Source organism: Rhodococcus sp. 24CO, from assembly GCF_050586165.1.
In the GTDB taxonomy this organism is placed as follows: domain Bacteria; phylum Actinomycetota; class Actinomycetes; order Mycobacteriales; family Mycobacteriaceae; genus Rhodococcus_F.
Window position 1 is genome coordinate 57672 of sequence record NZ_JAZFNF010000007.1, and the last position, 57671, is coordinate 115342.

General features: G+C 63.1%; 53 protein-coding genes and 1 riboswitch (2 of these 54 cut by a window edge). Of the genes, 12 read left to right on the plus strand and 41 right to left on the minus strand.

Translation table 11 applies throughout. The features are described 5' to 3' along the window. The 25 genes from V2B23_RS18015 to V2B23_RS18135 form a co-directional block, all read right to left on the minus strand. Window positions 1-327, minus strand: partial view of a hypothetical protein gene (locus V2B23_RS18015; protein WP_239654799.1) — the 5' portion only. Its footprint begins 156 nt before the window's first position; 327 of the gene's 483 nt are visible here — the first part of the coding sequence; its start codon is at window positions 325-327; its stop codon lies beyond the left edge, outside the window. 132 nt (window positions 328-459) lie between these two features. Next, the gene (locus tag V2B23_RS18020) at window positions 460-1812 is read right to left on the minus strand and encodes a DNA polymerase IV (protein WP_430951618.1); all 1353 of its coding nucleotides are present in this window, start codon (window positions 1810-1812) and stop codon (window positions 460-462) included. Between the two features lie 54 nt (window positions 1813-1866). Next, complete coding sequence (locus tag V2B23_RS18025) at window positions 1867-2214, minus strand: TfoX/Sxy family protein (RefSeq protein WP_430951619.1); 348 nt, start codon at window positions 2212-2214, stop codon at window positions 1867-1869. 59 nt (window positions 2215-2273) lie between these two features. Beyond that, window positions 2274-5438, minus strand: a complete 3165-nt coding sequence (gene ileS, locus V2B23_RS18030) for an isoleucine--tRNA ligase (RefSeq protein ID WP_430951948.1) — start codon at window positions 5436-5438, stop codon at window positions 2274-2276. A gap of 228 nt (window positions 5439-5666) precedes the next feature. Further along, complete coding sequence (locus tag V2B23_RS18035; RefSeq protein WP_430951620.1) at window positions 5667-5930, minus strand: hypothetical protein; 264 nt, start codon at window positions 5928-5930, stop codon at window positions 5667-5669. Between the two features lie 49 nt (window positions 5931-5979). Next, complete coding sequence (gene wag31, locus V2B23_RS18040) at window positions 5980-6810, minus strand: DivIVA-like cell division protein Wag31 (RefSeq protein ID WP_033230995.1); 831 nt, start codon at window positions 6808-6810, stop codon at window positions 5980-5982. 117 nt (window positions 6811-6927) lie between these two features. Further along, window positions 6928-7215: a YggT family protein gene (locus V2B23_RS18045; protein WP_033231443.1), complete on the minus strand. Its 288-nt coding sequence runs from the start codon at window positions 7213-7215 to the stop codon at window positions 6928-6930. Window positions 7216-7404: 189 nt separating this feature from the next. Continuing rightward, window positions 7405-8055, minus strand: coding sequence for a cell division protein SepF (locus V2B23_RS18050; RefSeq protein WP_045070302.1), 651 nt, complete (start codon window positions 8053-8055; stop codon window positions 7405-7407). A gap of 82 nt (window positions 8056-8137) precedes the next feature. Beyond that, complete coding sequence (locus V2B23_RS18055) at window positions 8138-8896, minus strand: YggS family pyridoxal phosphate-dependent enzyme (RefSeq protein WP_430951621.1); 759 nt, start codon at window positions 8894-8896, stop codon at window positions 8138-8140. 9 nt (window positions 8897-8905) lie between these two features. Continuing rightward, window positions 8906-9661, minus strand: coding sequence for a peptidoglycan editing factor PgeF (gene pgeF, locus V2B23_RS18060; RefSeq protein ID WP_430951949.1), 756 nt, complete (start codon window positions 9659-9661; stop codon window positions 8906-8908). Between the two features lie 144 nt (window positions 9662-9805). After that, entirely contained in the window at window positions 9806-10993 is a 1188-nt protein-coding gene (gene ftsZ, locus V2B23_RS18065; protein WP_430951622.1) for a cell division protein FtsZ, read from the minus strand. 226 nt (window positions 10994-11219) lie between these two features. Then, window positions 11220-12026, minus strand: coding sequence for a cell division protein FtsQ/DivIB (locus V2B23_RS18070; protein ID WP_430951623.1), 807 nt, complete (start codon window positions 12024-12026; stop codon window positions 11220-11222). Continuing rightward, window positions 12023-13531, minus strand: coding sequence for a UDP-N-acetylmuramate--L-alanine ligase (gene murC / locus V2B23_RS18075; protein WP_430951624.1), 1509 nt, complete (start codon window positions 13529-13531; stop codon window positions 12023-12025). The genes V2B23_RS18070 and murC overlap by 4 nt, the downstream gene beginning before the upstream one ends. Beyond that, window positions 13528-14718 carry an undecaprenyldiphospho-muramoylpentapeptide beta-N-acetylglucosaminyltransferase gene (gene murG, locus V2B23_RS18080; protein WP_430951625.1) on the minus strand — a complete coding sequence of 397 codons (1191 nt, stop codon included), beginning with the start codon at window positions 14716-14718 and terminating at the stop codon, window positions 13528-13530. The genes murC and murG overlap by 4 nt, the downstream gene beginning before the upstream one ends. Continuing rightward, on the minus strand, window positions 14715-16118 hold the full coding sequence (gene ftsW, locus V2B23_RS18085; protein ID WP_430951626.1) for a putative lipid II flippase FtsW: 1404 nt from the start codon (window positions 16116-16118) through the stop codon (window positions 14715-14717). The genes murG and ftsW overlap by 4 nt, the downstream gene beginning before the upstream one ends. Continuing rightward, the gene (gene murD / locus V2B23_RS18090; protein ID WP_430951950.1) at window positions 16115-17638 is read right to left on the minus strand and encodes a UDP-N-acetylmuramoyl-L-alanine--D-glutamate ligase; all 1524 of its coding nucleotides are present in this window, start codon (window positions 17636-17638) and stop codon (window positions 16115-16117) included. Before murD ends, ftsW begins: the two co-directional genes overlap by 4 nt. After that, window positions 17635-18717, minus strand: coding sequence for a phospho-N-acetylmuramoyl-pentapeptide-transferase (gene mraY / locus V2B23_RS18095; RefSeq protein WP_430951627.1), 1083 nt, complete (start codon window positions 18715-18717; stop codon window positions 17635-17637). Before mraY ends, murD begins: the two co-directional genes overlap by 4 nt. Further along, window positions 18714-20213, minus strand: coding sequence for a UDP-N-acetylmuramoyl-tripeptide--D-alanyl-D-alanine ligase (locus tag V2B23_RS18100; protein WP_430951628.1), 1500 nt, complete (start codon window positions 20211-20213; stop codon window positions 18714-18716). Before V2B23_RS18100 ends, mraY begins: the two co-directional genes overlap by 4 nt. Next, complete coding sequence (locus V2B23_RS18105; RefSeq protein WP_430951951.1) at window positions 20210-21841, minus strand: UDP-N-acetylmuramoyl-L-alanyl-D-glutamate--2,6-diaminopimelate ligase; 1632 nt, start codon at window positions 21839-21841, stop codon at window positions 20210-20212. Before V2B23_RS18105 ends, V2B23_RS18100 begins: the two co-directional genes overlap by 4 nt. A 129-nt stretch (window positions 21842-21970) precedes the next feature. Then, window positions 21971-23905 (minus strand): peptidoglycan D,D-transpeptidase FtsI family protein, encoded by a 1935-nt coding sequence (locus V2B23_RS18110; protein ID WP_430951629.1) that lies wholly within the window; start codon window positions 23903-23905, stop codon window positions 21971-21973. Next, a complete protein-coding gene (locus V2B23_RS18115; RefSeq protein ID WP_430951630.1) occupies window positions 23902-24570 on the minus strand; it encodes a hypothetical protein in 669 nt (222 codons plus the stop codon). The genes V2B23_RS18110 and V2B23_RS18115 overlap by 4 nt, the downstream gene beginning before the upstream one ends. After that, window positions 24567-25580 carry a 16S rRNA (cytosine(1402)-N(4))-methyltransferase RsmH gene (gene rsmH, locus V2B23_RS18120; RefSeq protein ID WP_045071103.1) on the minus strand — a complete coding sequence of 338 codons (1014 nt, stop codon included), beginning with the start codon at window positions 25578-25580 and terminating at the stop codon, window positions 24567-24569. The genes V2B23_RS18115 and rsmH overlap by 4 nt, the downstream gene beginning before the upstream one ends. Window positions 25581-25738: 158 nt before the next feature. Continuing rightward, complete coding sequence (gene mraZ, locus V2B23_RS18125) at window positions 25739-26170, minus strand: division/cell wall cluster transcriptional repressor MraZ (protein ID WP_430951631.1); 432 nt, start codon at window positions 26168-26170, stop codon at window positions 25739-25741. A 532-nt stretch (window positions 26171-26702) separates the two neighbouring features. Beyond that, on the minus strand, window positions 26703-27149 hold the full coding sequence (locus tag V2B23_RS18130) for a DUF3040 domain-containing protein (protein WP_430951632.1): 447 nt from the start codon (window positions 27147-27149) through the stop codon (window positions 26703-26705). Between the two features lie 238 nt (window positions 27150-27387). Next, window positions 27388-27945, minus strand: a complete 558-nt coding sequence (locus tag V2B23_RS18135; protein ID WP_430951633.1) for an SAV_6107 family HEPN domain-containing protein — start codon at window positions 27943-27945, stop codon at window positions 27388-27390. A 181-nt stretch (window positions 27946-28126) separates the two neighbouring features. On the opposite strand from V2B23_RS18135, the gene V2B23_RS18140 reads away from it, so the two are divergent. The 4 genes from V2B23_RS18140 to V2B23_RS18155 are packed head-to-tail and all read left to right on the plus strand — an operon-like array spanning window position 28127 to window position 31933. Further along, window positions 28127-28765 carry a GNAT family N-acetyltransferase gene (locus tag V2B23_RS18140; protein ID WP_430951634.1) on the plus strand — a complete coding sequence of 213 codons (639 nt, stop codon included), beginning with the start codon at window positions 28127-28129 and terminating at the stop codon, window positions 28763-28765. A 5-nt stretch (window positions 28766-28770) separates the two neighbouring features. Further along, window positions 28771-30351, plus strand: a complete 1581-nt coding sequence (locus V2B23_RS18145; protein ID WP_430951952.1) for a phytoene desaturase family protein — start codon at window positions 28771-28773, stop codon at window positions 30349-30351. Continuing rightward, on the plus strand, window positions 30348-31172 hold the full coding sequence (locus V2B23_RS18150) for a carotenoid biosynthesis protein (RefSeq protein WP_430951635.1): 825 nt from the start codon (window positions 30348-30350) through the stop codon (window positions 31170-31172). The genes V2B23_RS18145 and V2B23_RS18150 overlap by 4 nt, the downstream gene beginning before the upstream one ends. Window positions 31173-31195: 23 nt before the next feature. Beyond that, complete coding sequence (locus V2B23_RS18155) at window positions 31196-31933, plus strand: LppM family (lipo)protein (RefSeq protein WP_430951636.1); 738 nt, start codon at window positions 31196-31198, stop codon at window positions 31931-31933. A gap of 9 nt (window positions 31934-31942) precedes the next feature. Here V2B23_RS18155 and V2B23_RS18160 read toward each other — a convergent pair whose 3' ends face one another. Next, a complete protein-coding gene (locus tag V2B23_RS18160; protein WP_033231012.1) occupies window positions 31943-32932 on the minus strand; it encodes a methylenetetrahydrofolate reductase in 990 nt (329 codons plus the stop codon). Window positions 32933-33104: 172 nt separating this feature from the next. On the opposite strand from V2B23_RS18160, the gene V2B23_RS18165 reads away from it, so the two are divergent. Further along, on the plus strand, window positions 33105-34217 hold the full coding sequence (locus V2B23_RS18165; RefSeq protein WP_430951637.1) for a polyprenyl synthetase family protein: 1113 nt from the start codon (window positions 33105-33107) through the stop codon (window positions 34215-34217). A gap of 257 nt (window positions 34218-34474) precedes the next feature. Next, the gene (locus V2B23_RS18170) at window positions 34475-36031 is read left to right on the plus strand and encodes an alpha-(1->6)-mannopyranosyltransferase A (protein WP_430951638.1); all 1557 of its coding nucleotides are present in this window, start codon (window positions 34475-34477) and stop codon (window positions 36029-36031) included. A 142-nt stretch (window positions 36032-36173) separates the two neighbouring features. Here V2B23_RS18170 and V2B23_RS18175 read toward each other — a convergent pair whose 3' ends face one another. Next, window positions 36174-36542 carry an Rv2175c family DNA-binding protein gene (locus tag V2B23_RS18175; protein ID WP_430951639.1) on the minus strand — a complete coding sequence of 123 codons (369 nt, stop codon included), beginning with the start codon at window positions 36540-36542 and terminating at the stop codon, window positions 36174-36176. Window positions 36543-36679: 137 nt separating this feature from the next. Between V2B23_RS18175 and pknB the strand changes: the two genes are divergently transcribed. After that, window positions 36680-38752, plus strand: a complete 2073-nt coding sequence (pknB, locus tag V2B23_RS18180; RefSeq protein WP_430951953.1) for a Stk1 family PASTA domain-containing Ser/Thr kinase — start codon at window positions 36680-36682, stop codon at window positions 38750-38752. 94 nt (window positions 38753-38846) lie between these two features. On the opposite strand, the gene V2B23_RS18185 is transcribed toward pknB, so the two are convergent. The 8 genes from V2B23_RS18185 to V2B23_RS18220 all read right to left on the minus strand — a co-directional run bounded on the left by V2B23_RS18185 (window position 38847) and on the right by V2B23_RS18220 (window position 45399). Beyond that, window positions 38847-40232 carry a class II 3-deoxy-7-phosphoheptulonate synthase gene (locus V2B23_RS18185; RefSeq protein ID WP_033231014.1) on the minus strand — a complete coding sequence of 462 codons (1386 nt, stop codon included), beginning with the start codon at window positions 40230-40232 and terminating at the stop codon, window positions 38847-38849. A gap of 90 nt (window positions 40233-40322) precedes the next feature. Then, on the minus strand, window positions 40323-40814 hold the full coding sequence (locus tag V2B23_RS18190; protein WP_430951640.1) for a polyadenylate-specific 3'-exoribonuclease AS: 492 nt from the start codon (window positions 40812-40814) through the stop codon (window positions 40323-40325). Between the two features lie 66 nt (window positions 40815-40880). Then, entirely contained in the window at window positions 40881-41687 is an 807-nt protein-coding gene (locus V2B23_RS18195) for a lysophospholipid acyltransferase family protein (protein ID WP_430951954.1), read from the minus strand. Window positions 41688-41795: 108 nt separating this feature from the next. Further along, window positions 41796-42794, minus strand: a complete 999-nt coding sequence (locus V2B23_RS18200; RefSeq protein WP_430951641.1) for an ROK family protein — start codon at window positions 42792-42794, stop codon at window positions 41796-41798. A 66-nt stretch (window positions 42795-42860) separates the two neighbouring features. After that, window positions 42861-43280, minus strand: coding sequence for a hypothetical protein (locus V2B23_RS18205; protein ID WP_430951642.1), 420 nt, complete (start codon window positions 43278-43280; stop codon window positions 42861-42863). Continuing rightward, window positions 43277-44494 carry an ArsA family ATPase gene (locus V2B23_RS18210; protein ID WP_430951955.1) on the minus strand — a complete coding sequence of 406 codons (1218 nt, stop codon included), beginning with the start codon at window positions 44492-44494 and terminating at the stop codon, window positions 43277-43279. Before V2B23_RS18210 ends, V2B23_RS18205 begins: the two co-directional genes overlap by 4 nt. Then, on the minus strand, window positions 44491-44928 hold the full coding sequence (locus V2B23_RS18215) for an SRPBCC family protein (RefSeq protein ID WP_430951643.1): 438 nt from the start codon (window positions 44926-44928) through the stop codon (window positions 44491-44493). Before V2B23_RS18215 ends, V2B23_RS18210 begins: the two co-directional genes overlap by 4 nt. A gap of 78 nt (window positions 44929-45006) precedes the next feature. After that, the gene (locus V2B23_RS18220) at window positions 45007-45399 is read right to left on the minus strand and encodes a polyketide cyclase / dehydrase and lipid transport (RefSeq protein WP_033231019.1); all 393 of its coding nucleotides are present in this window, start codon (window positions 45397-45399) and stop codon (window positions 45007-45009) included. Window positions 45400-45560: 161 nt separating this feature from the next. Here V2B23_RS18220 and V2B23_RS18225 point away from each other — a divergent pair, with 161 nt between their 5' ends. Further along, window positions 45561-47372: an AMP-dependent synthetase/ligase gene (locus V2B23_RS18225; protein ID WP_430951644.1), complete on the plus strand. Its 1812-nt coding sequence runs from the start codon at window positions 45561-45563 to the stop codon at window positions 47370-47372. 70 nt (window positions 47373-47442) lie between these two features. Here V2B23_RS18225 and V2B23_RS18230 read toward each other — a convergent pair whose 3' ends face one another. The 4 genes from V2B23_RS18230 to V2B23_RS18245 all read right to left on the minus strand — a co-directional run bounded on the left by V2B23_RS18230 (window position 47443) and on the right by V2B23_RS18245 (window position 52055). Continuing rightward, on the minus strand, window positions 47443-48570 hold the full coding sequence (locus V2B23_RS18230) for a glycosyltransferase family 4 protein (protein ID WP_430951645.1): 1128 nt from the start codon (window positions 48568-48570) through the stop codon (window positions 47443-47445). Between the two features lie 75 nt (window positions 48571-48645). Next, window positions 48646-50016 carry a peptidase MA family metallohydrolase gene (locus tag V2B23_RS18235; protein ID WP_430951646.1) on the minus strand — a complete coding sequence of 457 codons (1371 nt, stop codon included), beginning with the start codon at window positions 50014-50016 and terminating at the stop codon, window positions 48646-48648. Window positions 50017-50085: 69 nt separating this feature from the next. Continuing rightward, window positions 50086-51054 carry a C40 family peptidase gene (locus V2B23_RS18240; RefSeq protein WP_430951647.1) on the minus strand — a complete coding sequence of 323 codons (969 nt, stop codon included), beginning with the start codon at window positions 51052-51054 and terminating at the stop codon, window positions 50086-50088. Between the two features lie 425 nt (window positions 51055-51479). Continuing rightward, on the minus strand, window positions 51480-52055 hold the full coding sequence (locus V2B23_RS18245; protein ID WP_430951648.1) for a C40 family peptidase: 576 nt from the start codon (window positions 52053-52055) through the stop codon (window positions 51480-51482). 14 nt (window positions 52056-52069) lie between these two features. Beyond that, window positions 52070-52247, minus strand: a riboswitch (cyclic di-AMP (ydaO/yuaA leader). A gap of 540 nt (window positions 52248-52787) precedes the next feature. Here V2B23_RS18245 and V2B23_RS18250 point away from each other — a divergent pair. Then, window positions 52788-54569 (plus strand): DEDD exonuclease domain-containing protein, encoded by a 1782-nt coding sequence (locus V2B23_RS18250; RefSeq protein ID WP_430951649.1) that lies wholly within the window; start codon window positions 52788-52790, stop codon window positions 54567-54569. 40 nt (window positions 54570-54609) lie between these two features. After that, window positions 54610-54885, plus strand: a complete 276-nt coding sequence (locus tag V2B23_RS18255; RefSeq protein ID WP_033231456.1) for an Lrp/AsnC family transcriptional regulator — start codon at window positions 54610-54612, stop codon at window positions 54883-54885. A gap of 31 nt (window positions 54886-54916) precedes the next feature. Here V2B23_RS18255 and trpD read toward each other — a convergent pair whose 3' ends face one another. Together trpD and V2B23_RS18265 are read right to left on the minus strand one after the other, a co-directional pair. Further along, the gene (gene trpD, locus V2B23_RS18260) at window positions 54917-56008 is read right to left on the minus strand and encodes an anthranilate phosphoribosyltransferase (RefSeq protein WP_430951650.1); all 1092 of its coding nucleotides are present in this window, start codon (window positions 56006-56008) and stop codon (window positions 54917-54919) included. Window positions 56009-56117: 109 nt separating this feature from the next. Then, on the minus strand, window positions 56118-56606 hold the full coding sequence (locus V2B23_RS18265) for a hypothetical protein (RefSeq protein WP_430951651.1): 489 nt from the start codon (window positions 56604-56606) through the stop codon (window positions 56118-56120). Between the two features lie 128 nt (window positions 56607-56734). Here V2B23_RS18265 and ctaE point away from each other — a divergent pair, with 128 nt between their 5' ends. Both ctaE and qcrC read left to right on the plus strand, forming a co-directional pair. Next, a complete protein-coding gene (gene ctaE, locus V2B23_RS18270) occupies window positions 56735-57349 on the plus strand; it encodes an aa3-type cytochrome oxidase subunit III (protein ID WP_430951652.1) in 615 nt (204 codons plus the stop codon). Window positions 57350-57412: 63 nt separating this feature from the next. After that, window positions 57413-57671, plus strand: the beginning of a protein-coding gene (qcrC, locus tag V2B23_RS18275; protein WP_080711563.1) for a cytochrome bc1 complex diheme cytochrome c subunit. The gene runs 593 nt beyond the window's last position; only the first 259 of its 852 coding nucleotides appear in the window; it begins with the start codon at window positions 57413-57415; its stop codon lies beyond the right edge, outside the window.

Here is a 57671-nt window from a genome sequence, read left to right on the forward strand (position 1 = left end):
AGCCGTGTCGCTGCCCGAATCGGTGACGGGGTCGACAACCTCGACCTGCGCGCCGGCCGCCTTGGCAGCCGCGGCGACCTGGTTGATCAGCTCGGGATCGGCGTCTGCACCCTCGACGAACTTGACCTTCTCCGAGGACGGAACGCTCTCGTCGAGTGCCGTCGCGATCTTGGCATTGAGCTCAGCAGCAGTCGGGAGCGCAACCTCAACCTCGACCGTGGTGGTCGTAGCCTTCGCGGAGGTGGTGGTCTTGGTGGGCTCGGCCTCTTCGGAACTGCAGGCAGTCATCGTCAGGGCCGCTGCAATCGCGACGGCTGCGACGGTCATGTTACGAAGCTTCAACTTCTCAGTCCTATCCATTCCGGTTTTCACATACGAACGTTGTCAGCACTGACGTGCATCGCTCGCGGTCCGCCACAACATTACCCAACGGTAAGCCGAAAAAGTCTAAGGGTGTCCTTAGAGAAGGCTGTCGAGTGCATCTGCCACTTGAAGCAACACGTCGTCCTCAGCGAATGTTTTGGCGATTCCTGTTCCCGTGGAACGGGTTTCGAAGCGAACCGTCACTACCCCGTGACCGGCGCCCTGCACCCAACCATGTCCGTATTCGGGATGACTCACGTCCAGTCCGGGGTGCCAGTACATTTCGGGAACTCGCGCGGCAACAGGGCTCTCGTCAAGATCTTCGGCAAGAGTGTCGATCGGATACCCGGGAACATCCTGATCCAACTCCGGGAACAGCGACCCCTGACGCACCGTGGAGAGCCCGGCAAATCCCACCCCCACCAACCGGATCGGCCCCAATTCCACCGGATCGATCACTTGCTTCTGCGCGGTGGCAATCAGAATCGCCCGGTCGAGGGTGGCGTAAGGCAACGTCACCGACCTGGTCAGCACACTCATGTCGGATTTCTTCAGCTTGAGCACGACGGTCCGCGCTGCCCGGCCGTCCTTCTCCAACCGTGAGAACGCCGCCCCGCCGCTGTTCTCCACCGCCACCCGCAACTGCCCCAACGTCACGATGTCGCTCGCGAACGTCGATTCCGCACTGATCTGCTTGGAGTCCGCGCGCTCGGCCACCGGGCGATCGTCGATACCCTGCGCCAGACGATGCAAGCCAGGGCCCACCGTCGTACCCAAGATCGACGCCACCTCCGATATCGGAGTGCGCGCAAACCCGCCGATAGTCACGATCCCCAACCGTTTGAGCTTCTCCTCAGCCACCGGACCGATTCCCCACAGCTTGCGAACCGGAAGGGAATCAAGGAGTTCGTGTTGCTGACCCGGCGGCACCACGGCCACACCGTTCGGCTTCGCCAGCCCCGAGGCAATCTTGGCGACCTGTTTGCCCGCACCCGCGCCGATTGACGCAACCATTCCGGTCTCCGCCAGTACCAAAGACCGCAGTTCCTCACAGAACGCCCGCACCTCGTCCGCGCCGGCACCCGCCAACTCGGCCGGTTCGCCGAACGCTTCGTCTACCGACAACTGTTCGAGCACCGGCATGCGCAGACGCAACGCCTCGAACGCCCCCTTGCTCAGCACCGAATACAACGACATGCGCGGCGGCAGGACCACAGCACCACCGCCCACCAAGCGCCGCGCCTGATGCATCGGCATGGCGGACCGAGCGCCGAAGGCACGAGCCTCGTAACTGGCGCCCGCAACCACGCCCCTGCCACCGAGACCGCCCACCATGACGGGACGTCCGCGCAATGTCGGACGGGTCAATTGCTCAGCGGAAGCAAAAAACGCATCCATATCGAGATGAAGCACCCACCGGCGGCTTCGTGTGGGATCACCCTGGTTCATCGGCGGTAACAGTTCTCGATCTCGGCGGGCGGTGGATTACAGGCGGGCAATGGATTACTTCTGGACCTTCGGCTTGACCTTCTTGGGAGCCTTCTTCTTGGGCAGTGGTAGCGCGTCGGCGGTTCGCTGAATGAATGCGTGCAGCCGATCCACATCGTGAAACCGCTCCTCCGGGACCCGGAAATACTCTTTTGCACCCGGATACGGCGGCGCAAGGTCGGCGTCCGATCCGAACTCCGCACTGATGTCGGTTGGCTTGACGAACAGCACATCACCGCAGATCAAGCCTACGACCTTCTCGTCGCAGTACAGGCCGTACTCACCGAACATAGCCCGCGCACGGACATCGAGCGGCTCCAACTGCTCGAGAATGCGTGCCACGGTGTCCTTGCTCGTGCTCATGAAAGCAAACTACTCCGGTGCTCCGACATGTTTCGGGGCACCGGAGTAGTCGTACGCTGCTAGACCTTCGTGATCGCGGCGCGGATACCGTCACCGAGATCGACGGCACCGTCGCCGGCCTCGCCGATCGTGAACGACGTGGCCAGAACCTCACCGGCGATCAAGTCGCGGTGGCGATCGGCCCAGTCCTTACGATCCTCGGGCACCTCGAGCACAACGTTGATGCGATCCGAGACATCGAGTCCCGCGGCGCGGCGCGCATCCTGCAATTGGCGAATCCGATCCTTGGCCCAACCCTCGGCCTCGAGCTCTTCCGTCACGACGGAATCGAGCACGACAAGACCTGCGCCATTGGGAAGCGCTGCCGTCGAATCAGGCTCGGCTGCAACCAGTTTCTGCGTGTATTCCTCGGGCAGAAGCTCGATGCCGGCTGCAACCACCACACCGTCTGCGTTTTCGGTCCAGTCGCCGGCCTTGACGGCCTTGATGACGGTCTGAACAGACTTGCCCAGGCGCGGACCCGCAGCACGCGCGTTGACCGCAATCTCGAACCGACCGTGAACGTCGACGTCCTCGGTCAGGTCGACCTTCTTGACATTGACCTCGTCGGCGATCAGGCCGAGGAACGGACGCAGCCGCTCGGCGTCCGGCGCCGCGACCGTAACCTCGGGCAGCGGCAGACGGACACGCAGGTTCTGCGCCTTACGCAGGCTCAACACTGTCGAGCACACCGTGCGCACGTCGTCCATGGCGGCAACGAGTTCGGGATCGCCAGGCAACTCCGACTCGCTCGGCCAATCGGCCAGGTGTACCGAGCGTTCCCCCGTCAATCCACGCCAGATCACTTCGGACACCAACGGCAGCAGGGGCGCAGCCAGACGCGTCACCACCTCGAGCACAGTGTGGAGCGTGTCGATGGCATCACGATCTTCGTCCCAGAAACGTGAACGCGACCGTCGCACATACCAATTGGTGAGCGCATCACAGAACAACCGAAGCTCGTCGCAGGCTCCCGCGATGTCGTTTGCCTCGAGAGCATCGGTGATGACGTCCCTCGTGCCCGCGAGCTTCGCGAGGATGTACTTGTCGAGGATGTTCTCCGAATCCGTGCGCCACACACCACATTCCGGCGCGTACAGCTGCAGGAAGCTCCAGGCATTCCACAACGGAAGCAAAGCCTGACGCACACCTTCGCGGATACCCTGCTCCGTCACGACCAGGTTGCCACCACGCAGGATGGGCGAGGACATGAGGAACCAGCGCATGGCGTCACTGCCGTCGCGGTCGAACACCTCCTTGACATCCGGGTAGTTACCCTTGGACTTGCTCATCTTCAGCCCGTCGTCGCCGAGGACGATGCCGTGGGCTGCAACGGTTTTGAAAGCGGGACGATCGAACAGAGCTGTCGCGAGAACATGCAGGGTGTAGAACCAGCCACGCGTCTGACCGTTGTACTCGACAATGAAGTCACCCGGGTAATGGCTCTCGAACCAGTCGCGGTTCTCGAAGGGGTAGTGCACCTGGGCGTACGGCATCGAACCCGACTCGAACCAGCAGTCCAGAACCTCGGGAACCCGACGCATCATCGACTTGCCGGTCGGGTCGTCCGGGTTCGGACGCACCAGATCGTCGATCATCGGACGGTGCAGGTCGGTCGGGCGCACACCGAAGTCTGCCTCCAACTGATCCAAGGAACCGTAGACATCGGTACGTGGGTACTGCGGATCATCGGAGACCCACACCGGAATGGGGCTGCCCCAGTAGCGGTTTCGGCTGATATTCCAGTCGCGGGCGCCTTCGAGCCACTTACCGAACTGACCGTCGCGGATGTGCTCGGGAACCCAGGTGATGTCCTGGTTGAGTTCGACCATACGGTCACGGAACTTGGTGACGGCAACGAACCACGACGGAACCGCCATGTAGATGAGCGGCTGACCACTACGCCAGCTGTGCGGGTACGAGTGCTCGATCGTCTCATGCCGCAACAGGTTTCCGGCAGCCTTGAGATCCTTGATGATGACGGGGTTGGCATCGAACACCATCAGACCCTCGTACGGCGGCACCATCGACGTGAACTTTCCACCGGGGTCGAGGGGCTGGACGACCTCGATGCCGTTGGCGGTCGCGACATCCATATCCTCTTCACCGAAAGCCGGTGCGAGGTGGACGATTCCGGTACCCGAATCGGTGGTGACGTAATCGGCCGACAGCACAACATGGGCGTTCGGGTGCCCGACGAAGAAGTCGAACGGCGGTGTGTACGACAGGCCGACCAGTTCGCTGCCCTTGTGCCGGGAAACGACCTCGGGCTCGTCCCCCAGCTCGCGGGCGTAGTGAGCAACCCGAGCTTCGGCGAGCACGTAGCGCTTGCCGTCCTGACCGAGAACCTGGACGTAGTCGACTTCGGGATGAACAGCCAAAGCGAGGTTGGACGGCAGCGTCCACGGCGTAGTGGTCCAGATGATGGCGTTGGCACCGTCGAGCGGTGAGCCGGGAGCCACCAGCGGCATCTCGACGGTGACCGCCGGGTCCTGACGCATCTTGTACGCGTCGTCGAGACGGGTTTCCTGGTTGGACAGCGGTGTCTGCTCGTACCAGCTGTACGGGAGAACGCGGAAGCCCTGGTAGATCAGGCCCTTCTCGTGCAGCTCCTTGAATGCCCACATGACCGACTCCATGAAGTCGAGGTCCAGGGTCTTGTAGTCGTTGTCGAAGTCGACCCAACGAGCCTGCCGGGTGACGTACTCGCGCCACTCGTCGGTGTACTTGAGCACCGACGCCTTGCAGTACTCGTTGAACTTGGCAAGGCCCATGACATCGATCTCGGACTTGTCCTTGATACCGAGTTGCTTCTCGGCCTCGAGCTCTGCGGGCAGACCGTGGCAATCCCAGCCGAATCGGCGCTCCACCTTGCGTCCGCGCATCGTCTGGAAGCGGGGCACCAAGTCCTTGACGTACCCCGTCAACAGGTGCCCGTAGTGTGGCAAGCCGTTGGCAAACGGAGGGCCGTCGTAGAAGACGAACTCCTCGTTGCCGTCACGATTGTCGACCGATGCCCGGAACGTGTCGTCGTCGGCCCACTCTTTCAGGACCTTCTGTTCCAGGGCCGGAAATTTGACTCCGGTGTCGGCGGGGACGCCGTAATCGACTTTGGGATACCCGTTATTCGCCACTGCGATCTCCTCGTGCCTGTACGACTCGGCACGGGGACGATATGTGCGCATCTGCGTACGTACCGCGGTACCACCCCGCTTGCAACACGTGAATCCGGCAAGAAATTTTGCCGGGCCTTCCGTATTGCCACTCTTCGCGAGCTGTGACGGGCTCACCCGTTCGGTTCTACTGAGTGCCTGACAGGGTCGAGCCTGTCTGAACACCGTTCTTCCGAAGGCTCCCCGGTGATTGCCGGTTCATCGCCTGTTGTTCATCAATAGCTGTTCGTGACGAACAGTCTAATGCTCGCCGTTTTCGTTTGCCGACCCGCCGTGGTTTCCCGAAAAATCGGTGTTGTCCGGTGTGTCGGCGCCGGCGGCCGTATCTTGCTCGTCCAACGGCAGAACCGCCCTCTTACCAGTCAGCGCACTGACCAGCAGGAGGACGGCACCCGCCAAACAAATTGCAATACACGCCCACGCCCAGATAATCGACCCCGTGGTCAGTGCGATGATCAGGAAGGCAAACCCTGCCGCCGCGAGTCCAATCGTCACGACCAGCACGTGTCAACCTCTACCCGATGTCGGTGCTGACTTGTCGAGGATCCCTCGGTCAGCTGTTTCCCTTTGCGAACGACGGACTGCTGAACGACTCCTGGCCACCATCGACCGGAACCGCAGAACCACGCTGTTCGAGCTCTTCGAGCTGCGATTCCAGGTAGGACTTGAGGCGCACCCGGTACTCGCGTTCGAACGTCTTGAGCTGCTCGATGCGGCCCTCGAGGACAGATCGCTGCTGGTTGATGGTCGCCATGATCTCGGTGTGCTTCTTCTCGGCGTCCGCCTTGAGAGCATCGGCCTTCTCCTGAGCCTGGCGAAGCTGGGTCTCCGAGCGAGTCTGCGCATCGGTGAGCATTGCTTCCGACTTGTTGCGAGCATCCGCGATCATGCCGTCGGCCTTGCTGCGAGCCTCGCTCATCAGCTGCTCGGAGTTGGTGCGGGCACTTCCGAGCAGCTGCTCGGACTCTGCCTTGGCATCGCCGGTGAGGCGATCTGCCATCTCCTGAGCCAGGCCGAGAACCTTGGCTGCCTGCATGTGGGTGTCGCCGCTCTGCGGAGCCTGTGCGGCAGCGGCCACGGGAACCGGCGCCACGACGGGAGCGGGCTTGGGAGCCTCGACCACGCGCGCCGGTTCGGGCTTGGGCTGAGCTACCGGGGCACCTGCATTGGCAGCCGGTGCCGGCGCCTTCTTTGCAGCAGCAAGTTCCTGATCCAGCTCGCTTACTCGCTGTTGCAGATCTGCATTTTCCTCGATGAGCTGCGAGAGCGCCTGCTCGACGAGGTCAAGAAATGCGTCGACCTCGTCTTCGTTGTAGCCACGCTTGCCGATAGGCGGCTTGCTGAACGCAACGTTGTGCACGTCAGCTGGAGTCAGTTGCGGCATGGAAGGATCCCTTCACGCGTCATTTGGCGGTCAAGCAAGCATTCAGTTACAGCACGGTGTGCGTAGCAGCTAACCACTACGCGAGTTATGGGTTCCATTCTGGCACACCCCACTCAATTACCGGGCCGAGCCGACAACCGACATCAGGATGATGACGATGAAAAGCAAGACCATGATGGATAGATCCAAGCGAACCCCACCCAGGTTGATCGGGGGGATCAACCTACGGAGAAGCTTCACCGGCGGATCGGTGATCGTAAAAACGGTTTCGAGAATGATGGCGACCACTCCCGACGGACGCCAGTCTCTGGCGAACGAACGAACGAACTCGACAATCACTCTGCCGATCAGCAAAAGCCAAAACACAACCAGCACGAGGTAGATCACATCGAAAAGCGCGTTCACACCCTCACTCTGCCTGACTTCTGCGTCGCGTCCAAAACAGACACTCGCCATCCGAGGCCGGATTACGAGGCTGTGAACTCACCAAGCCGCGACCGTGAACACCGCTCGCATGCGACCCCTGCACAGGCCGCAGCGCAACAGAATGTCCAGCATTTCGGCTGTTCAACGAGCTATCTACGATCGAGAGCATCATTTCTGACTGTAGAAGCCCGTCTCCGCGATACGACGACGCTCCTCGGCGGAAACATCGATGTCGGCCGGTGAGAGAAGAAACACTTTGGTGGCGACCTTGTCGAACGAGCCGCGCAGAGCAAACGCGAGACCGGCGGCGAAGTCGACCAGTCGCTTCGCGTCGGCGTTGCTCATGTCGACCAAATCCATGATGACCGGCGTGCCGTCGCGGAAGCGCTCGCCGATCGTGCGGGCCTCGGCGTAGCTCTGCGGACGCAAAGTCGTGATCTTGGCCAGCGGGCCGCCGTCGTCGACTGCGGGCGCGCGGCGAACCTCTGGGCGCTCTGCACGGGCGTCAACTGCAAGATTGCCCCGGCTGGTGGGACGAGGCGCCATCGACGGACGGGGTGCACGCGAGGCGACCGTGTCCATTCTCGGACGTGATTCGTAGCGATCGAACTCGGCTTCTTCCTCATCCCGACGGCTGGGCGCATAGCCCGCCTTCGAGAAAGCCGGCTCGGCAAACTCGCGGTCATCGCGTTCGGCATAGCCGTCGTGGCTACGACGAGGTGCGCGACGAGCCTGATCGGGTTCTTCTACGTACTCGTCCTCGTAGTCGTCGAGGGGAACCATGCCGAAATATGCCTTGAACTTGTGCAGGTTGCTCATTGATCGACCTTCCTTGGCGCGGCGGATTGTCTCCGACTGCGACCGGTCGCGGTGTGGACGGGTTGGGCGATCACCAGAGCGATCATTTCGAGATTACTGGTCGTGAGCCGAGCAGTGCGGTTCCGACACGCACGCAAGTCGATCCGTGGCGAACCGCAGCCTCGAGATCTCCGGTCATTCCAGCCGACAACTCGACCGCCTGCGGATGCGATTCGAGGACGGTGCGATGGACCTCGTGCAGGCGAGCGAACTGCTCGTCGGCGTCCGACCCCAGCGGCGGAACGGCCATCAGTCCGGCCAGTTCCAGACCGTCGGCCGTCTCGATCCGCGAGGCGAGGGCCGGCAACTCGTCGAGTGCGATGCCGCCACGCGTCGGATCGGCGTCGAGGCTCACCTGAATGAGAACTCGCAACGGTGCAGCGCGATCACCAGCGGAGAGGGCGTCGAGCGCGGCACGATCGAGAGCGTCAGCGAGCCGCGCACTGTCGACCGAGTGAATGGCGTATGCCCACTTCGCGACCGAACGTGCCTTGTTTCGCTGCAACTGGCCGATCATGTGCCACCGAACAGGATCAGCCCCGTCCATTGAACCGCCGGCGACCGCGGCCGCGAATTCCGCAACCTTGGCTATCGCTTCCTGCTCGCGCGACTCACCGAACTCGCGGCAACCCAATTCATACAGAATTCGCGCATCCGACGCGGGGAAAAATTTGGTAACCGGGAGAAGTGTCACAGCAGAAGCCGGACGCCCTGCCGCGGCGCACGCCGCAGTGAGGCGGGACCGCACCGAATCGAGTGCCGCCGAGATCTCGGCCACGCGTCCAGAATTGTCGGCGTTCATGCAATCGGCCTAGTTGTCTTCCGCAGCGACGATCGGATCCATCCAGATCACCGCAGCCTGACGCCCGGTGAGGGAATCGCGGCGGTGACTGAACAGCGCGCGGTCCTCAATCGTGCAACGAGGATCCTCGGCGACACCCGTAACACCGGCATCAAGAAGTTGTTTGCGGATTCCGGCCCGCAGATCCAGACCGGGAGTGCCCTTCGCGGTACGAGTTGCACTGCCTGGCAGATGCTTCTCGACGTCGGCGCGCATCTCCGCGGGAACCTCGTACTGCCGGCCACTGGCTGCCGGGCCGAGGAAGGCACCGATCCGAGAGACGTCAGCACCCTGGCGAACCATCTCGGCCAGAACCCGCGTCACGATTCCGAGGCGCGCACCGATCCGGCCGGCGTGCACGGCGGCGATGACGCCGGCCTGCTCGTCGGACAACAGCACCGGAACGCAGTCGGCACTGAGCGTGGCCAGTGCCAGCCCGGGGACGGTAGTGACCAAGGCGTCGGTCACCTCGATAACCTCGTCGGTCGGCTCGGTAACGACGGTGACGTTGCGCGAGTGGATTTGTTCCATCCAGACAAGGTGATTCGGCTCGACACCGATTTCGCGGGCGAGGCGCCGACGGTTTGCGTCGACGGCTTCGGCGTTGTCGCCGACGTGATCACCGAGATTGAACGAGTCGTACGGCGCTTCCGAAACACCGCCCGCGCGACTGGTCACGACACGGCGGACTCGGAAATTGGCGGTCGCGTTCTCGGTACTCAAAATTTTGTGCTCACAAACGTCGAATGTTCACTGCTGCACGGGACATGATCCCGAGGCAGCTTCCGGACAGAGATAAAGGGACAATCAAGAACAGGGTACCCAGAAAATCTGGATACCCTGCTCTCGAAAGCCTGCGCGACGCTCTACTCAGCGACGCATGAAGACGGGAACGTCGACATCGTCATCGCCGTCGTCCTCCTGTGGCGCAACATGACGCGGCGGAGCAATCGGCGGCAGCGACCCCGAACCGATCGGTTCGCGCGCAACCGGAACCTGCTGCTCCGCAGGCGGTTCCGCAGCTACCGGTGACCGTCCGACCTCGCCGGCGCGCCCTGCTCCGATAGCTCCTCGGCCGGGTGCCGCGGACTCGACGGGGCGACGCGCAGGCGCTCCCCCGTCGAAACCGGCAGCGATGACCGTCACACGAACTTCGTCTCCGAGTGAATCGTCGATCACCGTTCCGAAGATGATGTTGGCATCGATGTGCGCGGCTTCCTGCACGAGGGATGCCGCTTCGTTGATCTCGAACAGACCAAGATCGCTGCCACCGGCGATCGACAGCAGAACGCCGCGGGCGCCTTCCATCGACGCTTCGAGAAGCGGTGAGTTGATAGCGGACTCAGCAGCTTTGATCGCACGACCTTCGCCTCGCGAGGAGCCGATGCCCATGAGTGCGCTACCGGCACCGGACATGACACCCTTCACGTCCGCGAAGTCGACGTTGATCAGTCCGGGAGTGGTGATCAGGTCGGTGATGCCCTGAACGCCGTTGAGCAGAACCTCGTCAGCGCTGCGGAATGCGTCCATCAAACTGACAGCCGCATCCCCGAGCTGAAGGAGCCGATCATTGGGGATGACGATGAGCGTGTCACACGACTCACGCAACGCCTGGATGCCCGTGTCGGCCTGGCCGCCACGACGCTTGCCTTCGAAGGAGAACGGCCGGGTCACGACACCAACGGTGAGTGCGCCCAACTTCCGGGCGATGCTGGCGACGACGGGGGCGCCACCGGTTCCGGTGCCACCACCCTCGCCTGCGGTCACGAACACCATGTCGGCGCCCTTGATGACCTCTTCGATTTCGTCCTTGTGATCCTCGGCGGCCTTGCGGCCGACCTCGGGATCTGCACCGGCGCCGAGGCCTCGGGTCAGTTCACGACCGACGTCGAGCTTGACGTCGGCGTCGCTCATCAGGAGGGCTTGCGCGTCCGTGTTGACCGCGATGAACTCGACTCCCTTGAGTCCCTGTTCGATCATGCGGTTGACTGCGTTCACGCCGCCGCCGCCGATGCCGACGACCTTGATTACGGCGAGGTAGTTGTGCGGGGGCGTCATCGGCTCTCGCCTTCCGTGTCGTGTTACGCGCTGTTGTCTATTGCTGGGTGAAGCGGGTACTGGGTGAAGCGGGTGAATCTCAACTCTCAACCTCAACCACAGGGTTAGAGTTATGTCAAGTATTCGATCTGAAACCAAACGCTATGCATCGACGTCACGATCCGCCATTAGGCGCGCCGAAACTTCGGGAAGTATTTGACGTGAGTTCGCACATTCCGCGCCTGAACTAACGCACCGTCGGAAGATCGGGACTCGACACGTCGTACGTCTGGCCCGGCTGCGTCAACAACGGCAGCGTGACTGCAGCCTTTCGATCCGACTTCTCGACGCCACCCCAGTTGACGACACGTCCATCGACCAACGTCATCGAGACGTCCGAAATGGACCGGGCAGCAACCTCTCCCACCTGCATCCGCAACTCCGGTGGCAATGCCGCAAGCACCTCGAGTGCAGCCAAGGTCGGCGGATCGTTCCATCCGGGTGTCGCCGTCACCAGTCGAGGCACGCCGGGCGGCGGAACGCCGATCTCGAAGTCGACGCCCTTCTCGTCCAGCAGATGGGTGCCTTCCGGCGAATCCACGAACACCAAGGGGACGCGCTCGGTAATCGTCACCCGAATGGTCGACGGATACATCCGCTGCACCCGCGCGGATGCGACCTTCGGAATAGCCGCGACTCGTGCCGCCGCCGATCCTGCATCGACACGCATCAACGGCGTGCCGGCAGGGATCGCCAGCAATTCCAGGATCTGCTCCTCGGAGACCGTCGTCGCTCCCCTGACTTCGGTACCGCGAACGGAGAGAACAGGTGACAACCACGCTGTCAGAACGAGTCCGACAACAACAACGGCCGCCAGCGGCACCATCACTACCGGCCGCTTGTACCAGGGCGATTTTGGTGTCGGCGGCGGCTTCGGCGCAGTGGCGCGGGTCGAGTAGCGCGATTCTGTGCGGGTACTTCGCGCTCTGGTGTTGGCGGTACGCCGGGCCGCCGGAGCACGACGACCGCGGCGGCTACGTGCGTCCGAACTCATCGCGTCTGCGTGCGCGAAGCCTGATGAGGAACTGCGCGCAGCGCGTCGAGGATTTGTTTGCCCAACATGGTCACGTCGCCGGCGCCCATCGTGATGACGATGTCACCGGGACCTGCCAGACCGGCTACCTGACGCGGCGCGAGCGACAGATCAGGCTGGTAGTGAACGGGTTTCGTGACAGCCTGCGCAACCAATGCCCCACTGACACCGGGCAACGGTTCTTCGCGCGCACCGTAGACGTCGAGAACGACTACCTCGTCTGCAAGGTCCAACGCTGCCGCGAACTCGTCGGCAAACGTCGCCGTGCGCGAGTACAGGTGCGGCTGGAAAACCACGATCACGCGACCGGCAGCGGAGTTCGCCACCGATGAATCATCTTGCGGTCGAACAAGATCCGCGGCTGCGCCGAGAACCGCTCGCACCTCGGTGGGATGGTGGGCGTAATCGTCGAACACACGCACACCACGCTCGCGACCGGTGAACTGGAACCGCCGGTGCACTCCCCCGAATCCGGCGAGTCCTTCGACGATCTCGTCGATCTCCGCACCGGCATCACGCGCCGCCAACAGGGCTGCCAGAGCGTTCAACGCCATGTGACGGCCGGGAACAGCCATCCGAACCGTCCGTGCGGCCTTTTCACCGGCCAGTTGGAACTGCAGGACTCCGCCTACGTCGTGTGCCCGGAAATCGAGCAGTCGCACACCCACCTCTACACCGTCAACCGGCTCGAAGGCCGCGTCGCCAGCATCGGCACTGCCGTAGCCGATAACTCGAATATCGCCCCGACCGGACGCAACGATCCGCTTGGCCAGATCCGCTGAACCCGCGTCGTCGAGGCACGCGATCAGCAGACCACCGGGAGCCAGTTTGCCCACAAAATCGTCGAAGACCTGCACGTACTTCTCGACGCTTCCGAAGTAGTCCAGGTGATCGGCTTCGATGTTGGTCACGACGATGACGTCGGGGTCGTACTGCAGAAGCGAGCCGTCACTCTCGTCCGCCTCCGCCACGAAGACGTCGCCGCTGCCGTGATGCGCATTGGTTCCGGCCTCGTTGAGTTCGCCTCCCACCGCAAACGACGGATCGAATCCACAATGCTGCAGGGCGACAACCAACATCGACGTGGTCGACGTCTTACCGTGAGTTCCCGACACGAGGAACGTGCGGTTTCCCTCCATCAACGACGCGAGAACTGCCGGCCGGAGAATCACCGGAATGCCACGACGCTCTGCTTCGACCAGTTCCGGATTGTCCTTGGGGATGGCCGCGTGCGTGGTGACGACAACCGTGGGGCCGCCGGGAAGAAGATCCAGCGCGTCGGCGTCATGGCCGATCCGGACCTGCGCTCCGCGCGCCCGCAAAGCCAAGACGCCGCGACTTTCCTTGGCATCGGATCCTGATACAAGTCCGCCGCGGGACAACAGAATTCGTGCGATGCCGGACATGCCGGCACCACCTATACCCACCATGTGTACTCGCTCGAGGTGGGCGGGCAGCGCGGTCATCGGTTTCCCCTATTTGTGTTGCGTACTGCGGTGTTGTCACGTGCTTCTGTGTTGCTGATCCGGGCAGTGTCCAGAACGATCCGCGCGATCTCGGTCGCCGCGGTCCGGTGTCCGACACCGGCAGCGGCCGCGCTCATCGCCTGCAGCCGCGGCGAATCGGTGAGCAGCGGCACCACGGTGTCGGCGATAAATGTCGGAGTCAGGTCGGCGTCGCTGACGATCACCGCACCACCTGCTGCGACAACGGGCTTTGCGTTCAACTCCTGCTCACCGTTTCCATGTGGCAACGGAACGTACACGGCCGGCAGTCCGACCGAAGACACCTCCGCGACAGTCATCGCGCCGGAGCGGCAGATCGCGGCGTCGGCCGCGGCGTACGCAAGATCCATGCGCGAGAGATACGGCACGGCAACGTACGGCGCAGCCTCCGAGAACTGCGGGGCGTCGAGCGTGTTCTTGGGCCCGTGCGCGTGCAGCACCGAGATTCCCGCGTCTGCCAATTCCCGGGCAGCGCCGGACACCGCGTCGTTGAGCGACTTCGCCCCCTGCGAACCGCCGAATACGAGCAGAACCGGACCATCGAGCGGAAGGCCGAAATACTCACGGGCCTGTGCCCGCAAACCGGCCCGGTCGAAGTTCGCGATAGACGCCCGCACCGGGATACCCACGATGTCGGCATCGCTCGCGCCGCGATTCTTCACCCCGGACCCGGGGACTGCAGCCAGGACGCGCGTTGCCAGGCGCGCACCGATCTTGTTCGCGATGCCGGCACTGGCGTTGGCCTCGTGGATGACGATGGGAATGGTGCGACGGCGGCGCAACACTCCACCGCGAGCGGCAAGATATGCGGGCAGCGCCACATAGCCACCAAAACCCACGATGACGTCGGCGTCGACCGCGTCGAGCACCTCACGTGTCTTACGCACCGACGCTCGAATGCGAAACGGGAGTTTCACCAGGTCCATCGTCGGCTTACGCGGCAACGGGACCGGCGGAATCAGTTCGAGTGTGTACCCCCTGGCGGGAACAAGTGTCGTCTCGAGCCCGCGGGCGGTTCCCAACGCGGTGACGGTGGTGTCGGGTGCCAGCGCCTTCACGGCGTCCGCAACTGCCAGAGCAGGCTCGATATGACCAGCGGTTCCTCCACCTGCCACCACTACCGACAGAGCTGAATTATTGCCGCTCACCTACGAATTCCTCGCTCTCGAACTTCATGTGCATTGTGTGTCTTGCGCGTCGGTGCCTGCCGACGTCGTCCATTCTGCCCTGCTGGGGCCCTGCGGCTCGATTCCGCACTGCCGCGAGAGCGGTTCGTTTCCGCACTGCCGCGAGAGCGGTTCGATTCCGCACTGCCGCGGGGACGGCTCGGCCTGGTCGACTGAAACGGCACCGGCATCGGTAGCCGCAGCAGCTTGGAAATCCTACCGTCCTGACCGGAGTGCAGGGCGGCGATCGCTTCCGGCTCGTGACGTGCGGCATTGGCGACGACACCGAACATGAACAGCGTGGTCGCCGTCGACGTTCCACCTGCCGACACCAGCGGCAGCTGCAGTCCGGTGACGGGCAGTAGCCCCACGACGTATCCGATGTTGATGAACGCCTGCCCGGTGATCCAGGTCGTCACCGTCGCGGTCAGGATTCGCAGGAACGGATCCGAGGACCGCGCCGCAATCCGCAGGCCGGTGTAGACGAACAGAGCAAACAGACCGATGACGGCAGCGCCGCCGACAAATCCGAGTTCCTCACCGATGATCGCGAAGATGAAATCGTTGTGCGAGTTAGGCAGGTAACTCCACTTGGCCACGCTCTGGCCGAGTCCACGTCCGAATATTCCACCGTCGGCCAACGAGTACATAGCCTGACGCGCTTGGTATCCGGTGCCCTGTGGATCTGCATCCGAATCGAAGAACGCGCGTACACGGTCGGAACGGTAACCCGCCGTCAACGCAAGAATCGCCACCGACACCACACCGGTTCCGAGAATTGCGAGGAACAGTTTGACGGGCAATCCGCCGTACCAGAGAAGCGCAAAGAGAATGATGATGAGTGACACGGTGGTGCCGAGGTCGGGTTGCAGGATGATCAAGACGAAGACCACCAGTGCAGCCGGAACCAACGGCACGAGGAGTTCCTTGATCGTGGTGATCTCGCCGCGACGCGACGCCAACACGTGCGCTCCCCAGATCGCAAACGCGATCTTGGCCAACTCGGACGGCTGCACCGACAGCGGCCCGACGACAAACCACCCGCGGGTGCCCTGCGCCTCGGTCCCGATACCCGGAATGAGAACAAGGACAAGCAGCACAACAGTGGTGACGAACACCGGGAACGACATCACGCGCATCGAACGAATCGGCAACCGCAACGCGACGTAGAACAACACGAAACCCACAGCGGCGAACATCGCCTGCTTCAGGAACATCGAGTACGCCGACTTGTTTTCGGCATAAGCCTCGACGCTCGACGCCGAGAGAACCATCACAAGTCCCAAGACCGTCAACATCACTGCGACGGTTACTACCAGATGAAATGACGCCAACGGCCGCGCAAGCCAGGCACCGATTCGGGTCTTGGGACCCTTGGTCATTCCGCGATCCCAGCCTTGTTCGCGTTTTCCGGAGGATCCGACAGTGCACCGACCGCCGCGGCAAAACTGTCGCCGCGGTGGCCGTAACTGTCGAACATGTCCAACGACGCCGCGGCGGGAGCTAGAACCACCGCGCTACCCGGCGACGCCAGCGCAGCGGCTTGATTCACCACCGTCGCCATCACCGCATCCGCGTCGGATCCCGACGGCAGCCGAATCACCTGCGTCGAAGTGCTGTGATTTTCACTCACGTGTGCATCGTCCCCCGTCATCACGCGGACTACGGGGACCTCAGGCGCGTGTCGCGTCAATGCCTGCTCGATGTCGCCTGCGTCGCGTCCGAGTAACACCGCACCGGCAAGTCGGCTGCGGACCTCGGTCACCAACTCGTCGACACTGGCCCCTTTGAGCAGACCACCGGCGACCCACACGACTCGATCGTGAGCCAGGATCGACGGACGGGCAGCATGCGGATTGGTTGCCTTGGAATCGTCGACGTACAGAACAGAGCCGACATCACCGACAACTGTGCCGCGGTGTGGTCCGACCTTGTGCGCCGTCAATCCGGCCCGCACAGCGTCGGCGTCGATTCCGACAGCGCGCGCGAGGGCCGCTGCGGCAAGCGCATCCATGACGCCGGCGGGGCCGGGCGGATCGATGTCCACAGCCTCGGCCAACTGCAGGCCGTCGCCGAATGCGTTGTCGACCAGATGGCCGTCCGACACACCCAACTCACCGTGGGCCGGAGCGCCCAACCGGAATCCCACCACGATGTCGGCCTCGGCGGCCCCGCCGAGTTCTGCGGCAATCGCGTCGTCGAGTCCGACTACGGCGACCTTGCCACTGAGAGCACGGGCCTTGGCCTCCGCGTACGCGGCCATCCCGCCGTGCCAATCGAGATGATCCTCGGCCACGTTGAGGACAACACCGGCGTCCGGGCGCACCGACGGCGCCCAGTGCAACTGGAACGACGACAGTTCGACGGCCAGGTAATCGACTCGCGGCGACGTGTCCGACAGCGCCGCCAACACCGGAAGTCCGATGTTGCCGCACGCCCGCCCTTCGAGACCCGCAGCATCGAGGATGGACGCGAGCATCGACGTAGTGGTTGTCTTGCCGTTGGTACCCGTGACCACCAGCCACTTTCGCGGTGGACCGTACAGACCGCAGTGGTCGATACGCCAGGACAGTTCGACATCGCCCCAGATAGGGATCCCGTGTCCGGCGGCGGCCGCCAGAATCGGGGCGTCCGGCCGGAACCCGGGACTCGTGACGACCAGTGCGAACCGTGTGATCACACCACGATCTTCCTCGATCGAACTGGTGGTGACGGTGGTGTCCGCACCGAGTTCGGCGCACCGATCGGCAAAATCCAGGGTGGAATCGGCGACCGTCACCGAAGCACCCAGTGCGACCAGAGGTTCGATGGTGGCCTGGCCGGATACCCGGCCGCCGGCCACCAGAACACGCTGTCCGCGCAGCCAGCTCAGGTCGTTCGCTCCAGCTTCGCTCACGGTCAGCCTCCGATAGCTGCGAGGAATTCGCTGTAGAAGAGTGCAAGCCCGATCGCCGACGCAATCGCGGCGAGCAGCCAGAATCTGATGATGACCGTGGTTTCCGCCCACCCGGCAAGTTCGAAGTGATGGTGGAACGGTGCCATCCGGAATACCCGTCGACGGCTGGACTTGAACACTGCTACCTGGATCACCACCGACGCAGCCTCAGCGACGAACAGTGCGCCGATGACAACCATCAAGAGTTCGGTGTTGGTGGTGATCGAGAGTCCGGCAAGCATGCCGCCGAGGGCCAACGAACCGGTATCACCCATGAATATCTTTGCGGGAGCGGCGTTCCACCACAGGAATCCGATACACGCACCGGCGCCGGCCGCGCAGATCAAGGCCAGATCGAGCGGGTCACGAACGTCGTAGCAACCCTTGACCGGGCTGGTTTCGCACGAGTTGCGGAACTGCCAAAACGTGATGATGACGTAGGCGCCGAGAACGAAACTCATTGCGCCCGCGGCAAGTCCGTCGAGGCCGTCGGTGAGGTTGACGGCGTTCGACCACGCACTGACCAGCAAGTAGCAGAACGCGATGAAGACGACCGAACCGAGCGACACCGTGGCGATGTCACGCACGTAGGACAGGTGGACGCTACCCGGGGTGAGACCGTCGGCGCCGCGGAACTGCAACGCGAGGATTCCGAAGGCCACTGCTGCGACAAACTGTCCGACCAGCTTTGCCGTCTTGTTCAGACCGAGGTTGCGCTGCTTTCGGATTTTGATGAAGTCGTCGAGGAAGCCGACGCCGCCGAGCGCCGTTGTCAGACCGAGAACCAGCAAACCGGACGCGGTCGGACCCTCCGCCCCGTCGATGCCCATTCCGATGAGGTGCGTTCCGAAGTACGCCGCCCAGATTCCGGCAAGGATAGCGACGCCGCCCATCGTGGGTGTGCCGCGCTTCGCCTGGTGACTGGCCGGGCCTTCGGTGCGGATCTCCTGGCCGAATCCCTGTTTTGCGAACGCCTTGATCAGAATCGGCGTGAGCATGATCGAGACCGCGAGCGCGATGCCCGCGGCCAACAGAATCTGGATCACTCCGACACCTGCTTCTGCGCCAGGACCGCCTCGGCGACCGTCCAGAGACCGATCGACTGTGAAGCCTTGACCAGCACCAGATCACCTGGCTCGAGTTCCGCTTCGAGAACCTTCAGAGCCGCGGCGGCATCGGGGACAACCATCGACTCGTCTCCCCATGAGCCCTCCATCACCGCGCCCTGGTGCATCGCGCGGGCCGGGCGACCGGTGCCGACAACAATGAGCTTCGTGACGTCGAGTCGCACGGCCAGTCGGCCGATCGCATCGTGCTCGACTACCGACTCGGGGCCGAGTTCCGCCATCTCACCGAGCACAGCCCAACTGCGGCGGCCGAAATGACGGTCAGATCTGGCCATCGACACCAACGCCTTGAGCGCTGCGCGCATCGAGTCCGGGTTGGCGTTGTAACTGTCGTTGATCACGGTGATGCCGTCACTGCGGTCGCTGACGTCCATGCGCCGGGCCGACGCCGCCTTGGTGTCTTCGAGGATGCGGGCGATCTCGGCGACCGGCACGCCGTTCTCGAGCGCAACTGCGGCGGCGGCCAGCGCGTTCCCGACCTGATGTTCACCGTGAACCGCGAGACGGATTCGCGCAGAACCCTTCTCCGAGTTCAGGGTGAAACTCGCACGAGCCTGATCGTCGACAGTCACATCCGTGGCACGCACGTGTGCACCTTCGGACTGTCCGACCATCACCACCCGCGCTGTGGTCCGCGACGCCATGGCCGCAACCATGCGATCATCTGCGTTGAGGATGGCGACGCCGCCATCTGCTGCCGACGGAAGTGCCTCGACCAGTTCACCTTTGGTGGCTGCGATCGCCTCACGGGAACCGAACTCACCGAGGTGCGCCGTACCTACGTTCAGGACGACGCCGATCTTGGGCGGAGCGATCCGTGCCAACTCCGCGATGTGCCCGAGGCCGCGGGCCGACATTTCCAATACCAGGAATTTGGTCTGCTCGTCGGCGCGAAGCGCTGTCCAGGGGTGACCGAGTTCGTTGTTGAAAGAACCGGGCGGAGCAACAACCTCGCCGGAACCACGCAGCACTGCGGCAACAAGATCCTTGGTGGACGTCTTGCCTGCCGATCCGGTGATCCCGACAACAGTGAGACCGCTCTGCTCCGACAACGTATCGACCACCGCGCGGGCCAACAACCCCAACGCGTTCAGTACTGCCGCGCCGGAACCGTCGGCGTCGTGCTCGAGTGCCATCACCGAACTCGGACCGGACGTCTGCGCAGGCGACACCACAATGGCGGGTACTCCGACGGGCCGTGCGGCGAGCACAGCCACCGCACCGGCGGCAACCGCTGCTTCGGCGTGCTCGTGACCGTCGACGCGGGCGCCTGGCAGTGCCAGGAACAGTCCACCCGGACCTATTCTGCGAGAATCGAATTCGACGGTCCCTGTCACTGTTGCCGACGGATCGTCGACGTCGTGCAGAGTTCCTCCGACGATCTCGGCAATCCGAGAGAGCGTCATCGGGATCATTTCGTGCCTCCATGCGCTGTGTCGATCGCGATCCGGTCGATCGCGTCTCCCAGCACCTCGCGGTCGTCGAACGGGTGCTTGACCCCGTCGATTTCCTGACCTGTTTCGTGGCCCTTGCCGGCCACCAGTACTACGTCGCCGGGCTGCGCCCAACGAACGGCTTGTTCGATAGCTTCCGCGCGGTCCCCGACCTCGAGCACAACCCCACGCTCGGATTCCGGAACCGCGAGAGCGCCGGCCATCACTGCTGCGCGAATCGTGGCAGGCACTTCTGTCCGGGGGTTGTCGTCGGTGACGATCAGCAGATCGCTGCCCCTCGCGCCGGCCTCACCCATCAGAGCGCGTTTGCCCGCATCGCGATCACCGCCGGCACCGACAACAACCCCGACACGTCCGGAAACCTGATTACGCAGCGTCGCGATGACAGCCTCGAGCGCTGCGGGCTTGTGCGCGTAGTCGACCACTGCGAGAAATCCTTGACCACGGTCGATACGCTGCACACGACCAGGAACATCTACCGTTCCCACTGCCGTCACCGCCGACGCCACATCGATACCGGCCTTCGCGCTCACCGTCAGGGCGAGCGCGGCGTTTGCCACGTTGTATCGACCCGGCAGTCTCAAGGACACCGGCCAGGACCGCTCATTCGGTCCGGAAAGGTCGAACAATTGGGAACCGTCGGCCGCGACCTCGACCGAACCGACCTTCCAGTCGGACTCGGCTTCCGTGGTCGCCACCGTTGTCACGTCGCCGGCGGACGCCACTTCTGCCATCCGACGCCCCCACTCGTCGTCGACGCAGACAACGGAGCTTTCTGCGTGAACTGTGGACGCCGGATCGAACAGACGGGCCTTCGCCGCGAAGTACTCTTCGAAATCTCGGTGAAAGTCCAGGTGATCCTGCGAAAGATTGGTGAACGCTCCGATGTCGAATCGGATGCCGTCGACGCGGCCGAGGGAGAGTGCGTGGCTCGACACTTCCATCACGACGGTATCGGTACCCTGCTCTGCCATCACGGCAAACAGAGCATGGAGGTGTGGAGCCTCCGGCGTGGTGAGAGCGCTCGGAACCCGCCGTCCATGGATTCTGGTCTCGATAGTGCCGACAAGACCAGGGTTTCGTCCCGCACCGACCAGCGCCGCTTCCAGCAGATACGACGTGGTGGTCTTACCTGACGTACCCGTGATGCCGATGACCTGCATCTTCTCCGAGGGTCGGCCGTAAATCTCAGCCGAGATCTCACCGAGGACATCCCGAGGCTTCGGGTGCACGAGAACCATGACCGGGCGGTCGACGCTCGGGTTCGACGAACGTATCAACGCCAATCCGTCGTCGTCGGTCAAAATCGCGGCTGCTCCACTGGCCAATGCGTCACCGGCGAACTGCGCGCCGTGCGCACGGGCACCGGGCAGTGCGGCGAACAAATCGCCGGAGACGATGTCCTGCGCACGCAGGTCCACACCGGATACGACGGTGGCGGCCTTCTCTGTACCCGACCATTCGACGTGCAGCCAGTCGAGTCGTGCTCCGGACAACTCCGCCAAGGCAGTGATCGCCGTCTCAATCGGATTCGCCGGTCGTGCGTTGACCGCTACACCCGGCTCTGACGATTGCGAACGATTCGGCACTGTCACTCGACTCCTGGCGATTGTCGTTGGTCATGGCACTCACAGATTCGAAACAACCGAAAACTGCGACGTATGAGATTACCGCGTGCAGGAACACGCCGAAGACCGCGTGGATCGTGATCCGCTCGATCAGTCCGCCTGCAGCACCAACTTACGACCCGGATCCGGGGACATCGGCACGCTGTCACGCTGCAGCATCCACGACGCGATGTTGTGGAACAACGGAGCGGCCGATTGTCCGCCGCCGCCGTCGACACCGCGAACCGGAGCATCCAGCATGATTCCGATCACGAACCGAGGATTGTCTGCCGGTGCGATGCCCGCAAACGTGATCCAGTAATTGGAGTTGGAATAGCATTTGCACGCCGGATCTATCTGCTGCGCGGTGCCGGTCTTACCGCTGACCTGATAGCCCTCTACGCCCGCAGCCACCCCCGTGCCGCGCTGATTTCCGGTGTCGTCCTGCGTGACCGAGCGGAACATGTCCCGAACTGTCGCCGCTGTTTCCGGCCTCACCACCTCGATACCGTCGGGCTGCGGCGCTTCGGTTCGCTCCCCCGACGAGTTCTCGGTGGACTTGACGATGCGCGGCGGAATACGAACGCCGTCGTTCGCAATCGCCTGGTACATCCCCGTCATCTGCAGCAATGTCATGGACAGACCCTGGCCGATCGGCAAGTTGGCAAACGTGCCACCGGACCACTGGTCGCGGCTGGGCACGATGCCTGCACTCTCGTCGGGAAGCCCGACCTCGGTGCGCTGGCCCAAACCGAACTTGTCGAGCATCTCCGCAAAGCGATCCTCGCCGACCCGCTCCGCGAGCATGAGCGTTCCGACATTGGACGACTTACCGAAGACACCGGTAGAGGTGTACGGAACCACGCCGTGGTCCCACGCGTCCTTGACCGTCGCCCCCGACATCGTGATGCTTCCCGGAACCTGCAGAACCTCGTCCGGTGTGGTCAATCCGTCCTCGACGGCCGCCGCCGCAGCGACGATTTTGTTCACGGAACCGGGCTCGAACGGGCTCGTCACCGAAAGATTGCCGGTCTCGACCGACCGCAGATTGTTTTCCAGACCGATCCCGGGGTTGAACGTGTTGTCGTTGGCCATCGCCAGAATCTGACCGGTCGCAACGTCCTGGACCACAACCGACGCGTTCTTCGCGCCCGACTTGTCATTGGCGATCTGCACCTGCTGCTGCACGAAGAACTGGAGATCGGAATCGATGGTGAGCTGAACTCCCGAGCCGTTGACTGCAGGCTGCTTGTCGCGCCAACTGCCCGGAATCACAGCGCCGTCGCTACCGCGGTCGTAGGTCTGGGAACCGTCTATACCAGCAAGGGTCGAGTCCATCGAATCCTCGAGGCCCAGGAGGCCGTGCCCGTCCCACCCGGTTGCACCGACCATATTTGCCGCGAGGGACCCACCCGGATACTCGCGAATATCCTGGCGCTCGAGGCCGACCTCACGAAAGCTGTCCGAAATCTCTGCTGCTACAGCCGGATCGACGCTTCGCGCCAGATAGACAAACGTCTCCTCGCTGTTCAACTTCGCAAGAACGTCCTTTTCCGGAGCTGCATCACCCAGCTTGGCGTGGACCCCGGCCGCGATCTCGGCCAGCCGTGTCGACACTTCGGGTGCCTGCTGATCTGGTTCCACACCCGCTTCGATGCTCTTGGCCCGGGCTTCTTCCAGTTCTTTGCGAACGACTTTCGGCTGGAACGTCAGCGCCTTGGCTTCCATCGTGAAGGCGAGCGTCGTGCCGTTTCGATCCGTGATCGATCCTCGAACCGCCGGATCGATCTGAGTGGTCGTGCGCTGATTAGCCGACTCCGCGGCGAGGCTCGGAGCGTCGACGCCTTGAATCCACAACAGCTGCAGCGCTGCAACAGCAAGCGCCCCACACATCGTCCACCGGCCTACACGCTGGCGAAACGGGAAGCTCGCAGACTTCGATCCGCGAGGACTGCGCTGCCCCGCAGGTCTACGACGTGGATCTCGCCGAGGCGCGTCGTACTGGGGATCTCGTCGGCGCGCGTCGTAGTGTGGGTCGCGATTCACCGACGGTCCTCGGTCGGAGACGGCACCACCGTCGTGGTCGGGGACGGCGGAGTGGACGTGACGGGAATCAATTGCTCACTTTGAGCCAGGTTTTGCGGGTTGAGTGGAGCCGGCGCAGTAGTCCTGACGGCTGGGGGCACTGAAGGTGTGGTGGTTGCCACCCTGGGCGGCGACGCCACGACAGGTGCGTCGAGCGGCGGCAACGGTTCGGCAGTGGCCGGCGCGGGTGTACCGACCACCTCGACGCGACCGTCCGGGTGGACAACAAGGCGGGCCGGATCCTTGGCCGGAACCATGCCGAGCGCGCTCGCCTGATTTGCAAGCTCCGGTGCGGAGTTACGCGACTGGAAATCGCGTTCGAGGGCAGCCTTCTGCTCCACCAAGGACTGATTGAACGCACGGGCATCGCTGAGTTGATACGAGTCCTCAGCGGACCGGGTCGTCAGGAGCAACGTCACGGCAAGACCGATCGAGAACAGTCCGATGATGGAGACTACAAACGGAATTCGTGCCTTGAACTCGCCGCCTCGAGAGATAGCGGTGCCGCTGGCACCGACCCCGCCGTGCCCGAGGGCCCGAGCCGTTCGCTTTTCGTAGGCACGCTGCGCCGCACCCGAACGGCGCTTACGTGCAGATTCTTCCCCGGTGGTGCTCTGCTTCGTCATGCCCGCCTCCTGGCAATGCGTTCAGCGGCACGCAAGCGCACCGGAGCTGCTCGTGGGTTCTCCTCGATTTCCTGCTCCGAAGCTCGCTCTGCGCCCCGGGTGAGGATCTTGAACTCCGGCCCCATGCCGGGTAGCTCGACCGGTAGCCCCTCGGGGCTGGTCGACTTGGAGCGAGGGACCAACTCTGCCTTGACAACTCGATCCTCGAGCGACTGGTACGACATGAAGACAACTCGGCCACCAACTGCGAGGGCATCCAGGCCTGCCGGTACTGCGGCACGCAAGGAATCCAATTCGGCGTTGACCTCGATCCGCAGAGCTTGGAACGTGCGCTTGGCCGGATGCCCGCCGGTGCGACGAGTGGCCGCGGGAATGGTCCGATACAACAACTCGACCAGAGCGGCGCTGGTGGTGAACGGCTCCTTCTCGCGCTGCCGAAGTATCTCGGACGCAATCTTTCCCGCAAATCGCTCTTCGCCGTACGTACTCAGAATTCGGGCGAGATCGCCGTGGCTGTAAGTATTGAGAACCTCGGCGGCGGTGAGGCCGACGGTCTGGTCCATCCGCATGTCCAATGGCGCATCGATCGAATACGCAAAACCACGATCGGCTTCATCCAACTGCATCGAGGAAACACCGAGGTCGAAGAGAATCGCATGAACCGACTCCGTCGTCGGCAGGCCCGCCTGTTCGAGCGCATCTTCGATGCCGTCATAGGTGGTGTGCACGAACGTCGTTCGATCGGCGAACGGAGCAAGACGCTCCGACGCGATAGCCAGCGCATTGGTGTCGCGATCGAGACCGATGAGGTGCAGTCCCGGATACTTTCCGAGGAAGAACTCGGAATGCCCACCCAGGCCGAGTGTCGCGTCGATCATGACAGCGCCGGCGCCGCCGTCACCGACCGCAGTGATAGCGGGACCGAGGAGATCATCTGCGCGGTGCAGAAGAACAGGAACGTGCGCGAAGCCGTCGGTGTCCGAGGGTTCGTTCACCTCGCGATCAACCATGTGTGCTCCGGCTCCTACTTTCATGATTCCGATGAAGAATGACTGCTCGAACGGGCGAATGCTCCGAGGTCCCTGCCCGAAGGAGAACCTGGCGCTGGGGAAGTGCGTCAGGGTCTTTCCGGGCAGAGGCCTCGTGGCATTCGCCACAAACTATCCGCCTAGACGATCTCGCTGAGAGATTCGCCAATTGCTTGGGAATAGTCCTCTTCGTTGTCTCCGAGATACCTCTCCCAGGCTTCGAGAGCCCAGATTTCGAGGTAGTCGACAGACCCGGTCACTACGCATTCCTTGGAAAGGTTTGCGTAACGCCGATGATCAGCCGAGAGGGTGATTCGCCCCTGGGCATCGGCGTGCTGTTCATCCGTGCCGGCTGCCAGAGCGCGAACATACGCTCGTGCGGCCGGATCATTACGTGGAGCTGCCGCTGCTTTACGAGCCAGCTTGACGAACTCGTCCCGGGGATAGACAGCAAGGCTGTGATCCTGACTCTTGGTGATCATCAACCCTCCTGACAACTCTTCTCGGAACTTGGCCGGCAAGGTGAGCCGGCCTTTGTCGTCGAGCTTCGGCGTGAAGGTTCCGAGAAACACTCGACACCTCCTGCGAGCTTCGCCGAAACCCTCCCGTTTGGGCGAAATACGGCTTCAAGCTCTCCGCCCGCACCCACAGTACCCCACTTTCCCCCACACACAAGGAGCTACCGGGCACTAACCGGGCTGATTTGCTGAGTATTAGCAGCTCAAAGCGGGTGGGGAAAGTTGGGGAATTTCCGTCAGCGGTGTCCCCACGCACATCACCGATCGTTGCCGTCCTACGTCACACAACCCCATATTCGACCTATAAGTCCAGCTCAACAGATGTGGTCGACTGTCTAAGCCCTACACGCCCATCGCGATGCCAGAAACTACCCATAGCAGGGGAGGAAAGTGGAGGGGACCATGGTCCCCCGGTAACGCGACAGACGGCCGGCAACCAGTGGTTGCCGACCGTCATGTTTTGTTATGGGTTATGTCGCTTGCGAGGGCGCACGCGCTACCCGCGTAGGTGGAACAATTCAGGTGAAATCGACCACCGTGAATCTCCCGCCGGACTGGCCGACGGGGTCATCGACTTGCGTCAGAGCTAGTCCTGCTCGAACCGGCGACGGAATCGATCTTCCATGCGGGAAGAGAATCCCCCACCTGATCGTCGACCGCGTGAATGCCCTCGGCCGCCGCTCGACCCACCCGCGCCCGGAGGCCCGGACTGGTGTTCACCGGTCTGGGCGCCGTCCGCAGCTGGTGTCCCCGCCCGTCGGCCGCCGCCCCACAAGAGCATGACGCCGGCGCCGAACATACACAGGAACCCGACCAAGCTGAGAATCGGAAACGAGCCCAGTTTGAGGACTTGAAGGCCTGCAATCAACAGGATCAAGCCCACAACAAAGAGCGCCGCAGCTTGAAAACGCCGTCTACTCGACGGCGCCCTCATACGGCCGCCCCTCACATTGGAGGCGAACTTGGGGTCTTCGGCATAGAGAGCGCTCTCGATCTGATCGAGCATGCGCTGCTCGTGCTCGGAGAGTGGCACGGTACCTCCCCCGGCACTGGAAGTTAGGCAACCACCCCACGGTGTGAGGTGGCGGGTAGTCAACGTGAACGACTACCTGCTTTTTATACTACGAGCAGTTTAGGTCGCGGACCACCAACTCTGGGTACGAGTTATGCCACAAGCGTACGTATTTGCCCGGCCGAACCGTAAATCAGCCCCCATCAGGCCACAGAACCTGCATTTTCTGTGAATTCGGCCATCTCAGACATCAAAAAATTCAGGATGCTCTCAGGCCGATTCGATGAGCCTGGCCGACAAAATCCTCGACCGCAGTCAGAAATCGGGCTACTTCGACAGAAAATCCATCGGCATCAGCGTCGCTGAGATCCACCTGCATGCCTGTTTCGACCGCCGCGCGGGTGTTCGACCAGCCGGCAAAGTAACTCGACCACGCACCGAAAGTGGGTGCGTCCGCGTCCAACCGGGTCCACGCGTTCCCACTCTTCTTACGCCGTCCACTTCCCGTCGCACCCACAGCCAGAACTGCTCCAGCGCCCCGCAACGCTGCCAGATAGGCGCATCGAAAGCGTTCTGACGCATCTCCTGCTCCGACGGACTCCGCCAACAAGGAATCGGCCTTCCCCAACAGATTCCACGCGAGCCCGCCCGCGGAACCATTCCCGGAAAACGCGGTGGCGGACGATCGCGCCACTCGCCCCGGCATTTTCGCTGATTCCGGGAGTCTCGACAGTGCCGACCGCGAGGGGCACGCCAGTTCCGCCGGCAGCACCCTGTCGGACTTCGGTGTTCTTTCGGACTTCACTCGATCGGACATCCGGGGCACCTCCCGCGCCAAAGGGGATTGCATTCACAAGGATCGAAATGTGGTGCGGTGGGGATGCCCGCTTCCCTTCGGGCATCTCCACCTCGGGTGTCATTTCCAGATCACCCTTATCGAACATTCGTTCGACCTATTCAATATAACTGCACCCACCGACAAGTAGTCAAGAGAAGAGGTGAGACCAGTCGACCCGCAGATCGCCTGGACTCCGTACACGGTCGACCTCGACCGCGAGGAATTCGCGAAGCGACTACACGAGGCGCTGTCCGTGTACGTCACCGCGATGGACTATCCACGTGGCACCGAGTTCCATCGCGCGCCGATGTGGACGGAGCACTCGACCAGACCGGGATGGAAAGCCGTCGGCGCGTGCGCCGGACAAGAGCCAACTGCGGACACCGTTGCACCTGACACTGCTGCTCCCGAAAACACTGTTGCTCCCCTCATCGGAATCGCCTACGGCTATCGCGGAAGTTCGGACCAGTGGTGGCACCAACAGGTGTTGCACGGACTGCGTCGCAACGGTCGGCCACAGTCCGAGATCTCGGCCATTCTCGACGATTACTTCGAGCTCACCGAGCTCCACGTTCATCCGAGTGGCCAGGGGCACCGTTTGGGTGAATCCCTGCTTCGGCACCTCTTGCGCGATCGGACGGAGCGCTCCGTTCTCCTGTCCACTCCCGAGGTGTACGACGAGGACAACCGCGCGTGGCGGTTGTATCGGCGACTGGGATTTCAGGACGTGCTCAGGCGATTCCGCTTTGCCGGAGACAGTCGACCGTTTGCCGTACTCGGACGAGGATTGCCACTGTGACAGCGATTCTCGACGCAGTAGTTGTCGGCGCCGGGCACAACGCGTTGGTCTCTGCCGCCTATCTCGCACGCGAAGGCTGGTCGGTCCAGGTGCTCGAGAAGGACACGGTCCCCGGCGGCGCCGTCTCGACTATCGAACGATTTCCGGGACACAAAGTCGATCGTGGTTCGTCCGCGCACATCATGATTCGCCACACCGGAATCATCGAGGAACTCGGGCTTGCGGCCCACGGACTTCGCTACATCGATTGCGATCCCTGGGCGTACGCACCACCTCCCACAGGTTCGGGTCGCCCGGGAATCGTGTTCCACCGCGACCTCGACGCAACCTGCCGATCGATCGAAGACGCCTGTGGCGCACGTGATGCCGACGCCTACCGCAGGTTCGTGCATATCTGGTCGGAGCGCAGTGCGCGGGTGATGCGGGCGTTTTCCGCCCCACCCACCGGACCCAATCTGCTGTCGTCGTTCTGGGGCCTCGACACCGGGAGCGGCGGTAGCGATCTCGCGCGCCAGTTCCTCGCTACCGGCGACGCGCTCCTGGACGAATACTTCGACAGCGAACCACTCAAAGCCGCGCTCGCCTGGTTCGGAGCGCAATCGGGACCACCGATGTCGGAGCCGGGCACCGCGCCGATGGTTGGTTTTGCCGCGCTCATGCACGTTCTTCCGCCGGGGCGCGCCGTTGGTGGCAGCGGCGCACTCAGCGCCGCCCTCATCTCGAGGCTGAAGACGGACGGCGGCGCCGTCAGTCTCGGTAACGCCGTGACGTCGCTGACCCGCGACGGCGATCACTGGACCGTGAGAACCGCCGGTGGACAGCAGGTTCGGGCCCGCACCGTCGTCGCGGGCTGCCACATCCTGACGACGTTGGATCTACTGGGCCACGGAGGCTTCGACGCAACCACCCTGGATCGGTGGCGCCGGCGGATCCGCGTCGGGCCGGGAATCGGCATGGTGCTGCGATTGGCGACGTCGTCACTTCCGCGGTACCCGTCGGCGTCGATTACCGAGAGCACGTCCGGCCTGCAACTTCTGGTGTCCGATCGCGCACACCTCCGGACCGCTCACGGAGCAGCTCTCGGCGGCGAACTTCCCCCGCGCCCCGCGGTTCTCGGTATGAGTTTCAGTGGGATCGATCCGAGTATCGCTCCCCCGAACGAACATCAAGTGACTTTGTGGTCGCAGTGGCAGCCGTATCGGTTGAGCGCAGATCGCGACTGGGCGTCGCTCGCGGAGTCCGAAGCCGATCGCGTTGTCGCCGAGATGGAGGCGTCGGCGCCCGGTTTCACCGACAGCATTCGCCAGCGGCACATTCAGACTCCGCGCGACATCGAGTCCGAGATGGGGTTGATCGGTGGCAACGTCATGCATGTCGAGATGTCCCTCGATCAGATGATGATGTGGCGTCCACTGCCCGAATTGTCGGCGCACCGCGTCCCCGGCGCAGAGGGCCTCTACCTCACGGGCGCGTCGACGCACCCCGGCGGTGGTGTGTCCGGGGCGAGTGGGCGCAGCGCTGCGCGCATCGCACTGTCCGAGCGGCGCGGCACGTCGATGCTCAGCCGGATACGTCGAAGGACGTGACCCGGCAACGTGTTCCGCTGATTCTGGCGTTGGCGGCGATCGGCGCGCAGATCGTGTATCCGTTGGTGGACGGCAGCTCTCGCGATGCCGTCACCGTCGCCGTGGTGGGTTTACTGGCCGCTGCGTCCATCAGCCACGCGGCGATCAACCGTGGTGCGGTCTGGACCGCTGCGCTGATCGCGGTCACCGCGGGGGTCGGACTGGCGTCAGAGATAGTGGGTACCGCCACCGGAATGCCGTACGGCTGTTACGGGTACAGCGTCGATCGCCTCGGGCCGGCGTTGTCCGGTGTGCCGCTGATCGTGCCGTTCGCCTGGACTGCAGGCTTCTATCCGATCTGGTGTGTGGCCACTCGCCTGGTTCGCCATTTCACGCCGGCCTCGCGGCGAGTCGGCCGCGTCGCGCTCACAGTCACAGGGTTGGTCGGCTGGGATCTGTATCTCGATCCACAGATGGTGGCCGACGATCAATGGGCATGGTGCGTCGACAACGCGGGACTTGCCGGCGTCGCTCACATTCCCCTGACCAACTACGCGGGGTGGATCGCGATCGGCCTGATCATGGCAACGATCATGGAGGCGATCGCGAGTCGATACGAAGAGCCGACGCTCTCCGACGCCGTTCCCTACGGGCTGTTTCTGTGGACGTGGCTCGGTTCTGCCCTCGCACATGCGGTGTTCCTCAGTGCGCCGGAACTGCGCTACTCGGCGATGTACGGGTTTGTCGTGATGGGAATTCTCGGGGTCTGGCTACTGGCCACCTTCGGCGTCGAGTTCGCCCGGTATCGGACTTCCCACGCCGACACACCCCCTCGTAGCTGACTACCGATGCGACGGCTGGCACGATGACGACTGTGCAACAGTCCACGGATGACACCACGCGGCCGCGACGTCGCAAGCAACTCCTTGCCACGGCAGCTCTCGTACTGATGCTGGTGCCGCTGCTCGCGGGCTGCCTACGAGTCCAGGTCTCGATGGGTGTCTCGGCCGATGACCGCGTGTCAGGACAGATCGTCGCGGCCGTGATTCCGGAGAACGAAGCCGATCCCGGGCCACAACTGGTACCGCCGACCTCGCTCGCGGAAAACATCCGGGTTCAGGAATACAAGAAGGACGGCTACGTCGGATCACAGGTGTTCTTCTGGGATCTCAGCTTCGGTGACGTCTCGCAACTGGCTGCCATGACGGACGAAGGTGCCGGTTCGTTCCAACTCACCCTTCAGCGCAGTGGTGACACCGTCGCGTTGGACGGAAAGGCCGACCTCAAAGCCCTGCCCGCCCAGGGATCCGACATCCAATTCAGCATCGCCTTTCCCGCACGCATCTCCACGACCAACGGCAACCGGGACGGCGATTCCCGGGTCTCGTGGACTCTGCCGGCCGGCGAGGTATCGACTGTGCGCGCCGAAGTGAACTACGCCGATCCGAGTACCCGCAGCTTTGCGGGATGGGCAGGGATCATGGCCGGCCTCACCCTCGGTGTCGCGATCATCGTCGGTGCGATGGCCTGGATCGTGCGCAATCGCGCACCCGTCTCGCAGGCACCGAAGAGTCCACAACCGGCAAAGAGTGACACGCACTAAGCGGTAGTGCTAAACGCTCGCCTGCGAATCGGTCGACACATCCGACGTCAGCCCCAGACGTTCCAGAACCTCGCTCGTGGCCCGTGCGAAGTTCAACGTGATGAAGTGCAGGCACGGGGCGCCTTCAGCGATCAATCGCTCACCCATTTCGGTAGCGAGGTCGATCCCGAGCTCACGTACCGCTGCCCGGTTCTCCTGAGAACCCGAACCGGCGGCGGCGTCGAACCGGCGCTCGAGGGCGGGCGGCAACGACGATCCGGACAGTTCGAGCATGCGCCGCACTGACCGCAGCGAGGTGACCGGCATGATTTCGGGAATGATCGGCTTGGCGCCCTGCTCGGGGTCGAACGCGCTCACGCGATCACGCAGACGCAAGTAGTCGTCGACGTCGAAGAACATCTGGGTGATGGAGTACTCGGCTCCGGCGCGCAGCTTCGAGACGAGGTACTTCGTGTCGTGGGCCAGGTCAGGTGCTCGGTAGTGCCCTTCCGGGAACGACGCCACGCCGACATGGAAGTCACCGAGATCGCGGACCATCCGGACAAGTTCTTCGGCGTACTCGACGCCGTCGGGATGCTTCTTCCATTCGCCGAGTGGGTCGCCCGGAGGGTCGCCGCGCAGAACGAGGATGTTGCTGATTCCACGATCGGCGTAGGCGCCGACCATGGATCGGAGTTCGTCGATGCTGTGGGACACCGCGGTGAGGTGTGCAACCGGCAGCAACGTGGTCTCTTCGGCCAATTCTCCTGTGACCCGAACGGTGCGGTCACGAGTCGAACCGCCGGCGCCGTACGTCATGGAGACAAACGCCGGACCGAGCCTCTCGAATGTGCGCACGGCACGCCACAGACGCGCCTCGGCTTCTGCGTCGCGCGGCGGTGAGAACTCGACCGAGAACGGAATCCGACTCCCTGTGGAAGATGTGATCCGATCGACGATCGATGGTGTTCGGCTGGCCCAGCCATCGCTGGAGCGTCCCCTGACTGCATCGAATGTCACGAGGTAAGCATATGTTTTGTCGACGCAGAACGGAGCATCGCGTCCGTGAATACGTCCCGGATACCAGGATCGTGCAGTTCACGGCCCGCGCCGGACATCGGTGGGGACCCCACTAAGCTGGACTCTACGCTCACTGCCCGGCCCAGTTCGCCGGTATGAGAAGTTACCGACTTTGGAGGCCATCCTGTCTGCTCGAACCGACGCCGCCTATCCGTCCTCGCTCGAGTTGCCGGCCATGTTCGAACAGAGCTTGCGTGACTTCTTTGCTTCCAGGCGCAAAGCGGTGGAGACCATCGGCGGTGGGTACGAGACTGCTGTCGACACCCTCGAAAGTTTTGTCCTGCGCGGTGGCAAGCGCGTGCGACCGGCTTTTGCCTGGACTGGCTGGCTCGGCGCCGGCGGCGACCCCCACGGCGACGACGCCGACAGCGTCATGCGCGCGTGCACGGCGCTCGAACTGGTCCAAGCATGCGCGCTGGTCCACGACGACATCATCGACGCCTCCACGACGCGCCGCGGATTCCCCACCGTGCACGTCGAGTTCGAGAACCTGCACCGCGCTGACAATTGGAACGGCGATGGCGCCCACTTCGGTGAGGCTGTCGCAATTCTGCTCGGCGATCTGGCGCTCGCGTGGGCTGACGACATGATCCGCGAGTCCGGAATCAGCTCTGACGCCGCCGCTCGGATCAGCCCCGTGTGGTCGGCGATGCGCACCGAAGTGCTTGGCGGTCAGTTCCTCGACATCAGCAACGAAGCTCGCGGCGACGAGAGCGTCGAGGCAGCGATGCGCGTGAACCGGTTCAAGACTGCGGCGTACACGATCGAGCGCCCCCTGCACCTCGGTGCCGCCCTCTTCGGAGCAGACGCCGCGCTGATCGACGCGTACCGGAAGTTCGGCACCGACATCGGTATCGCGTTCCAGCTCCGGGACGACCTGCTCGGCGTCTTCGGCGATCCGTCGGTGACCGGCAAGCCGTCCGGCGACGACCTCCGCACCGGCAAGCGAACAACACTGTTCGCCGCCGCACTTGCGCGCGCCGATGACACCGATCCTGCTGCCGCGCAACAACTCCGAGCCGGAATCGGCGCAGAATTGACCGAAACCGACGTCGATACACTGCGCACCCTGATCACCGACCTCGGTGCGGTGGACGACGCTGAAGCACGCATCGCCGCTCTGGTCGAATCTGCCGCGGCCGCACTGGAATCGAGCAGCGCCACTGCGGAGGCCAAGACGCGGCTGCGCGAGATGGCCCTCGCAGCCACGTCGCGAACGTACTGACAGCAGTGACTCTTCATGAGTGATCCGTCACTGTTGGTCACCGGACCTGCCGTCACCAACTCCCGATTTCGGAGTTCCGACCGTCTTTCCGTCGCGGCGACCAACGTCCGAACCTGGCATCGGCGCGCGCAAACGAGTCGACGGCAGGGTTCGGCCTCCGGAGCAACTAAACTATCCCCTCGTAACCGACTATTCGCCAGCAATTCACCACGTACGCGCTACCGCATCCGAACACCTCGGGGGAGGAAACTGCACTCATGACGCCCTCTGCCGCAGCCACCACACCAGCGTGGCATCGAAGGGCCGCTGATTTCCTTCGCACTCCCGAAGGACACAGCGCGCTGCTCGGATTCCTGGGCGCCGCCATGATCATGTTCGGCGGATTCGGTGCAGGTAGCGTCCGGCGCGAGGACCCGTTGCTCGAGTCGATGCATCTGTCGTGGCTCCGATTCGGGCACGGTTCGATACTGTCGGCGGCGATCGTCTGGATCGGTGTGTTGTGCATGATCGGCGCGTGGGCGCGACTGGGTCGCTCGGCGCTGCGCGGTGACGTCGGTTTACGCGGGCTGCGATTCATCGTGCCGCTGTGGACGTTCCCCCTACTCTTTGCCGTTCCGATGTTCAGCCGTGACGCTTTCTCCTACCTCGCGCAGGGCGCTTTGCTGCGTGACGGCTTCGACCCGTACGAAGTGGGGCCGGTGGTCAATCCCGGCATCCTGCTCGACAACGTCTCCAATGTCTGGACGACGACAACAACCCCGTACGGTCCGGTTCATCTCCTGTTGACTGATGCCATCGTTCGCCTGACCGGTGACAACGTCATCGCCGGCACGATGTTGCTGCGCATCACCATGCTGCCCGGCCTGGCGTTGATGGTGTGGGGTGTCCCCCATCTCGCACGCAAACTAGGCGGAAACCCGGCGATTGCCCTGTGGCTCGCAGTCCTCAACCCACTCGTCCTGATCCATCTGATCGGCGGCGTGCACAACGAGATGCTGATGGTCGGCCTGATGGTCGCCGGCATCGCGCTGGCCCTCGAACGCAAGCACATGTTCGGAATCGGTCTCATCGCCTTTGCCGTTGCCATCAAGGCCACTGCCGGGGTGGCACTGCCGTTTATCGTCTGGATCTGGATGATTCACGAACGCGAAGACGCCGCAGCGCAGGGAACGGAAGCACCGAATCCGATCCGATCCTTCATCAAGACCGCCGGTAGTGGATTTGCGATGTTTGTGGTTGTCCTCGGTTCGACGTCGTTGATTGCCGGTGTGGGGCTCGGCTGGACGACGGCGCTCTCCGGATCCAACAAGATCATCAACTGGCTGTCGTTGCCGACCCTCGTCGCCCACCTGTCCACCCTCGCGACATCGTGGTTCACGGGCAATCACTTCAACGAGATACTCCAAGTCACCCGGGCTGTCAGCGCAGTCGTGCTCATCGGAATCATCGCATTTGTCTGGTGGCGATTCCGCACCACCGAACGCGACGCCGTGATGGGCATCGTGATTGTCATGGTTGCCATCGTCATTCTCTCCCCGGCAGCGCTCCCCTGGTACTACTCGTGGCCGTTGGCCGTAGCTGCCGGCTTTGCACTCTCTCCGGCGACCCTGGCAATACTGGTAGGTCTGTCCAGTTGGCTCATGTTGATCTTCCAGCCCGACGGATCGATCGGCATGTACTCGTTCCCACACGTGGTATTGGCAACATTTGCTTCCGTCGTCGCGGCGATGACACTCCGGACGGAAGACCCACTGCATCTACGCGGACACGCACCGGCGAAAGTCCCGGCAGAAGCGACGTCGACGGCACGATGAATTCGGTGCTCCTCACGGGGTGGGGTCAGCCGGCTATCGCATCCTCGACCGCCGGGTGACCGTCACTACCGAACGCGCCTGACGTCCGCCGTACCGGATCTGGTCCGGTACGGCGACCTACGTCAGACCCGAAATATCAGCCTCAGAAAGCCATTGCCTGTGCACGGCGGATAACCTCGCGGGCGAGGTGCCCGTGCAGGGCATCGACGGGACGTCCGGGGAGGGAATCGTCAGCCTGGAAAAGCCAGCGCAGCGCCGCTACATCGCTGTATCCGCCATCATGCAGAACTGCCAGCAAACCGGGAAGCCACTTCACGATCTGGCCGTCTTCGTCGAAGAATTCCTCGGGAACCCCGAGAACACCGTTGCGCTTGACTGCGATGATCTTGCGATCGCGGAGCAACTGGTGCACCTTCGCGACCGGCAATCTGACGCTCTTCGCTACATCGGCCAACTGAAACAGGGATACCGAAGAATCCAGGACATCATCACAATAAGGAATCGCGCTCACCACGGAAGTTTATCGGGTCAGCTTGTCGCCCGGCACGTGGGTGGAACTTTCCGTCGGCAGCGCTGGCTACGATGGACGAGGCGGATGCGACCACAGATTTTTACTGCACCACAGATTTTCACAACGGAGGTCAAGGGTTGATCGGCGAAATGCTCGAACGCCGCTATCGCGTGGATGCGCCCATCGCACGCGGCGGAATGTCCACTGTGTATCGAGGCCTCGATACACGGTTGGATCGGCCTGTCGCCATCAAGGTCATGGATCCGCAGTTTGCCGCCGATCCCGCTTTTCTCACTCGCTTCGAGTTCGAGGCGCGCGCAGTCGCCCGTCTCAAGCACCCTGCCTTGGTTGCCGTGTACGACCAGGGCAGCGATCGCGGTCATGCCTTCCTCGTCATGGAATTGGTCGACGGCGGCACCTTGCGCGAGTTGCTGCGCGAGCGTGGCCCGATGCCGCCGCACGCTGTTGCTGCCGTTGTCGGGCCGGTTCTCGACGCGTTGGCAGTGGCACACCGGGCCGGCCTGGTGCACCGCGACGTCAAACCGGAGAACATCCTGATTTCCGACGCGGGTGAAGTGAAGATCGCCGATTTCGGTTTGGTGCGCGCCGCTGCTGCCGCGACAACAACGTCCAACAGCGTCATTCTCGGCACCGCCGCCTACCTCTCCCCCGAGCAGGTCACCTCCGGAGTGGCCGATCCGCGCAGCGACGTGTACTCTACCGGCGTTCTCATGTTCGAACTCCTCACCGGTACAACACCTTTCACCGGAGACACCTCTCTCTCGATCGCATACCAGAGAATTCACGACGACGTTCCGCCGCCTGGTTCACGAATCGCCGGCGTACCGGCGCAGTTCGACCGCCTCGTCACGCAGGCCACCAATCGTGAACCTGCACATCGGTTTACCGATGCCGGCGAAATGGCAGCCGCCCTGCGCATCGTGTGCGAACAACTCGAACTGCCCGCGTATCGGGTGCCCGCGCCGCGGCGATCCGCGCAGCATCACAGTGCCGTCGCCGCACCGGCGCCGCAACCCCGGCCCGCAACACCCCGTCCCGCGGCCCCGGGTTCACCCGCCACCACCGTTATCGGTGGCGCCGGTGCACCAGTCGGTGCCGCCACCACAGCATTTGCAGCCGGTACCGGGGCGCCGCCGACTACGGCACTGTCGCCGCCTACAACAGCGCTGGCCCCGCACGGACCACCGGACGGGATTCAGCACACCCGCGCAGTCACCGCACAAACCGTGCGTCCGCCCGTCGCCGAGTCGGACGAGCACGAAGACGACGTGGCCGACGACGATCCACACGACCACTTTTCTCAAGCTCGACGACGCTCTCGCCGGACCACTCTCATCTGGCTTCTTGTCATCGCGTTGCTTGCGCTTGCGCTGGGGTTCGGCGGTTGGTGGATGGGCTCGGGCCGATTCACCGCAGTCCCCCAGATCGGTGGCCTGAACAAGGATGCGGCAGTCACGGCACTTCAGGATGCCGGACTGTCGCCGGAAGTGCGTGGAACGTACTCGGACACAGAAGTTCTCGACACCGTGACCGGCACGGATCCCGAAGCGGGCTCGCGGATTTCGCGGGGATCGAGTGTTGTCCTGTTCACGTCGCTCGGGCGTCCGACCGTGCCACCGATACCAGCGGGCGGCGCCGTCGAGGCCACCCGAGATCAGCTCACCGCACGCACCCTCGTTGCCGTCGACGGCGGTGAGACGTTCAGTTCCAAGATCCCCATCGGTGGTGTCGCGGCTCTTGACCCGGCCCCGGGAACCACCGTTCCGGTGGGTTCCTCGGTGAAAGTTGTCACGTCCAAAGGATCACCGCCCGTTGACGTTCCCGACGTGAAGGGCATGTCGGAGAACGCCGCCCGCGCTGCCCTCGACAAACTGGGCATCACCGTCAGCGAAACCCGATCCACCTTCGACGACGGCGTCGACGGCGGAAAGGTCATCGGCACGGATCCCGCTGCGGGTTCGTCCGTCAACGCCGGAACGTCCGTTGCCCTTCTCGTGTCCAACTCCGTGAAGGTCCCCAACCTGCTGGGGCGTAGCGTCGCGTCCGCTCGCGAGGAGCTGACCCGCCTCGGTCTCACCCTCACCGTTCGCCAACTGACCCAGAACGACAGTTCACTGATTGTCAGTCAGAGCGACAAGAACGATCGTGTGGAGAAAGGCTCCAACGTCACCGTTGTTGCCATTCCCTGATCGCAACAGTGCCTGACCGAACCGACACCCTGCCAACGTAAAACGCCCCCACTCGCTTACGGCGAGTGAGGGCATTCGACACAACCGCTACGGGTCAGCCACGCAGCATTTCTGCGACGAGGAACGCAAGCTCCAACGACTGCTGGGTGTTGAGGCGAGGATCGCAGGCCGTCTCGTAACGACCCGACAGGTCGCCGTCCGAAATATCCTGCGCACCGCCGAGGCACTCGGTGACGTTCTCGCCCGTCAACTCGACGTGAATGCCGCCCGGGTGGGTGCCGAGTCCGTTGTGGACCTCGAAGAAGCCCTGAACCTCGTCGACGATGCGATCGAAGTGACGCGTCTTGTAACCGGTGGAGGCCTCGTGCGTGTTGCCATGCATGGGATCGCACTGCCAGATGACCTGATGACCGGTGGCCTGGACCTTCTCGATGATCGCGGGAAGGAGATCACGGACCTTGCCGTTACCCATCCGCGAGATCAGCGTCAGGCGACCTGGCTTGTTGGTCGGGTCGAGACGCTCGACGTATTCGACGGCCATCTCCGGAGTGGTCGTGGGACCGATCTTCAGACCGATCGGGTTCGAGACCAACTCCGCAAAGGCGATGTGGGCGCCGTCGAGCTGACGGGTACGGTCGCCGATCCACAGGAAGTGAGCCGACAGGTCGTAGAGCTTGGGGTGATCGCTGTCGTTGTCGAGACGCAGCATCGCACGCTCGTAGTCGAGAACCAGCGCTTCGTGGCTGGCGAAGATCTGCGCCTGGTGCAGGCTCGGATCGGTCACGCCGCAAGCGTTCATGAACTGCAGGCCACGATCGATTTCGGACGCGAGCTGCTCGTAGCGTGCTCCTGCCGGAGACGCTGCCACGAACTCGCGGTTCCAGTCGTGGACCTTGTGCAGGTCGGCCATACCGGCGCCGGTGAGCGCCCGAACCAGGTTCATCGCGGCACTGGCATTTGCGTACGCCCGTACCAATCGGGACGGATCGTGGGCGCGAACAGCCTCGTCGGCGACAATCGAGTTGACCATGTCGCCGCGGTAGGACTTGAGGCCCAACGAGTCGATGTCGGCTGACCGGGGCTTGGCGTACTGACCCGCGATACGTGCCACCTTGACCACCGGCATGGAGGACCCGTACGTCAAGACGACAGCCATCTGCAGCAGAGTGCGGATATTGCCCTTGATGTGCGGCTCCGTGTTGTCGGCAAACGTCTCGGCGCAGTCGCCACCCTGCAACAGGAACGCTTCACCGCGCGCTACCTGCGCAAGGCGATCCGACAGTGCCTCGACTTCGCTGGCCACGGTGATCGGCGGCACGCTCTCGAGCACAGTACGCATCGCAGCCGCCTGGTCAGCGGGCCACGAAGGCTGCTGCGCGGCAGGTTTCGCAAGGGCCTCGTCGAGCTGCTGACGCAGTCCGGCAGGCAGCGGCGGAAGTTCGGGCAAGCGGTCGATCGGCACGTCGACAGTCCAGTTCACTAGTACAGGATATTCGCTCACCTACCCGCGCGTCACACAGGCTCTCGTTAGCGCGCGGTCTCGTCTAACCGAGTTCAGCGTCACAGCAGGTCAACGAAGTGACCGGACCCGGGCAATCGCGTCGAACTTCACCAGATTGTGTCGTGCATCCGCCAGAGCGTCGTGCGCATCGGACGGTGCAGGCGGCAGAGCCGGGCTCCCGTTGTCCTCCCAGAACTGGCGCAACTCCCGCGTGTAGCGCGGCAACGACTGCGGCAGTTCGGTCATGTCGCCCCACAGCTGACACAGAGCGACGTGGTCGTACGCCGCGACCCATGCCCAAAGCTCGGGAACCACCATCGGCCGCGGAACGAAGAACTTCAGGAGATCGTCACGGATCTTGTCGCGCGGCTTCCAGAGCGGAGACGACGGCGCGGGGAGCTTCGGCAGAACGTTCTTGCGCACCCAACTGCCGGCCCGCGCGGGATCGAATTCCGTCGAGACGGCGTAGTACTCACGGCCGTCCTCGCAGACGACGCCGATGGACACGAGGTCGATGGTTCGACCGTCTTCGATGAATTCACAGTCGTAGAAGTAGCGCACGGCACAAAACTATGCCGCACGGCCAGTCTCGAGAGCTAATGCACGTCCGGCAGTTGTGGGAAATCTCTAACTCGCGCGTGTGTCCGGGACGTGCGGCCCATCAGCTTGCTCGGCATCGGGGTCGGCAACGGCTGCAAGCGGAGCGCCAGCCTCGTCGGGCTGGTGGGCCTCTTCGGAAGTGGGTTCCTCCGCCTTGACCGGCTTCGGGTTCTTCAAACTCGCCGCATAGATGTCGACGTATTCCTGGCCCGACAGCTTCATCAGCTTGTACATGACCTCGTCGGTGACAGCCCGCTCCACGAAGCGGTTGCCGCCCATCCCCTCGAAACGTGAGAAGTCGATTGGTTCACCGACGATGACGGTGACCTTTGCCGGACGCCACATTCTCGAACCGATGGGGTTCATCTTGTCGGTGCCCACCATCGCGACGGGAATCACCTTGACACCGGATTCGAGTGCAAGACGAGCCATTCCGGTCTTGCCCTTGTACAGACGACCATCCGGTGAGCGAGTGCCCTCGGGGTAGATACCGAGCAGCTTGCCGCCGTCGAGGACCCGGAGGCCTGCGTTGAGCGCGTCCTGGGCTGCATCCGCTCCGGTGCGATCGATGGGCACCTGGCCGACGGCCGTGAAGAACCATCGCTGGAATGCACCCTTGAGTCCGGTCCCGGTGAAGTACTCACTCTTCGCGAGAAACGTGATGCGACGGTTCGAGCGCAGCGGAAGATAGAACGAGTCCAGAACTGCTTGATGGTTGCTGGCGAGAATCGCCGCACCGTCAGTGGGAATGTTCGCGTGCCCCTTGATCGTCGGACGCCCGAGCAGCACGAGAATCGGCCCCAACAACACATACTTGAAGAGCCAATACCACACGGCGTCCCTCCCATTCACAACCCGAATTGCCTTGTGCACGACCTTACTGCGCACCGGTAACCCTCGCTACACATGCCCCGATCGGCACCTGGCGATCACACGTGTGGCTCAACGCCGGGCAGGCGAAATGATGCCGGGAACCACCGAACGCGCCAACGCAGCAGCCCCCACCATCCCCGCGGCCTCTCCCAACTGGGCAGTGCGAATCCGGGCCAGAGGTCGATACTTCGCACCCGTCAACAACGTTGCGTACTGCTCACGGGCATTGTCGAGAAACAGCGGAGCCGAACTCGCGACGCCGCCGGCGATCACCACGACATCGGGGTCGTACACGTCGGCGACCATCGCCAGCCCGACTGCGAGCCAATGCGTGAACTCCGCCATCGTCGCCAACGCGAGTGGGTCACCGTCGTAGGCGGCGTTGGCGATTCGCCGCCCGGTCAAGCTACCCGGGTCGACGGCAACTTCTCGCGCCAGGACTGTGGACGCGGCCGGGTCTGCGGCCAGAAGCTCAATTGCGGTGTCCACCAATGCAGTTCCGCTGCAGTATCGCTCCCAGCAGCCACGCTTGCCACACGCGCACGGTCGGCCGTCCGGCACGACCTGGACATGACCGAATTCCGGCGCAACACCGTAACTCCCCCGGTACAGCTCGCCGCCGATCAGCAGCGCGCCGCCGATGCCTGTCCCGATCGCCACGGTCACGACGTTCCGGCCACCAGCCGCAGCACCGAATCGATACTCCGCGTACGCCGCCGCATTGGCATCGTGTTCGAGAACAACCGGTAACCCCAACCGTGCGCTCAGATCCTTGCCGACCGGCGCGTTCACCCACGGCAGGTGCGGAGCGAAAAGCACGACCCCGTAGTCCGAGGTGATGAATCCGGCTACGGCCAAACCCACCGCGGCTACCTTGTGTCGGCTGACCAGTTCACGCACCACCCGATCGAGCGCATCCTCGAGCGACCGCGCTGATTGGGGCGTCGGAGCCTGCGTGGTATCGAGCACCTGGCCGTCGACGTCAACCACCGACGCCCGGATACTGGTGCCGCCCACATCTATTCCGACGGTCAGGATGTCGGTACCTGCACTGCGCTTCGTGATCATCCGGTCTCCACACTCGGTTGTATTCCTTGACGATAGCGCCCACCGACAGCACCGAAATACCAGCGTTTACCGCTTGACAGTCACCGCAATCGGAACAAATACGGACGAACGGGACTTCGCCGACGAGGTACCGTCGGGCGTCGGCACGCCACCCCCAGGACCACCGTCCGGCTTATCGCCCGATGTGGTTCGCCCGTCGCCGAGAAACTCGTCCAGCAGCTCACGCAGCAACGCCAGAAGAACGGCGGCATGCCCGGCCAGGATTGCCAGAAGCTCGTGATGTTCACCCCGCATCAAGGCTGCGAGCGCGCACACCGGGCACCAACTGCAGCCACTGAACGCAGGCAGTCCCTCCGAAGGCTCGAGATCCGCCGATGCGTTCGTACGCCCTTCCGCCATCTGGGCCACAATCGGCTCGATTCGGGAGAGGACGGCGTCGGCCAACACCCGAAAATCGGCTAGAAGCTTGGTGTGATCGTCGTTCATGCGGGCCACACCGCGGGGTCCGGTGAGAAACTAATGATCAGATAGGCGCCGTCGAGTTCGGCACCGGTCACGACGCATCGCCGCAACACCGATGCAAGTCTCACTCTCCGTCGCACCCCGTCCGCTCCCACCAGCACATCGTCCTCTACCCGACCCAACGTCAGCGACGACGGATCGACGAGCGGCAGATACATCCGCATCGCGTAGACCGATTCCAAGCCCGTCCCCGATTCCAGCGTCACTGTTATCGGGTCGGGATGGCGGTGCGGCTGCGCGGCGGCCCCCTCGCCCAGCGCAACTGCAATGTCGCCCAGGGCCGCCAACCCTACCGGTTCGGTGCCGACATGTTCGACAACCGTGACGGCAATCCCATCGGCGGTGTCGCGGATCGCCGCGAGCGCCGACAACTGTGCCGCGCGAACATTGGACAACCAGCGCATATTTTCATCTGCGGTGTTATGTGAAACAAGTTGTGGAACAACACTATTGACGACTATCCGCGCAACCGGCAGCGCTGAGAGCGCAAGACCGGACAGTGTGCGCCGAGTCGCCAGCACTGCTGATCTCTGCGCCGACGTCACGATATGAAACTCCGTGCGCGAAGCGTCGGCGAGACACGCTGCGATCTCGTCGACCGACGAGACAATGCGTTCGATCACCGACACCAACAGCATCAGCCGCACGTCGGTCGCCGCCACCGCCGCAAGCCGTCGGTGACGCGGCCACAGTCGCTCGAGGTACTCGGACACCATCGACGGCGCGCCGAAGATCCGCAACGCCTCCGGCGACGGCGGGCAATCTACGACCACGACGTCGTATACGCCGCTCGACGCCATCCCGACTACCTCTGCAAGCGCCAGAATATCCGCGATGCCAAGAGAACCCGTCAGCTCCTCAGGCTCCAAAGCCTGGAGCGACGAGCCGTGCTCATGGGAACCCACAGCATCGAGTAGCGCTGACACACCACGGAACTTGTCCTCGACAAGAGTCAACGTGTCGACCTGCCAGACATCCACCCGGTCGAACAGTGGGGTCACTACACGCGGAACCGGAATCGCCAGTACATCCGCGAGCGAATGAAGCCGATCGATGGACATCAGCAGAACCTTGGAACCGGCAGTCGCCGCCGACAGCGCCGCGGCAGACGCCAGCGTCGTCGTTCCGCTGCCACCGTTGCCGATGAAGAGTTGAAGACGGGCCCGCGCGGCGTTCAGCCCTCGACTCGCTTCTTCAGTTCCTTCAACGCCGTGTCGGTGATGATCTTCTCGGCCTTGCGTTTGAACAACCCGATCATCGGGATTGTCAGGTCGACTGTCAGCTCGTAGGTAACGGATGTACTGCCGCCCGGCTCGGAACGCAAAGTGTACGAACCGGATTGGGACTTCTGAATCTCTCCGCTCACCAGTTTCCAGCTCACCGACATTCCGTCGGGCGCCCACGTGTACACCAGCTCGTACTTGTCCTTCACAACCCCGGCATCGAGGACGAACCGCACCCGGTTCGCGCGACCGTTACCGCCAACTTCCAGAACCTCGACGGACTTGGCCGCCGCAACCCACGCGGGGTACTCCTCGAAATCGGCGATCACGGCCATGACGGCATCAGGTTGAGCGTCGATGCTGATCAACCCCTTGGTTTTCTCGGCCATCCGACTACTCTTCCTTCCCTCGAAACTTCATGGTCCTGCAATTCTCCACGAACACAGGCCTGAAAACTTCCTGCCGCGTCACACAGATTCAGGCGCCACACCTGCCGGGCGCCCCGCTTCCAGCTCGCGCTTGAGTTCAAAGGACATGACCTTGCCGTCGACGCGCCGCGCGCGATTCATGGCGGCAAGGTCGAGATCAGCCAGGCCTGACGGCGACACACCTACTGGTTCCGCGTGCAGGAAGTAGTGAACGATGGCGCCGTCCATGACCGGTTCGAGCCACACCTCCATGGTGCCGACGAGACTGCCGGACACACCCCACCGGAAGCCTGCGGGACCGCGGTCCTCGCGCACCTCTAGCTGGAGATCTCGCCACCACCGGCGCCACTGCGCACGCGAGGACAACAGTTCGGCGACACGCTCGGGCGGTGCCGCGATGAAAGTCTGGTCTGCGACCTGAATGCTGCTCACGACAGTTAGCTTCACATATCGCGTCGACGGGTGAGCGAACGGTGCCACACCACTGCGAACCGGACAGACTGTAAGCCGGGCCACAACTATGCCGGACGTGCGACTACAGTGAATAGTGTCAAACCCTACTCGTCAGTATTTCGCAGTGTCGGAGGTATTTTGTGCCTGAATACAGCGCACCCCAGACGTTCACGATTCCCGAGGATGCCTCTGCGGTCGACTCGGTGTTCACATTCGCGAAGACGAAGCCTGCGGCCGTCGTCTACAAGCGAAAGGTCGGCTCCGCGTGGGTCGATGTCACTGCCGGCGAGTTCGCCGCCCAGGTAACCGCAGTTGCCAAGGGCCTGATCGCGATCGGCGTCAAGCAGGGCGATCGCGTCGGCCTGATGTCCGCGACTCGCTACGAGTGGCCATTGATCGATTACGCGATCTGGGCCGCAGGCGGCGTGACCGTTCCGATCTACGAAACATCCGCGGCCGAGCAGGTTCGCTGGATTCTCGAGGATTCCGAGGCGATCGACCTCGTTGTCGAGAACGACGTCCACGCAGCCACCGTCAAGGACGTCGCAGAAGCGTCGCCGTCGCTGCGCACCGTCTACCAGATCGAGGCTCTCGCAGGCGGACGCGGCGCAGTCGAGGAGCTGTCCGCCCTGGGCGCCGACATTTCCGACGACGAGGTCCAGACGCGCATCAACGCTCTGAAGGCCTCCGATCCCGCAACCCTGATCTACACCTCCGGCACTACCGGCCGTCCCAAGGGCTGCCAACTGACACACTCCAATCTCATCGCGGAGTCGAAGGGAATCCTCGACTCCAACCTCGGCGATCTGCTCAAGACGCCAGGTGTGCGCACCCTGATGTTCCTGCCCCTCGCTCACGTCCTGGCGCGCGCGGTCAGCATCGCCTCGTTCGACGCCGGCGCCACACTCGGGCACACCAGCGACATTCCGAACCTCGTCCCCACCTTCGGCGAATTCAAGCCCGACTTCATCCTGTCGGTACCGCGAGTGTTCGAGAAGGTCTACAACAGCGCCCGCGCAAAGGCCCACGGCGAGGGCAAGGGCAAGATCTTCGACGCGGCCGCGGAGACCGCTGTCGCGTGGAGCGAGGCCCAGGACAAGGGTGGCGCCGGCATCGTCCTCAAGGCCAAGCACGCGTTGTTCGACAAACTTGTCTACTCCAAGCTCCGGGCAGCCCTCGGCGGACAGTGCCAACTCGCCATTTCCGGTGGCGCCCCGCTCGGTGCGCGGCTCGGCCACTTCTTCCGCGGCATCGGTGTCACGATTTACGAGGGATACGGCCTCACCGAAACCACCGCCGCATTTGCCGTCAACACCATCGGCTCCCAGAAGGTCGGAACCGTCGGAAAACCATTGGCCGGCAACTCTGTTCGCATTGCCGACGACGGTGAGATCTTACTCTCCGGGCCCGTGGTCTTCACCGGTTACTGGCGCAACGAGAAGGCAACCGCCGAGTCGATCGAGAACGGCTGGTTCCACACCGGCGACCTCGGGACCGTCGACGAGGACGGGTTCATCACTATCACCGGACGCAAGAAGGAAATCATCGTCACGGCAGGCGGAAAGAACGTCTCCCCCGCCCAGCTCGAGGACGCATTGCGCGCGCATCCGCTCATCAGCCAGGCAATCGTCGTGGGCGATCAGAAGCCGTTCATCGGCGCACTCATCACCATCGACGCCGAAGCACTGCCGGCCTGGAACGAGCGCAATAACAAGTCAGCCGGCACCACCGCGGCTGATCTGGTCAGCGACGGCGAACTTGTCGGCGATATCCAGGACGCGATCGACGAGGCCAACAAGCTGGTCTCCCATGCCGAGGCGATCAAGAAGTTCAAGATCCTGCCGGTCGACTTCTCCGAGGACACAGGCGAACTCACCCCGACGATGAAGCTCAAGCGCAACGTCGTCCACGCCAGCTTTGCTGCGGAGATCGAGATGATCTACGCGAAGTAACACCGCGCACACCTGTGGCCGCCATACCTTGGACGAGGTGTGGCGGCCACAGTGCTTCGGTGCTCGCGTCTCAGCCGAGCATCGCCTGCAACTTCGACGCGAGCGTGTCCCACTTCCAGTCGGTTGCCACCCAGTCGCGACCGGCAGCGCCCATTGCCGCGGCTCGATCACGATCGGACAGGATCTCGATCACCGAGGCGGCAACGTCGGCAACCGACGTACCGTCGACCACTAGCCCGGTCTTGTTCTGCTGCACCGTTTCCGGGGCACCTCCACTGCGACCCGCGATCACGGGAACACCCGTCGCCGACGCTTCGAGGTACACAATCCCGAGACCTTCGACGTCGAGTCCCGCGCCGCGGGTGCGGCATGGCATCGCAAAGACATCGGCGATGGTGTGGTGGGCAGACAATTCCGCTGCCGGGACGGTGCCCGTGAACACGACGTGATCGTCCATCCCCGTCTTGTGGGCGAGCTCACGCAGCTTCTCGTCGTACGGACCGCCCCCGACGATGACGAGTACTGCGCCGTCGATGCTCGCGCGGATGGTCGGCAGAGCCTTGATCAACATGTCCTGTCCCTTGCGCGGCACCAGCCGTGAGAGGCAGAGAATCGTCGGGCGCTCCCCCAGTCCGTACCGTGACCGCAATTCTGCACGAGCGGCCGAATCAGGGTGGAAGACAGACGTATCCACTCCTGACGGCAAGTGCTCCAGCGCAGCCTGCGGCCCGAACGCCGCCGCGAACCGCCCACGGGTGTATTTGCTGACAAACGTCACCGTGTCGGTGTTTTCACCGATTGTCCGCAACGACTGCCGCGCACCGGGAATCATCGACCAACCCACTTCGTGACCGTGAGTACTCGCGATCACCCGCGACGCTCCCGCCCGGCGAACCACCGGCGCCAACAACGCAAGGGGCGCCGCCGCCCCGAACCACACGGACTCGCAGTCGTGCTTCTTGACCAGTTTCGCGGCACGTCTGGCGACAAACGGAGTCGGAAGCATCAACGTCGTGGGATGCCTCACTACCTCGAAAGGTTGAGCGGCATCGAATTTCTTGTGCGAATCACCGCGCCACCGCGGCGCATAGACAACCAGCTTGTCGGCCGGAAGATGCTTCGCGAACGTATGTAGATACGACTGGATTCCGCCCGGTCGGGGCGGAAAATCATTGGTCACCAAAAGGGTCCGGCGCATTGGTCCACCGTAAAGCACGAGCCGAGTAACCCCCGCTGCGGTGCAGCCAATCAACCCACGCTGCGGTGCAGCCAATCAACCCAGTGTGCGGTGCAGCCAATCCACCCAGCCGTCGCGCAGGTCGTCGATACTCACGCCGAGCACGTCGACGATGCGCCGGTTGATCTCCTCCGGTGTCGACGGACCCACAGCCAAGGCGCGGAACAGTTCCGTCAGCTTGGACTCGCCGAAACGATCCGCAACATAGGCGTTGATCGACCACGCCGATTCGTACGCAAGGGAACTCACCACCGGTACGCCCCCGAACTGTGAATCCTCGGGAAACTCGGACGGCAGGTCACCGGAACGAACAGCGGCTGCAAGTGTCGGCGCAATCTCTCGCGCGGCCCGCCCGGAGCCACGGTTGCCGGCATATTCCGCGTAACCTTCGAGCACCCACATGGGTGACCCGTCCCGGGTCTGGGATCGGGCCGCGATATGCATCATCTCGTGGCGAAGCACCGCCTGCCGCGTCGTCGAAGTCAAGCGTGACGCGGCGGCCGGCGAGAATATGATGCGCTGCCCACTCACTTCACTGGCACCGTCGCGCACCGTATCCGCCACCGACACAGCCGCAATGGACGATCCGTCGTGCTGCGAACCGACCATCGCCGTGAATTCCTCGGGCGAACCGGCGACCATCACGACAGCCCGCTCGGACCAACCCTCGCCCCACAGTTGCGTCGTGTTCTTCACAGCCCCGTCGAGGTCCGCGGCCAACGCGTCGACAAATGCCTGCTGCCCCGGGTGCCCGACGACTATCGAATCCTGCGCCGCGTTGGTCGCAACCGTGAGTGGACCGAAATCCCATGGACCGTGCCACGAGTCGACGCTCAATTGCGAATCGGTCGAGCCGGAACCAAGTACGTCGACAATCGAGCCGTCCGCGAAGACGGACCACGTACCGTCACGCTCCGCAAAAGTCATCCAGACGGACTTACGCGTCGGCGCTGCGTCCACACCGTCGAGGGCATAACGCAAGATCACCTGAGCGCCCCACAACGTGACACCGTCGGGCGAACCGGTGTGAGCAGCCTCGACGAATGTTCCCGGCGAGACCTCGTACGCCCAATCCGAAAAACTCAATGCACCAGCGGCTGTGGCGCGTCGTATCTCTGCGTCGAGCAAGCCCGGGGTGGCAGCCGCGTCCACGAACTGCGCCAACGACATCGGATCGTCGGACATCTGGGCGCGTGCCCACGAATCGAGAAGGGCCTGAACGTCACTGACGCGCGCAGCGTCCGCCTCTGCGGCTGACTGCTCGGACGAGCCTGGCGAGTCGGTCAGAACTACGGTCAGCCCGAGAATCACCACGACGGCACACCCGAGCGCAATGAGAGCCGGGTATTCCCAGCGGCGCTTACGGTTCGTCCCGGCTGCGGGGGACGTCATGGGGTCACTCGACACGATGCCGAGTGTAGGAGACGAAGGGGACCCCCAGTCGCAGCGGCCGAGCCACTCGTGACGATGCGCTGGTCAGTAACGGCGAGCAGTCGAGAACTGCATCCCCGCCATCGACTCCACCTTTACCGGCACGCCGAACGTCGACGCGTGGAGAATGTTGCCGTCGCCCGCGTAGATACCGACATGTGAATTGTCGCTGTAGAACGTGACGATGTCGCCCGGCTGCAACTGGTCACGGGATATCGGCGTGCCACCCGCTGCCTGCGCCTGGCTGGACCGCGGCAAAGTTTTGCCGATTTGTTTGTACGACCACACGACAAGCCCGGAGCAATCGAACTCGTTGGGTCCGGTAGCTCCCCAGACGTACGGGTCGCCGATGCGGGTCAATCCGGCCTGTAGTGCCGCGGTGCCCGACCCCGGAGTCAAATTAGCCAGAATTTTGCTGGCGTCGACACCTTCTGGGAATGTCGACCCACTCAACTGCACGCGTTCGGCATCGGTCAGATCGTCGAACGCCTTGGTCACCTCGGCAACCTGAGCCTGAAGTTCACTCTGCTTGCGCTGGAGATCGTCGCTGAGCGCCTTCGCCTGATCGGCCGCAACCCGCGCAGCATCCGCGGACTGTTGCGACGAGTCCGCCGCCTGGCGAGCGTCGAGCGTCGCTTCGTTGAACTGGCGGACCTGCACCGCCGCATCGTTGGAGATGACATCGAGTGCAGACATCTGATCGAGCAGCTGCTGCGGTGAATCGCTGACCATCAAGGCAAAGAGCCGATTGGTCCGCGCGCCCTGATAATTGGCCGTAGCAATTCGGTTCACAGCCGGCGCAACCTCGGCGACCTTGGCCTTTGCCGCGTCGTACCGTCCCCGATCCTCGGAAAGTCGAGCTTCCGCGTCGAGCTGCACGGACGTCTTGGCGTCGAGATCGATCTGCGCGTTGTGTAAAGCCTCGTTGGTCTGCTCGGACACTCGGGCGAGTTCGCCGAGCTTCTCGAGCGCCTCGGTGGGATTCGTGATCACCGGGTCGGCGGTCGCCGGCATCGATGGCAACGCAACAAGCCCGATTGCCAACACACTGGTTGTCAGCGCGATGCGAACACGGCTGTACTTTCTCGATGAAAACGATCTGGAAAAAACCACGGAACGCGACTCTCCGTCTCAGTCTTGTGATGCCTGCCGATGCCCGTCAGGATCTGTTAGCTGGATGTCAACTACCCACACTACCTGCCGGCGGCACCTAATGTCTCGATCAGGTTACGGAATGGCATACGTTTGTGTCTACTCACCGGTAGGGGTAACAGGAGTGAAGTAAGGGGTGAAGTACTCAGAACGCCCACAGCTCGCCCGGATAAACAGATGTGGGCCTCGAATCAGTTGATTCGAGGCCCACATCTGCATTGAGTGGAACTGCCCCTTTTCCAGTGGATCAGGTCTACCTTCACAGGCAACCGATCGGTGACACCGGATCAGAAGCGGCGAGCACCGTCGTATGGCATGGACGACACGGGTGCCAGCTTCACGGGCTGACCCGCGGTCGAAGCATGGATGACATTTCCGTTGCCGGCATAGATGCCCGAGTGCGATCCGCCGTAGAAGGAGATGACGTCGCCGACGCGGAGATCGGACTGTGCAACTGCAACACCGGCAGCAGCCTGGTCGTAGCTCGTGCGGGGGATGTTGAGGCCGGCCTGCTTGTAAGCCCACTGGATCAGACCGGAGCAGTCGAACGCGTCCGGGCCTGCCGCGCCGTACACGTACGGGGCGCCCAGCTTGCTCTCTGCGGCGCGAACAGCCTGCTCACCAAGGGTGGAGATGGGAGCGGCGGGTGCGACCTGTGCGATCGGCGCAAACGCGGGGTTGTCCGTGACACCGGGGATCACGGGAAGTTCGGGGATCGAGACGCCCGGGATGTCGAACGTACCGACACCGGGGATGGTGATGGGGTCTGCCGAGGCAGGCGCAGCGGTTGTAGCAAAGGCTCCGGCTGCAAGTGCGCCGGCGACAACCAGTGTTGCCGAACGCTTCAAACTTTGTGACGCCACTTAAGGGGTGCTCCATTTCTTCCATTCGTCCGCCGACCGAGTTAGCTGACGGGTTCGGGCTGGGAAGATCAGCCCTACCCGCGTGGTCCGTAGCGATGACGCTTGCTACGCCCCAGGCGGGATTCACCCCAGTGAAACTTGGGTTCCCGGTTCGGGTTCCTCGCGGAGATCCCGATTAGGCGGTTCCTGACGATGCCGGTCCTTTGTGGCCCGGCAAGACTTCGTTAGGTCTCAGGAAGATTACGAAATGATCGCGGCGATGTCGACCGCATCGCCGATTTCCCGCGCGATTCATCCGAATTTGCGCGCAGTCGCGCTCGATACGCCAAAACGGTCACAGCGGGATAACGATACGTCCGGTTTCCGTAGCGTCGTGAAGCACTTCTCGCGGGTCGACCTGATTCGATCCGGCCCGGCAATCCAGGCCTTACCCCAGATCAGCACCACTTACGTACCGGTAGGCCCCTTTTCGGCCGAGGTAGATTACGAGTCGGCACACGCCGGGCAACACGGGCAGATCTGCTCCACCCGAGGGCGACACCGGGGGCGCCGACACACGCCCAAAATCGCCCAACTGTGACGCTCGTCTCTTTCAGGTCACAGGCGACCAAATACCGGGGTGCGCCCGATGCCCGTTAGTCCCGAATTCAACTTCTCTAAGTCCCTGCGTCTCTAGGTCCTTGCGCCGAAGTGACCGATTCCTGTCGGACCATCCCTCTACTGTCTTGCGCTGTGAGTCATGCCGACGCTGTCAAGGCCGCCGTTGACGCCGATCCGGATATCGGCCGTCAGCTGTCGTTCGACGAGCTGGACACTCCGCTCAGCGAAACGACCTTTGTGGTCGTCGACCTCGAGACCACCGGCGGAAGCGCGGACAACGATTCGATCACCGAGATCGGTGCCGTCAAGATTCGCGGTGGCCAGGTGCTCGGCGAGATGGCAACTCTGGTCGACCCCGGGCGGTCGATCCCGCCGTACATCGTCGAACTGACCGGCATCACCGACGCCATGCTGATCAACGCTCCGCGCATTGATCGCGTCCTACCCGCGTTCCTGGAGTTCGCCAAGGGTTCCGTTCTCGTTGCGCACAACGCGCCCTTCGACATCGGGTTCCTCAAGGCGGCAGCTTCCCGCACGGCCCGGCCTTGGCCACCGTTCCAAGTTCTCTGCACCGTCAAACTCGCCAGACGTGTCCTGACCCGCGACGAAGCACCCTCGGTGAAGCTCTCTGCGCTCGCGCATCTGTTCCGCGTCTCCACCCAACCGACGCACCGAGCGCTCGACGACGCCAGAGCCACCGTCGACGTGCTCCACGGCTTGATAGACCGGGTCGGCAACCAAGGCGTACACAGTTACAGCGAGCTGATCGACTATCTCCCCAACATCTCGGCTCATCAACGCGCCAAACGCTCCTTCGCTGCAGACCTCCCGCGAAGGCCAGGCGTCTACCTCTTTCGTGGCCCGTCCGACGAAGCGCTGTACATAGGGACGGCTGTGGACCTGCGCCGCCGCGTCCGGGGCTACTTCACCGGTTCCGAAACGCGCGGCCGCATGAAGGAGATGGTCGCCCTTGCCACCCGGGTCGACCATGTGGAGTGTGCTCACGCCCTCGAGGCCGGAGTACGCGAACTCCGGCTCCTCGTGGCACACACTCCGCCGTACAACCGACGCTCCAAGTTTCCCAAACGCGGATGGTGGATCGTGCTCACAGACGAGGCTTTCCCCCGGCTGTCCGTGGTGCGAAGCCCTACGCCGCACTCGATCGGACCGTTTACGTCCCGCGCGAGCGCACAGGAGATTGCAGAGACCGTGTGCGAGTTCACCGGGCTGCGTACCTGCACCAAGCGGATACCCCATGGCTCCGTTCACGGGCCTGCCTGCCCCGCACGCGAACTGGGCTCGTGTCCGGCAGCCCGGGATGACACCGCGGAGCGTTATGCGGTGTCAGTCGCCGACGTTCGAGAGTTCTTCGCGGGCGTTCACGACATGCCGCTTCAAAGGATGAAAGAGCGCATCGAACAACTCGCTGCCACCGCGCTGTTCGAAAACGCAGCCAGACTGCGCGACCGAACTGCCGCAGTTGCGGTAGCAGTACGACGCACTCAAAAGCTTGCCGCCGTCGCCGCCATCGATCAGTTGGTACTGGCGCGCCCCGCGCCGGAAGGCGGCTGGGAATTAGCCGTCGTCCGCGCCGGCAGGCTCGCCTCCGCCGGCCTTGCCCGAGCCGGGACTCACCCCATGCCTGTGGTCGACGCCCTCGTCGCATCGGCCGAAACCGCACTTCCCGACAACACACCGCTGCGCGGAGCGCCCCCGGAGGAACTGGCGCTCGTGGTCCGCTGGCTCGGATCGGACGGAATCAGGATCGTCTCCGCCACATCGGGCTACACCGAGCCGGCGTGCGGCGCGGGGCGGTGGGAAGACTGGTGCCACCTCGCCAAGGCCGGAACCGAATCCGAGCATGCAGAGAATCATCGTGACGCCTGGCACGAGCGCGGCGACGCGAGGACATAAGCTCGACTACAGCACAGCACCGCGCAACCAGAGGAGCGACATGATCAATGCGATCGTCATGATTCACGCCGAATCGGCCCGAATCCCGGAGACTGCTCAGGCCGTCGCCGACATCCCCGGAGTCAGCGAGGTGTACTCCTGCGCAGGCGACGTCGACCTGATCGCGGTAGTCCGGGTCCGTGACCACGCCCAGATCGCAGAGGTCATCACCGGCCGGATCAACAAGGTTCCCGGAGTGACGCGAACCGCCACTCACATTGCGTTCCAGTCCTTCTCCAGCGCCGACGTCGAAGCTGGGTTCTCGCTCGGCGAATGACCCTCAGGCGCCTACGGTCAAGCGCCTTCGGTCAAGCGCCTTCGGTCAACGCGGTGGTGAGCGACGCCCATCTCCGCAGCAGTTCCGCGGCCGCGCCGCTGTCGATTGCGAGCGCGGCCGACGCCATTCCCGCGGCAATCGCACCTTCCAGATCGTCGCCGACCCCATTGAAGGCCGCAATGGCGGCACCCGCGTTGAGTAGCACCGCATCCCGGACGGGGCCAGGCTGACCGGACAGCAGGGTGCGCGCAACCTGAGCGTTCACTTCTGCGTCGCCGCCTCGCAATTCGTCCAACGACACCCGAGCGATACCCAGATCTCGCGGATCCAGTGTGACGGTTCGAACAGCTCCGTCGGCAACGATGTACACCGTCGACGTCGTGGATGTCGTCAGCTCGTCGAGTCCGTCGTCGCCGCGAACAACCAACGCCGAATTGCCGCGCTGCGCAAGAACTCCCGCGACAACGGAAATCAGCTTCGGAAAGGCACAACCGATCAAACCGGCACGCGGTCGTGCGGGATTCGTCAACGGGCCAAGCACGTTGAAGGCCGTCGGGATGCCGATTTCCTTACGTGGCACGGCCGCAAATCGAAGTGCCGGGTGGAATACCGGTGCAAAACAGAAACCGATGCCGACCTCGTCGACACACCGCGCCACGTCTTCCGGGCCCAGATTGATCCGAACACCGAGAGCCTCGAGTACGTCGGCGCCGCCACTCTTCGACGACGCTGCCCGGTTGCCGTGCTTGACCACTCGAATTCCCGAGGCGGCCACCACAATCGAAGCCATGGTCGAGATGTTGACGGTGTTGGAGCGGTCGCCGCCGGTACCGACGATGTCGACCACGTCGGAATCGACCGGCACCGCTTTGGCGTGTTCGAGCATCGCGTCGGCGAGTCCCTGCAACTCTGCGGGCGTCTCGCCCTTCATCTTCAACCCGACACCGAAAGCGGCGATCTGCGCCGAACTTGCGTTGTCGGACATGATTTCGCTCATCGCCCAACGGGAATCGTCGCTCGACAGATCGGAACCATCGGTGAGCTGACCGAGAATCATCGGCCAGGACCGCACTACACCGCTCGAATCGGAGTTCACAGCGTTGGTTGCGTCGGTGCCGGCCATCTACTTCGGTCCCCTATGTTCAGTCGAAACGTTCAGTCGAATCAAATCGCGATGTATTTGACATACGTAGCCTAGTCAGCCACCGTGCGCCGGTCACGAATTGGTCCACTCACACCGTGCGTCGGCCCTTGCCGGAACCTGACGATGCAGCTTCACCCGGCTGCAGAGCATCCCAGCCCGCGACGGACCCACCCAACCGTTGAGCCAAACCTGCCATCCGTGATCGCTCCTGCGAGCAGTGCAGCGCGTCCAGAAGTTGGACGCGTTCGAACATCACACGAACCACACCCTCGCCATCGCTCGACGCACTATCCGCGGCTGTCGCCGAGCGCCGATATCCATCCTGAGCAACGATCGACTCCGCCTCTCCGAGCGCTGACTCCGGAAGGTCGAGATGGTGACGCAGCACCGCCTCCGAATCCGGTCGCCAACGCGGATCCACGGCGGCCCCTCGCTCCAAGGCCGTCGAGCACGATTCCACGTCGTCGAAACCTTCGACCACGATCTCGAGATCATCCCTCGACGGGTCGAGCGGGGGCGAAACTTTTCTGCTGAAAATTCTCAGGTACCAACGTCTACTGTGGTGTGCAGCTGCCATCGCGTCAGCATATTCAAACTGTCGCCACCTGCGCGTACGCCGACCGAAATCGCGAACTCGAGCCTTACGACGCGCCGATGACGGACCCGAGTGGCCGTCTCTTACGACGAAGCGTCATACTTCTGTCTGTGACGAGCGCAGTAGGGACTTCAGGATCGGCAATCACCCAACGCGTGCACTCGCTGAACCGGCCGAATATGGTCAGCGTTGGCACCATCGTGTGGTTGTCCAGTGAGCTCATGTTTTTCGCAGGGCTCTTCGCCATGTACTTCGTGGCACGGGCGCAGGCACCGGAGGGCAATTGGCCGCCGGAGCCTACCGAATTGAACCTGTATTTGGCTGTACCAGTGACGTTGGTGCTGATCGCATCCTCGTTCACCTGCCAGATGGGTGTATTCGCGGCCGAGCGGGGCGACGTCTTCGGACTTCGTCGTTGGTACACGATCACCTTGGCAATGGGAACGTTCTTCGTCGCCGGACAGGCGTACGAGTACATCCACCTCGTCGATCACGGCACCACCATCTCCAGCAGTGTGTACGGCTCGGTGTTCTATATGACCACCGGTTTCCACGGCATGCACGTCATCGGCGGTCTCATCGCCTTCGTTTTCTTGATCGCACGCACCCGAGTCAGCAAGTTCACGCCGGCTCAGGCAACCGCAGCGATCGTCGTTTCGTATTACTGGCACTTCGTTGACATCGTGTGGATCGCGCTGTTCGCAACGATTTATTTCATCCGTTAATCAGCTGAACGCCACAGGCAGCCCCTGACGTCCAGTCCGTCCCGACATACCAAAGGGATACAGATGAGTTCATCCCCCCCTCCCACATCCGATACAACAGCGACCGCCGCGAAGACGCGTCGCCAGCGGAAGATCCGCCGGCGTGTCACCGGAGCGCTCGTACTGATGATGGGATTGATCAGCGCAGGTTTCCTCGCCTCGGCCCTGACACCCGCTCCGCAGGTCGCTACTGCAAGCGACGATTCCGCCGCGCTAATCCGTGAAGGCAAGCAGTTGTACGACACGTCGTGCATCACGTGCCACGGAGCCAACCTTCAGGGTG

What these genes read in the sequence shown, in the direction of transcription:
- V2B23_RS18205 (WP_430951642.1), bottom strand. Translation starts at nt 43,280, where the DNA reads ATGAACGACGATCACACCAAGCTTCTAGCCGATTTTCGGGTGTTGGCC.
- V2B23_RS18115 (WP_430951630.1), bottom strand. Translation starts at nt 24,570, where the DNA reads ATGACGAAGCAGAGCACCACCGGGGAAGAATCTGCACGTAAGCGCCGT.
- V2B23_RS18020 (WP_430951618.1), bottom strand. Translation starts at nt 1,812, where the DNA reads ATGAACCAGGGTGATCCCACACGAAGCCGCCGGTGGGTGCTTCATCTC.
- V2B23_RS18100 (WP_430951628.1), bottom strand. Translation starts at nt 20,213, where the DNA reads ATGATCCCGATGACGCTCTCTCGGATTGCCGAGATCGTCGGAGGAACT.
- ileS (WP_430951948.1), bottom strand. Translation starts at nt 5,438, where the DNA reads ATGCGCACATATCGTCCCCGTGCCGAGTCGTACAGGCACGAGGAGATC.
- wag31 (WP_033230995.1), bottom strand. Translation starts at nt 6,810, where the DNA reads ATGCCGCAACTGACTCCAGCTGACGTGCACAACGTTGCGTTCAGCAAG.
- V2B23_RS18230 (WP_430951645.1), bottom strand. Translation starts at nt 48,570, where the DNA reads ATGCGCCGGACCCTTTTGGTGACCAATGATTTTCCGCCCCGACCGGGC.
- V2B23_RS18265 (WP_430951651.1), bottom strand. Translation starts at nt 56,606, where the DNA reads ATGGCAGCTGCACACCACAGTAGACGTTGGTACCTGAGAATTTTCAGC.
- V2B23_RS18135 (WP_430951633.1), bottom strand. Translation starts at nt 27,945, where the DNA reads ATGTCCGATCGAGTGAAGTCCGAAAGAACACCGAAGTCCGACAGGGTG.
- V2B23_RS18255 (WP_033231456.1), top strand. Translation starts at nt 54,610, where the DNA reads ATGATCAATGCGATCGTCATGATTCACGCCGAATCGGCCCGAATCCCG.
- ftsW (WP_430951626.1), bottom strand. Translation starts at nt 16,118, where the DNA reads ATGACCAAGGGTCCCAAGACCCGAATCGGTGCCTGGCTTGCGCGGCCG.
- V2B23_RS18155 (WP_430951636.1), top strand. Translation starts at nt 31,196, where the DNA reads ATGACGACTGTGCAACAGTCCACGGATGACACCACGCGGCCGCGACGT.
- V2B23_RS18070 (WP_430951623.1), bottom strand. Translation starts at nt 12,026, where the DNA reads ATGAGTTCGGACGCACGTAGCCGCCGCGGTCGTCGTGCTCCGGCGGCC.
- V2B23_RS18170 (WP_430951638.1), top strand. Translation starts at nt 34,475, where the DNA reads ATGACGCCCTCTGCCGCAGCCACCACACCAGCGTGGCATCGAAGGGCC.
- V2B23_RS18215 (WP_430951643.1), bottom strand. Translation starts at nt 44,928, where the DNA reads ATGGCCGAGAAAACCAAGGGGTTGATCAGCATCGACGCTCAACCTGAT.
- trpD (WP_430951650.1), bottom strand. Translation starts at nt 56,008, where the DNA reads ATGGCCGGCACCGACGCAACCAACGCTGTGAACTCCGATTCGAGCGGT.
- V2B23_RS18055 (WP_430951621.1), bottom strand. Translation starts at nt 8,896, where the DNA reads ATGAACGCCGACAATTCTGGACGCGTGGCCGAGATCTCGGCGGCACTC.
- murC (WP_430951624.1), bottom strand. Translation starts at nt 13,531, where the DNA reads ATGACCGCGCTGCCCGCCCACCTCGAGCGAGTACACATGGTGGGTATA.
- rsmH (WP_045071103.1), bottom strand. Translation starts at nt 25,580, where the DNA reads ATGGTTGATCGCGAGGTGAACGAACCCTCGGACACCGACGGCTTCGCG.
- V2B23_RS18025 (WP_430951619.1), bottom strand. Translation starts at nt 2,214, where the DNA reads ATGAGCACGAGCAAGGACACCGTGGCACGCATTCTCGAGCAGTTGGAG.
- V2B23_RS18200 (WP_430951641.1), bottom strand. Translation starts at nt 42,794, where the DNA reads ATGATCACGAAGCGCAGTGCAGGTACCGACATCCTGACCGTCGGAATA.
- V2B23_RS18240 (WP_430951647.1), bottom strand. Translation starts at nt 51,054, where the DNA reads ATGCCGGCGACCGCCGACCCGGTGATCACGAATCCCACCGAGGCGCTC.
- ftsZ (WP_430951622.1), bottom strand. Translation starts at nt 10,993, where the DNA reads ATGACGCCCCCGCACAACTACCTCGCCGTAATCAAGGTCGTCGGCATC.
- V2B23_RS18050 (WP_045070302.1), bottom strand. Translation starts at nt 8,055, where the DNA reads ATGAGCAACCTGCACAAGTTCAAGGCATATTTCGGCATGGTTCCCCTC.